The sequence below is a fragment of the Mammaliicoccus fleurettii genome, assembly GCF_002018435.1.
GTDB lineage: Bacteria > Bacillota > Bacilli > Staphylococcales > Staphylococcaceae > Mammaliicoccus > Mammaliicoccus fleurettii.
Map to the genome: position 1 here is coordinate 1 of NZ_MWJM01000015.1, position 45,484 is coordinate 45,484.

Annotated in this window: 46 protein-coding genes and 1 riboswitch; of the genes, 14 read left to right on the forward strand and 32 right to left on the reverse strand. The window is 31.2% G+C overall.

All coding sequences use genetic code 11. From position 1 onward, the window contains the following. Positions 1–304: 304 nt before the first annotated feature. The gene (locus tag B2G86_RS10830; protein ID WP_078358123.1) at positions 305–646 is read right to left on the reverse strand and encodes a hypothetical protein; all 342 of its coding nucleotides are present in this window, start codon (positions 644–646) and stop codon (positions 305–307) included. 211 nt (positions 647–857) lie between these two features. Between B2G86_RS10830 and pepF the strand changes: the two genes are divergently transcribed. Continuing rightward, complete coding sequence (gene pepF / locus B2G86_RS10835; RefSeq protein ID WP_078358124.1) at positions 858–2,654, forward strand: oligoendopeptidase F; 1,797 nt, start codon at positions 858–860, stop codon at positions 2,652–2,654. Between the two features lie 62 nt (positions 2,655–2,716). Here pepF and B2G86_RS10840 read toward each other — a convergent pair whose 3' ends face one another. Beyond that, entirely contained in the window at positions 2,717–3,619 is a 903-nt protein-coding gene (locus B2G86_RS10840; RefSeq protein WP_078358125.1) for a CvfB family protein, read from the reverse strand. Positions 3,620–3,762: 143 nt separating this feature from the next. Between B2G86_RS10840 and B2G86_RS10845 the strand changes: the two genes are divergently transcribed. The 9 genes from B2G86_RS10845 to lysA all read left to right on the forward strand — a co-directional run bounded on the left by B2G86_RS10845 (position 3,763) and on the right by lysA (position 13,955). Next, positions 3,763–5,364 carry an ABC-F family ATP-binding cassette domain-containing protein gene (locus B2G86_RS10845; protein WP_078358126.1) on the forward strand — a complete coding sequence of 534 codons (1,602 nt, stop codon included), beginning with the start codon at positions 3,763–3,765 and terminating at the stop codon, positions 5,362–5,364. 198 nt (positions 5,365–5,562) lie between these two features. After that, a riboswitch (Lysine riboswitch) is annotated at positions 5,563–5,738 on the forward strand. A gap of 84 nt (positions 5,739–5,822) precedes the next feature. Then, entirely contained in the window at positions 5,823–7,025 is a 1,203-nt protein-coding gene (locus tag B2G86_RS10850; protein WP_078358127.1) for an aspartate kinase, read from the forward strand. A 20-nt stretch (positions 7,026–7,045) separates the two neighbouring features. After that, positions 7,046–8,029, forward strand: a complete 984-nt coding sequence (locus B2G86_RS10855) for an aspartate-semialdehyde dehydrogenase (protein WP_078358128.1) — start codon at positions 7,046–7,048, stop codon at positions 8,027–8,029. Positions 8,030–8,046: 17 nt separating this feature from the next. Beyond that, positions 8,047–8,937, forward strand: coding sequence for a 4-hydroxy-tetrahydrodipicolinate synthase (dapA, locus tag B2G86_RS10860; RefSeq protein ID WP_078358129.1), 891 nt, complete (start codon positions 8,047–8,049; stop codon positions 8,935–8,937). Beyond that, a complete protein-coding gene (dapB, locus tag B2G86_RS10865) occupies positions 8,934–9,671 on the forward strand; it encodes a 4-hydroxy-tetrahydrodipicolinate reductase (RefSeq protein ID WP_078358130.1) in 738 nt (245 codons plus the stop codon). The genes dapA and dapB overlap by 4 nt, the downstream gene beginning before the upstream one ends. 1 nt (position 9,672) lies before the next feature. Next, positions 9,673–10,392, forward strand: coding sequence for a 2,3,4,5-tetrahydropyridine-2,6-dicarboxylate N-acetyltransferase (gene dapD / locus B2G86_RS10870; protein ID WP_078358131.1), 720 nt, complete (start codon positions 9,673–9,675; stop codon positions 10,390–10,392). Between the two features lie 79 nt (positions 10,393–10,471). Beyond that, positions 10,472–11,620 carry a M20 metallopeptidase family protein gene (locus tag B2G86_RS10875; RefSeq protein WP_078358132.1) on the forward strand — a complete coding sequence of 383 codons (1,149 nt, stop codon included), beginning with the start codon at positions 10,472–10,474 and terminating at the stop codon, positions 11,618–11,620. After that, positions 11,620–12,693, forward strand: a complete 1,074-nt coding sequence (gene alr, locus B2G86_RS10880; RefSeq protein WP_078358134.1) for an alanine racemase — start codon at positions 11,620–11,622, stop codon at positions 12,691–12,693. Before B2G86_RS10875 ends, alr begins: the two co-directional genes overlap by 1 nt. Then, entirely contained in the window at positions 12,690–13,955 is a 1,266-nt protein-coding gene (lysA, locus tag B2G86_RS10885) for a diaminopimelate decarboxylase (protein ID WP_078358136.1), read from the forward strand. Before alr ends, lysA begins: the two co-directional genes overlap by 4 nt. A gap of 641 nt (positions 13,956–14,596) precedes the next feature. On the opposite strand, the gene cspA is transcribed toward lysA, so the two are convergent. Continuing rightward, positions 14,597–14,797 carry a cold shock protein CspA gene (gene cspA, locus B2G86_RS10895; protein ID WP_016912585.1) on the reverse strand — a complete coding sequence of 67 codons (201 nt, stop codon included), beginning with the start codon at positions 14,795–14,797 and terminating at the stop codon, positions 14,597–14,599. 168 nt (positions 14,798–14,965) lie between these two features. Then, positions 14,966–15,268 carry a DUF1033 family protein gene (locus tag B2G86_RS10900; protein ID WP_078358139.1) on the reverse strand — a complete coding sequence of 101 codons (303 nt, stop codon included), beginning with the start codon at positions 15,266–15,268 and terminating at the stop codon, positions 14,966–14,968. A 147-nt stretch (positions 15,269–15,415) separates the two neighbouring features. Here B2G86_RS10900 and B2G86_RS10905 point away from each other — a divergent pair, with 147 nt between their 5' ends. From B2G86_RS10905 to B2G86_RS10915, 3 genes are read left to right on the forward strand one after another with little or no spacing between them, the layout of a single operon-like run. Beyond that, a complete protein-coding gene (locus B2G86_RS10905; RefSeq protein ID WP_078358140.1) occupies positions 15,416–15,685 on the forward strand; it encodes an acylphosphatase in 270 nt (89 codons plus the stop codon). A 15-nt stretch (positions 15,686–15,700) separates the two neighbouring features. Beyond that, a complete protein-coding gene (locus tag B2G86_RS10910; protein WP_078358142.1) occupies positions 15,701–16,414 on the forward strand; it encodes a 5-bromo-4-chloroindolyl phosphate hydrolysis family protein in 714 nt (237 codons plus the stop codon). Beyond that, complete coding sequence (locus B2G86_RS10915) at positions 16,407–17,609, forward strand: toxic anion resistance protein (protein ID WP_078358143.1); 1,203 nt, start codon at positions 16,407–16,409, stop codon at positions 17,607–17,609. Before B2G86_RS10910 ends, B2G86_RS10915 begins: the two co-directional genes overlap by 8 nt. A 38-nt stretch (positions 17,610–17,647) precedes the next feature. On the opposite strand, the gene B2G86_RS10920 is transcribed toward B2G86_RS10915, so the two are convergent. From B2G86_RS10920 to B2G86_RS11050, 27 genes are all read right to left on the reverse strand, one after another. After that, positions 17,648–18,850 (reverse strand): DUF819 family protein, encoded by a 1,203-nt coding sequence (locus B2G86_RS10920; protein WP_078358144.1) that lies wholly within the window; start codon positions 18,848–18,850, stop codon positions 17,648–17,650. A 78-nt stretch (positions 18,851–18,928) separates the two neighbouring features. Next, complete coding sequence (brnQ, locus tag B2G86_RS10925) at positions 18,929–20,266, reverse strand: branched-chain amino acid transport system II carrier protein (protein WP_078358145.1); 1,338 nt, start codon at positions 20,264–20,266, stop codon at positions 18,929–18,931. A gap of 114 nt (positions 20,267–20,380) precedes the next feature. Next, entirely contained in the window at positions 20,381–22,267 is a 1,887-nt protein-coding gene (locus B2G86_RS10930; protein ID WP_078358146.1) for a vWA domain-containing protein, read from the reverse strand. 10 nt (positions 22,268–22,277) lie between these two features. Next, positions 22,278–23,075, reverse strand: a complete 798-nt coding sequence (locus tag B2G86_RS10935; RefSeq protein WP_078358148.1) for an ATP-binding protein — start codon at positions 23,073–23,075, stop codon at positions 22,278–22,280. Positions 23,076–23,167: 92 nt separating this feature from the next. Then, positions 23,168–23,371 carry a DUF6501 family protein gene (locus tag B2G86_RS10940; protein WP_078358149.1) on the reverse strand — a complete coding sequence of 68 codons (204 nt, stop codon included), beginning with the start codon at positions 23,369–23,371 and terminating at the stop codon, positions 23,168–23,170. Between the two features lie 15 nt (positions 23,372–23,386). After that, entirely contained in the window at positions 23,387–24,202 is an 816-nt protein-coding gene (locus B2G86_RS10945) for a VOC family protein (RefSeq protein ID WP_078358150.1), read from the reverse strand. Between the two features lie 388 nt (positions 24,203–24,590). Further along, positions 24,591–25,850 carry a 2-oxoglutarate dehydrogenase complex dihydrolipoyllysine-residue succinyltransferase gene (gene odhB / locus B2G86_RS10950; RefSeq protein ID WP_078358151.1) on the reverse strand — a complete coding sequence of 420 codons (1,260 nt, stop codon included), beginning with the start codon at positions 25,848–25,850 and terminating at the stop codon, positions 24,591–24,593. A 13-nt stretch (positions 25,851–25,863) separates the two neighbouring features. Continuing rightward, positions 25,864–28,650 carry a 2-oxoglutarate dehydrogenase E1 component gene (locus tag B2G86_RS10955; protein ID WP_078358152.1) on the reverse strand — a complete coding sequence of 929 codons (2,787 nt, stop codon included), beginning with the start codon at positions 28,648–28,650 and terminating at the stop codon, positions 25,864–25,866. 92 nt (positions 28,651–28,742) lie between these two features. Continuing rightward, complete coding sequence (locus tag B2G86_RS10960) at positions 28,743–30,119, reverse strand: HAMP domain-containing sensor histidine kinase (RefSeq protein ID WP_078358153.1); 1,377 nt, start codon at positions 30,117–30,119, stop codon at positions 28,743–28,745. Then, complete coding sequence (locus B2G86_RS10965) at positions 30,116–30,790, reverse strand: response regulator transcription factor (RefSeq protein ID WP_078358156.1); 675 nt, start codon at positions 30,788–30,790, stop codon at positions 30,116–30,118. The genes B2G86_RS10960 and B2G86_RS10965 overlap by 4 nt, the downstream gene beginning before the upstream one ends. Before the next feature lie 401 nt (positions 30,791–31,191). Continuing rightward, on the reverse strand, positions 31,192–31,800 hold the full coding sequence (locus tag B2G86_RS10970; RefSeq protein ID WP_078358158.1) for a phosphatase PAP2 family protein: 609 nt from the start codon (positions 31,798–31,800) through the stop codon (positions 31,192–31,194). 12 nt (positions 31,801–31,812) lie between these two features. After that, a complete protein-coding gene (locus B2G86_RS10975; protein ID WP_078358159.1) occupies positions 31,813–32,880 on the reverse strand; it encodes an undecaprenyldiphospho-muramoylpentapeptide beta-N-acetylglucosaminyltransferase in 1,068 nt (355 codons plus the stop codon). A gap of 3 nt (positions 32,881–32,883) precedes the next feature. Continuing rightward, positions 32,884–33,399 carry a GNAT family N-acetyltransferase gene (locus B2G86_RS10980; RefSeq protein ID WP_078358160.1) on the reverse strand — a complete coding sequence of 172 codons (516 nt, stop codon included), beginning with the start codon at positions 33,397–33,399 and terminating at the stop codon, positions 32,884–32,886. 16 nt (positions 33,400–33,415) lie between these two features. Further along, complete coding sequence (locus tag B2G86_RS10985) at positions 33,416–34,843, reverse strand: S41 family peptidase (RefSeq protein WP_078358162.1); 1,428 nt, start codon at positions 34,841–34,843, stop codon at positions 33,416–33,418. 96 nt (positions 34,844–34,939) lie between these two features. Further along, positions 34,940–35,161 carry a YozE family protein gene (locus B2G86_RS10990; protein ID WP_078358163.1) on the reverse strand — a complete coding sequence of 74 codons (222 nt, stop codon included), beginning with the start codon at positions 35,159–35,161 and terminating at the stop codon, positions 34,940–34,942. Continuing rightward, complete coding sequence (locus B2G86_RS10995; RefSeq protein ID WP_078358165.1) at positions 35,162–35,665, reverse strand: PTS sugar transporter subunit IIA; 504 nt, start codon at positions 35,663–35,665, stop codon at positions 35,162–35,164. Between the two features lie 14 nt (positions 35,666–35,679). Continuing rightward, positions 35,680–36,108 carry a peptide-methionine (R)-S-oxide reductase MsrB gene (gene msrB, locus B2G86_RS11000; RefSeq protein WP_078358166.1) on the reverse strand — a complete coding sequence of 143 codons (429 nt, stop codon included), beginning with the start codon at positions 36,106–36,108 and terminating at the stop codon, positions 35,680–35,682. A 1-nt stretch (position 36,109) separates the two neighbouring features. Then, positions 36,110–36,628: a peptide-methionine (S)-S-oxide reductase MsrA gene (gene msrA / locus B2G86_RS11005; protein ID WP_078358167.1), complete on the reverse strand. Its 519-nt coding sequence runs from the start codon at positions 36,626–36,628 to the stop codon at positions 36,110–36,112. A 24-nt stretch (positions 36,629–36,652) separates the two neighbouring features. Next, the gene (locus B2G86_RS11010; RefSeq protein ID WP_078358168.1) at positions 36,653–37,219 is read right to left on the reverse strand and encodes a DUF2140 family protein; all 567 of its coding nucleotides are present in this window, start codon (positions 37,217–37,219) and stop codon (positions 36,653–36,655) included. Next, complete coding sequence (locus B2G86_RS11015) at positions 37,209–38,051, reverse strand: DegV family protein (RefSeq protein WP_078358169.1); 843 nt, start codon at positions 38,049–38,051, stop codon at positions 37,209–37,211. The genes B2G86_RS11010 and B2G86_RS11015 overlap by 11 nt, the downstream gene beginning before the upstream one ends. Next, on the reverse strand, positions 38,038–38,787 hold the full coding sequence (locus B2G86_RS11020; protein WP_078358170.1) for a lysophospholipid acyltransferase family protein: 750 nt from the start codon (positions 38,785–38,787) through the stop codon (positions 38,038–38,040). The genes B2G86_RS11015 and B2G86_RS11020 overlap by 14 nt, the downstream gene beginning before the upstream one ends. Positions 38,788–38,791: 4 nt before the next feature. Next, positions 38,792–39,265 carry a dihydrofolate reductase gene (locus B2G86_RS11025; protein ID WP_078358172.1) on the reverse strand — a complete coding sequence of 158 codons (474 nt, stop codon included), beginning with the start codon at positions 39,263–39,265 and terminating at the stop codon, positions 38,792–38,794. A 15-nt stretch (positions 39,266–39,280) separates the two neighbouring features. Next, positions 39,281–40,234 (reverse strand): thymidylate synthase, encoded by a 954-nt coding sequence (locus B2G86_RS11030; protein ID WP_078358174.1) that lies wholly within the window; start codon positions 40,232–40,234, stop codon positions 39,281–39,283. Positions 40,235–40,579: 345 nt separating this feature from the next. Then, positions 40,580–41,368, reverse strand: coding sequence for a class I SAM-dependent methyltransferase (locus B2G86_RS11035; RefSeq protein ID WP_078358176.1), 789 nt, complete (start codon positions 41,366–41,368; stop codon positions 40,580–40,582). Further along, the gene (locus B2G86_RS11040) at positions 41,352–41,789 is read right to left on the reverse strand and encodes a BrxA/BrxB family bacilliredoxin (protein ID WP_078358178.1); all 438 of its coding nucleotides are present in this window, start codon (positions 41,787–41,789) and stop codon (positions 41,352–41,354) included. The genes B2G86_RS11035 and B2G86_RS11040 overlap by 17 nt, the downstream gene beginning before the upstream one ends. Before the next feature lie 4 nt (positions 41,790–41,793). Beyond that, entirely contained in the window at positions 41,794–42,918 is a 1,125-nt protein-coding gene (locus B2G86_RS11045; RefSeq protein WP_078358179.1) for a virulence factor, read from the reverse strand. 10 nt (positions 42,919–42,928) lie between these two features. Next, positions 42,929–43,123 carry a zinc-finger domain-containing protein gene (locus B2G86_RS11050; protein ID WP_078358180.1) on the reverse strand — a complete coding sequence of 65 codons (195 nt, stop codon included), beginning with the start codon at positions 43,121–43,123 and terminating at the stop codon, positions 42,929–42,931. A gap of 151 nt (positions 43,124–43,274) precedes the next feature. Here B2G86_RS11050 and B2G86_RS11055 point away from each other — a divergent pair, with 151 nt between their 5' ends. Beyond that, entirely contained in the window at positions 43,275–43,964 is a 690-nt protein-coding gene (locus B2G86_RS11055) for a queuosine precursor transporter (protein WP_078358182.1), read from the forward strand. A gap of 95 nt (positions 43,965–44,059) precedes the next feature. Here the strand turns inward: B2G86_RS11055 and B2G86_RS11060 are convergent. After that, positions 44,060–45,484 (reverse strand): Rib/alpha-like domain-containing protein (locus tag B2G86_RS11060; protein ID WP_142242938.1); only part of this gene is annotated, 1,425 nt, incomplete at its 5' end.

Below are 45,484 nucleotides of genomic sequence, written 5' to 3' on the forward strand. Positions count from 1 at the left end.
TTTCTTAGTCGATTACATTGTACTAAAGTGAGCTATATATGGCTCTTATTTTATTACACAATTATATGGACATATTCTTATATTGATACTTTTATCAGCAATTTCGCTGAAACTTGCTTATACTGGTACTTTTATCAGCAATTTCGCTGAAACTTGCTTATACTGTAACTCTTAAAAGCACCCGGGTAATGCATGCGCATAAAAAAATGCCAACAAAGTCTAATTCTTTGCTGACACTCTTATGGTAGCTTTATGAGCTTCCAAAATGATTTTTATAAAATTCTGGGACATTTATGGTCCGAACTTATTTATCACTTCTTTTTAATTTGTTAAATTTGCGTCCATCCTCAAAGTCTTCTTTTTGACTAAGTTTCTCAGCTTTTCTTTTTCTATTTTTTCTCATTAAATACCATGTAAATAAGCATACAATTAAACTAATTATAGCCATAAAAGCAGCATACCCTAGTAATGGTTCATATGTAATGTCATAAAAATTAGGTAATACGAAAGCAATAATACCTAATACAATAAATGTTAATATTGCACTAATAAAGTGCTTTTTAAGAATTAATGAAGATAATAATGAAAAAACTATAACTACTACAAAAGAAATCCATAAATAATTTGGAAAATCGAATATGTTCAAGGTAAACGCCTCCTTTATCTCGCTGATTATAATTATACCCGATTATTATTATATTAATTATATTTTTTAATATAATAATAATCTTTTTGTTAAATAAGTTAAACAAATGGTATGTATGTTTGAAAATTGTACTATAAAATGATTAATACTATAATAAGAATAAGTAACTTTTAGAACATTGCAAATTTTATATAAAGGGATGATTAATTAAATGGGACAAATGCTTAGAAATGAAGTTCCTGTTCAAGAAACATGGGATCTTACAAGTTTATTTGAAAATAATGATGCTTTTTATAGTTCATTAGAAGAGTTAGTAAAGACAGTCACTACATTTAATGAAAAGTATGTTAATCAATTAAATGAAATTTCAACTATAGAATCAGCTTTAAATGAACAAGCTGACATTATCATCAGTATTATACATTTAAGTACATATGCAGAATTATTGTATTCTACTGATACATCAAATGAGAAAAGTCAAAAAGTAGCTGCTCAATTCTCAACTACATATGGTAAAATTGCTGGTCTTTTATCTTTCGTTGAATCAGAAATTTTACAGTTAGATGAAGAAGCTTTTAATGCTTTAATTAAGCAATCTGAATATCCTAAATATTTATCTTTATTGAAACGTCAAAAAGCACATACATTACATCCTGAAGTAGAAAAAACACTCGCTTCATTCTCGCCTACTTTTGGTGCGCCATATGAAATGTATGGAATTACTAAAATGCTTGATATTGAATTTGGTACTTTTGAAGCGAATGGAGAAAGTATTCCATTGGATTACGTTTCATTTGAAGGTGATTACGAAGTAGCTTCAAATACTGAAATAAGACGAAATGCCTTTAAAAAATTCAGTGAAGCTTTACGTCGTTATGAAAATACGACAGCTGCAACATACAATGCACACGTTCAAAAGGAAAAAATAGAATCTGAATTACGTGGTTATGATTCAGTTATTGATTTCTTATTAGAACCTCAAGATGTTACGAGAGATATGTATGATAGACAAATTGATATTATTTCTGAAGAATTGGCACCTCATATGAGAAAATATGCCAAATTACTAAAACGTACAAATAATTTAGATAAACTAAAATTTGAAGATTTACGTATACCGCTAGATCCAACTTATGAACCAGATGTTTCTATTGAAGGTTCTAAAGAATATATTAAAGAAGCGTTGAGCGTTCTGGGCGAAGATTATATGAAAATGGTAAATGATAGTTATGATAAACGTTGGATTGATTTTCCTCAAAATAAAGGAAAACAAACAGGAGCTTATTGTGCAAGTCCATATGGCGTTAACCCATTTATTTTTATATCATGGACAAGTAAAATGACTGAAGTATTTGTATTAGCTCATGAATTAGGACATGCAGGACACTTTAATTTAGCAAATGCTCATCAAAATGTATATCAAGCTGATTGTTCTATGTATTTTGTAGAAGCACCATCTACAATGAATGAAATGCTTATGGCAAATAGCTTATTGAAAAAATCAGACGATCCTAAATTTAAACGTTGGGTAATTAGTTCTATCATTTCAAGAACGTATTATCATAATATGGTTACGCATCTTTTAGAAGCTAAATACCAAAGAGAAGTATATAGACATGTGGATAAAGGTGAAGCTTTAACTGCCCCACTTTTAAATGGAATTAAAAAACAAGTTATTTCAGACTTTTGGGGAGATGAAGTAGAAATAACTGAAGGCGCAGAATTAACTTGGATGCGTCAACCCCACTATTATATGGGATTATACCCTTACACATATTCTGCAGGACTTACAATTGGTACAGCAATGAGTCAGCGCATTGAAAAAGAAGGACAAACCGCAGTTGAAGATTGGTTAAACGTTTTAAAATCAGGAGGTTCAAAATCACCAGTTGAACTCGCTGAATTAGCTGGTATAGATGTCACAACGGATAAACCATTAAAAGAAACTATCGAATATATTGGTAATTTGATTGATCAGCTAGAACAGTTAACTGATGAAATAGAATAAATTATTATATATTTTCAAACTAAAAACCCGCCTTCACAAGTGAAGGCGGGTTAAATTTTATATTAATCTTCTTTTTTTACTTGAGACCAACCTTTTTGAGTGATTGTGATTTTACCTGTCTCTATTGTGATGAGTTTTTGTTTATATAATCTACCGATTGCACGTTTGAAGCTAGCTTTACTCATATTAAATACTTCTTTTATAGCTTCTGGATCTGACTTGTCCCAGAATGGTAATTCTCCATCATATTCTACTAGTAAATCGAATATAACTTGACCGTCTTCATCTAATCGTTCGTGAGCTAATGGTAAAAATGAACCATTAAGTTCTCCATTTTCTTTTACTCCAATAATTCTAACGTCCATTTCTTCACCAAGTCTTGGCTCGTGTCGACGTTCTGATTCGTGTACGAATATTTTATAGCCCTCTTCAGATAATAAGAATGTTCCAACTCTTAATAATCTATAAGGTCTAGCTTTAACATGCTGATGTAATGTTGATTCTTCAGCAGTTTTAAACATTGTATCAACGATTGTTTCAGTCGCTAATCTTGCGAACATCTGACTATTACTATCTATTCTAAGTGTACAGAAAATCATGTCACCATTTTGTGGCCATAATTCTTTTACTTTTGGTAGATCTTCCCAAGGTATTAATACTTCCCTAGGCAATCCTACATCCACTGCTGCACCTTCTCTATCTACTCTTAATACTTTTACCCAATCATAACGATCTTTCGTTATTGTAGGCATATTTTGAGTAGCAAATAGTTCTCCAGATCGACTTGGATATACGAAGAAACTATAATCTTCTCCAACTTCTAATTGATCATCCTCGTCAACTTCTGAAGCATTCATTTTAATTCGTTCACTACTTGGTCCAAGTAGATGGTATGTTGAACCTTCCAATCTATCCACTTTTAAAAAGTCAATACGACCTACAAGTGTATCTTTATCTTGTGCCATGTCATTCTCCATTCTTATGTTTTTCGTTTATTCATTATAACATGTATTTTTCTTCGTGTAACGACTGTTCAATCTCTTGCCCTTTTTTGTGTTATTTATGATATAATTCATCGGTAGAAGTATTAATGAAAAGGAGTCATTTAATGTTACAAGTCACTGATGTAAGTTTACGATTTGGTGATCGTAAACTATTTGAAGATGTAAATATTAAGTTTATACCAGGTAACTGTTACGGACTTATAGGTGCCAATGGAGCAGGAAAATCAACGTTCTTAAAAGTCTTATCAGGGGAATTAGATTCTCAATCTGGTCATGTTTCACTTGGTAAAGATGAACGTTTAGCAGTTTTAAAACAAGATCACTTTGCTCACGAAGATGAAAAAGTAATCGAAGTTGTTTTAAAAGGCCATGAAAAATTATGGCAAGTTATGAATGAAAAGAACGAAATTTATATGAAACCAGATTTCTCTGATGAAGACGGTATGCGTGCAGCAGAGCTTGAAGGTGAATTTGCTGAAATGAATGGATGGAATGCTGAAGCGGATGCATCTGTTTTACTTTCAGGTTTAGGAATTAAAGATGAATTACATGACAAACAAATGTCTGAGTTAGAAAACAACCAAAAAGTTAAAGTGCTTCTTGCACAAAGTTTATTCGGTGATCCCGATGTTCTTTTACTAGATGAACCTACAAACGGTTTAGATATTAAAGCAATCGCTTGGTTAGAAGATTTCTTAATTAACTTTGAAAATACTGTAATTGTTGTTTCACATGACAGACACTTTTTAAACAATGTATGTACTCATATTGCCGATTTAGATTTCGGTAAAATTAAATTGTTTGTTGGGAATTATGACTTCTGGTATCAATCAAGTCAACTTGCTTCTCAAATGGCTCAAGACCAAAACAAGAAAAAAGAAGAACGTATTAAAGAGTTACAAGACTTTATTGCTAGATTTAGTGCTAACGCATCTAAATCTAAACAAGCTACAAGTCGTAAGAAAATGCTTGATAAAATTGAACTTGATGATATTCAACCGTCATCTAGACGTTACCCATTTGTTAATTTCAATATTGAAAGAGAAATTGGTAATGAGTTATTACAAGTTCAAGGTCTTTCTAAAACAATCGAAGGTAATAAAGTATTAAATAATGTATCTTTCACTATGAACCCTAATGATAAAGCAGTATTAATAGGAGAAAGTGAAATCGCTAAAACTACCCTACTACGTATATTAGCTGGTGAAATTGAACCAGATGAAGGCACAGTTAAATGGGGCGTTACAACAAGTCAATCATATTTACCTAAAGATAATTCAGAATTCTTTGAAGGAATTAATATGAACTTAGTTGACTGGTTAAGACAATATGCACCACCAGAAGAACAAACAGAAACATTCTTAAGAGGATTCTTAGGACGTATGTTATTTAGTGGTGAAGAAGTTAAGAAAAAAGCAAGTGTACTTTCAGGTGGAGAAAAAGTTAGATGTATGTTAAGTAAAATGATGTTATCAAGCTCTAATGTATTATTACTTGATGAGCCTACTAACCACTTAGATTTAGAAAGTATTACAGCTGTAAATGACGGATTAAAGAACTTCAAAGGTTCTCTAATTTTCACATCTTACGACTTCGAATTTATTAACACAATTGCAAATAGAGTTATAGAACTTAAAGAAGACGGCGCAATTTCTAAAGAAATCACTTATGATGAATACTTGAGAGATCAAGGCGTTTATAACTAATATTTATATTGAGAAGCTTCAATTCGACTTTTGCCGAATTGAAGCTTTTTTTAATATAAAAACGAATTAAGTTGTATATCTATTAAAAACCATGTTTTTCCATTAATTGTTTAAATAGTTAGAACTTTTGAATTTATCTGTTTTCTCTCTTTACATCAATATTCTTTCTATGTATAATGAATGCATACCAATTGAATATGTTTTTGATGAGGCGCATCAATCATTAGTAACTCCCCTGTTAGACTGCAATCTTTAAGGAGTGAAAGGGTGCGATGCCGAAACGTAATGTTTTTGCAGAGATATTACGTTGGACATTTAGGTTAAGAGCTAAGTGTCTGTCATTATCTTAGGAATAATGGAGTGCATCACTTGTATATATAATAAAACAAGTTCGGATGCCGAACTTGTTTTTTTGTTTATATTAAGGCGTTGACCTCTGATTTACAGGAGGAATTATTTTGGCTCAAAGTGTATTAAAGTTTGGCGGTACATCCGTCGGTGATTTTAACAAGATTAAAAATATCGCGTATATGTTGAAGTCTCGCATTGATAATGGAGAACAATTAGTAGTGGTAGTAAGTGCTATGGGCAAAACGACAGATTCTTTGCTCGAAAATATTGGCACACTTACCTCTCAACCTAAAGATGAGCATTTAGCAATGCTTCTAACAACCGGTGAACAACAGACCATTTCATATCTTTCAATGGTATTAAATGATATAGGTGTTCAAACGAAAGCAATGACAGGTTATCAAGCTGGAATTAAGACAGTCGGTCATCATTTAAAGAGTAAAATTGCTGAAATTGATGCTAATCGATTTGAAACAGCTTTTGAAACAAATGACATACTTGTAGTTGCAGGCTTTCAAGGTGTAAATGATCATCTTGAGATTACGACTCTAGGACGTGGAGGTTCAGATACTACCGCAGTAGCAATAGCTGCAAGTATAGATACGTCTTGTGAAATATATACTGATGTAGATGGTGTATATGGAACAGATCCTAGAATATATAAAGGAGCACACCTTCTCAATGAAGTTTCTTATGAAGAAATGATGGAAATGAGTGCATTAGGTGCAGGAGTTTTAGAATCAAGAAGTGTTGAAATTGCTAAAAATTATAACATACCTTTATATCTTGGAAGAACATTATCAAATGTGAAAGGAACATGGATTATGCCACAAGCAGAAATTTTAGAGAAGAAAGCAGTCACAGGAGTAGCATTAGATACACATATGATTCATGTTACTTTAACATATCCTATGCAAAATTTTGCTTTACTACAAAAATTATTTGATTCATTAGAAGAACAATCTATGAATGTTGATATGATTTCGCAAATCGAAAATCAACAAGGCTTACAACTTTCATTTACGATTAAAGATTCCGATGTCAATCAAATAGAGGAAATTATAGTTAGCATAACAGAGGATTACCCTCACCTACGTTATAAAATGAAAGATAATTACGCTAAACTTTCTGTAATTGGAACGGGCATGAGAGATATGTCAGGAATAGCATCTAAAGCTTTCCGTACTTTGATTACTAATGATATACATTTTTATCAAACAACCACGTCAGAAATAAGTATTTCTTATGTAGTTGATCGTGATTTAGGCGAAAATGCCGTTCGAATTTTAAGTGAAGCATTTAATATATAATTGATGATGGAGTGAAAAAAATGACAAAATTAGCAGTTGTTGGTGCAACAGGTTTAGTAGGAGAAAAAGTATTAGAAGTATTAGATAGAAAAAATATACCATTTGATGAGCTTGTATTATTTTCATCACCTAGATCAGCAGGTAAAGAAGTGGCATTTCAAGGTAGAACTTATGTTGTTGAAGCATTAACTGAAGAGAAAACAAATGGACAATTCGATTACGTTATTATGAGCGCTGGCGGAGGTACAAGTAAAACTTTTGCCCCACTATTTGAAGAGCATGGTGCTATTGTAATAGATAATTCTAGTCAATGGAGAATGCATGAAGGGATAGATTTAATAGTTCCAGAAGTTAATACACCTAAGTTAAATCGAAAAATCATTGCAAATCCTAACTGTTCAACAATACAATCAGTCGTTCCATTAAAACCTTTATTAGATACTTTTGGTTTGAAAAGAGTTGCTTATACAACATATCAAGCAGTATCAGGTTCAGGACTTGCCGGACGCGAAGATTTGTCTAATGGTGAGAAAGGTGAAGCACCTAAGAACTACCCTCACCCAATCTATAATAATGTATTACCACATATAGATGTATTTTTAGAAGATGGTTATACAAAAGAAGAACAAAAAATGATCGAAGAAACAAGAAAAATATTAGATCAACCGACACTTAATGTTACAGCAACATGTGTACGTGTACCTGTTCAAGATAGCCACAGTGTGCACATCAACGTTACTTTAGATAAAGAAGCAACAGTTGAAGATATTAAAAATTTATTTAATGAAGATGACCGTGTAGTTTTGGTAGATAATGTTGAAAAAAATGAATATCCATTAGCTATACACTCTACTGGTAAAGATGAAGTATTTGTTGGAAGAATTCGTAAAGATGATTCTTTAGATAATACTTTCCATATTTGGTGTACTTCAGATAATTTACTAAAAGGTGCAAGTTTAAATGCCGTTCAAGTACTAGAACAAGTTATGCAATTAAATAAATAAAACAAGGAGTGTTAAGTATGTCACATATTTTTACAGGTGTAGGCGTTGCCCTTACAACACCATTTACAAATGAGGATGTAGACTACGAAGCATTTGAAAACCATATAGAATTTTTAATAGACAATGGCGTTAAAAGTATTATTATCAACGGTACAACAGCTGAGAATCCAACATTAACTGCCGAAGAAAGAAAAACGCTATTAGAATGGGGAATTAAAAAAGTGAATGGACGCGTTCCTGTCATTGCTGGCACTGGAACGAATAACACTCAGGCTTCTATTGATGAGTCAATTAGAGCGAAAGAATTAGGTGCAGATGCAATTATGTTAATCACACCTTATTATAATAAAACGAGTCAACGTGGTTTAATTGCACATTTCACTAAAATTGCTAATGAAGTTGAACTTCCAGTTGTATTATATAATGTGCCTTCAAGAACGAACATGACAATAGAAATTGATACTGTTCTTAAATTAAGTGAAAATCCATATATAGTTGCACTTAAAGATGCGACAGGAGATTTGGAATATGCTAAATCGTTAAAAGAACAGTTACCTAGTGACTTTGCTTTATATAGTGGTAATGATGACAATATGTTTGATTATTACCGCTTAGGTGGCGAAGGTTTGATTTCAGTAGTTGCCAATGTCATTCCAAATGAAACTCAACAATTATATGATTATGTTTCAAATGATCAACTTGATAAAGCTACTACTTTAAATGAGGATATTGTAACTTTATTAAATCATTTAAGTGTTGATGTCAATCCAATTCCAATTAAGTTATTAACTTCGGAATTAGGCTTTGGAAATTATGAAGTAAGATTGCCACTTGTGACGTTAGATGAAGAAGAAAGAAAAGTTTTAAGCGAAGCATTTAATACTTTCAAAGATGGTGTAAAACAATGAAAATATTATTAATTGGTTATGGCGCAATGAATGAGCGCGTCGCAAGATTAGCAACAGAAAGAGATAATGAGATTGTAGGCGTTGTTGTCAAGGATCCATCCAAACAATACCCCTACCCTGCTTTCAATTCTATATCTAAAGCTCCAGAAGCGGATGTTGCGATTGATTTTTCGAATCCAGAATTATTATTACCTTTATTAGAAGAAGATTTTAAATTACCTTTAGTTATTGCAACAACTGGTGACAAGGAAAAAATAATTGAACAACTAAAAGTGAAATCGGCAAATATGCCAGTATTCTTTAGTGCTAATATGAGTTATGGTGTTCATATACTTAAAGAAATTATTCAATATGCAGTACCACTTTTAGAAGACTTCGATATTGAAATGATCGAAAAGCATCATAACAATAAAGTGGATGCACCAAGTGGAACACTTGTACAATTATATGATGCAATTAAAGAAAAAAGAGCGCAATCAGTGCCAGTTTATGATAGACATGAGTCATCGTCTAAACGAGATGCAGCAGAAATTGGTATTAGCTCTCAACGTGGTGGTACAATTGTTGGAGAGCATCAAGTATTGTTTGCAGGGCATGATGAGACAATAGAAATTACACATCGTGCTCAATCAAAAGATATCTTTGCAAATGGTGCTATTAATGTAGCTGAAGTACTAGTAAATAAAGAAAATGGATATTACACATACAATAACTTAAATGAGGAGAGAAATTAACATGGTTAAAGATTTTACAGCAGAAGAAATTATTCAATATATTAGTGAGGCGGAGAAAGTTACGCCATTAAAAGTTTATGTAAATGGTCAATTTGATAATGTTGAATTTCCAGAGTCATTTAAAGTATTCGGTTCAGAGTCATCAAAAACAATTTTTTGTGATGCTAAAGATTGGACTCGTTTCTATGAAGAAAACAAATCAGCATTTACTGATTTAGAAATTGAACATGATCGTCGTAACTCTGCAATTCCATTAAAAGATTTAACAAATACAAATGCACGTATAGAGCCAGGTGCTTTCATAAGAGAACATGCAGTTATTGAAGACGGCGCAGTGATTATGATGGGAGCAACAATAAATATTGGTGCAGTTGTTGGAGAAGGAACAATGATAGATATGAATGCTACTTTAGGTGGACGTGCTACAACAGGTAAAAATGTTCATGTTGGTGCAGGTTCAGTATTAGCTGGTGTAATAGAACCACCAAGTGCATCTCCTGTTATCATTGAAGATGATGTACTAATTGGTGCAAATGCTGTCATTCTTGAAGGTGTTAGAGTTGGTAAAGGTGCAATTGTAGCAGCTGGTGCTATTGTAACGAAAGATGTTCCTGAAGGTGCAGTCGTTGCTGGTACACCTGCTAAAGTAATTAAACAATCAGCAGATGTTCAAGATGGCAAAAAAGAAATTGTATCGGCATTACGTAATTTAAATCAATAAATTTATACACAATATAAAATGAATGCGCCAATCAAATTGATTGGCGTTTTCTATACATACTATAAAGGGACTGAGTTTAATGTCTGAATTAGAATTTGTTAAAAATACAAGAAGATACTTGCATCAACATCCTGAATTAAGTATGCAAGAATATGAAACAACGGCATATATTGAATCATTTTTAAATGAACTAGATATTCCATATGAACGCCCTATTTCAACAGGTGTTATAGGATATTTAAAGGGTAATTCAAATCAAACGATTGCTTATAGAGCAGATATAGATGCATTACCAATTCAAGAAGTGAATGAAATTTCTTATAAAAGTATAGTAGATAATGTAATGCATGCTTGTGGACATGATGGTCATACAACAGCATTAATGCTTTTTACAAAACGTTGTAAAGCACTATATGACAAAGGACAATTACCTCATAATGTTGTATTTATTTATCAACCTTCTGAAGAAACAGAAGCTGGTGCGAATCAATTGATTCAATCTAAAGTATTCGATAAATACAATATAGATAAAATATACGGCATACATATCATGCCTTTTGAAGATGTTGGAACTGTAGCGTTTAAAAATGACGAAATCACAGCTAGTGCTACTGAATATAGATTTTATTTAAATGGTCTATCTAGTCATGTGGCAAGTAAAGAAGAAGGCAAAGCAGCTTCAGAAGCAATGATGCATATATTATCGCAAGTTTCACAAATACAGCAATTTCATTTAAATGGTTTAAACCGTAATATCGTACATATTGGACAATTTAATGTGGGAGAAGCAATAAATACTGTTCCACAAAATGGTTATTTAGAAGGTACGATTAGAACATATGATACAAATGATCTTCAAATTGTTAAAGATCAAATGCATAAAATAGCAGAAAGCGTAGAATTATTATTTAGTGTAACTTGTTCTGTTAAATTTGCTGAAGGTTATCCACCTACTACAAATGATGTTACGCTTTATAAAAACGTAAAAGAAGCTCTAACTAAACTCAACCTAACACAACATGAATTAGAAAAACCATATTTGTTTGGTGAAGACTTTAGCTTTTATCGCAATATAGCACCAAGTTATTTTGTATTTTTTGGTACACGAAACATACAAAAAGATTATATATATGGACTTCATACAAATAAATTAAATTTTGATGAAGAAGTATTAATAAGTGTCGCTGATTATTATACAGCATTATTAACTCAAGGAGAGATCGATTAATGGTAGCACGTATAACATTTGAAGAACAAAATTTTATAAACAATGTGAAACACGTCATTCAAGATAATGACGTTATGGCAGTCGTTAAGAACGATGCTTATCATTTCGGTCTAGAATTTGCTGTAGAGTCATTTATGAAAGCAGGTATTCGTACTTTTAGTACTACTTCTTTATATGAAGCAGTAAGAATACGTAAAATAGATCCACATGTAAATATCTTTTTGATGAATCCGTCCATAGAATTTGAAAAATTGAAACAATATGATATAGCGATGACATTGCCCTCTTTAAAATTTTATCATGAACATTTAGAATCATTATCAGGCATTAAATTACATTTAGAATTTGAAAATTTATTACATCGTTCTGGATTAAAAGATCAATATGAAATGATACAAGTATTAGAACACAATGCAAGTCTCTCTAAAGATAATCAATCACTTATCGAAGGCATTTGGACGCATTTTGGTTATGCTGATGAATTTGATGGTAATGAATACGAAATAGAAAGAGACGCTTGGAAAAAATGTTTAATGCATGTTCTTAACGAAGGTTATACATTTGAATTTATTCATTCACAAAATAGTGCAAGCTTTGTTCGTGAAGATCGTTTACTAGATCAACATACACATGCCCGATTAGGGATTATTTTATATGGATCAAGACCGTATAGTACCTTACCTACTACAGTAACTAAACAAAATTTTTCTGTAACAGCAAATGTAATACAAGTTCGCCCTATTAAAAAAGGAGAAACATGTGGATATAGCTTTCAGTTTACTGCTGAAAAGGATTGTAACATTGCTGTAGTGGATATTGGATATGGGGATGGAATACTGAAGACAAGAGCTAAACATGATGCACTTATAAATCAAAAGCGCTATCCAATACGTGGTTTAATGATGAGTCATATGTTTGTTGAAGTAGATGAATCTGTACAAAGCGGCGATACAGTAACGATGTATAGTGATAAAATAAGAATAGATGAATTTACGTTTAAAGGTGTCGGTGCTAATTCTGAACAAATTAGTGCTTTGAATCATCATTCATTAATAAAGGAGATTATATCATGACAGTAAAATATAATGAACAAGGTGTTCTAACAATGGGTAATGTTTCATTAAAGACAATAGCTGCAAGCTTTGGTACCCCTACTATCGTATACGATGAAGAACAAATTAGAAATCAATGTAGAAGATTTCATGAAGCTTTTAAAGAAAGTGAATTGTCTTATAATATTTCTTATGCATCTAAAGCTTTTAGCAGTATACAGTTATTTAAATTAATGGATGAAGAACAAATGGGCTTAGATGTTGTTTCTGAAGGCGAATTATATACAGCATTAGCGAGTGGCTTCAATCCGAGTAAAATACACTTCCATGGTAACAATAAAACAAATGAAGAAATCGAGTATGCTATTGAAAGTGGTGTTGAATACTTTGTAATAGATTCTTTAGATGAAATCGACCGTATTAATCGTGTTGCCTCTAAGCCAATTAAAGCTGTTTTAAGAGTTAATCCAGGTGTTGAAGCACATACACACGAATTTATTCAAACTGGCCAAGAAGATAGTAAATTTGGCTTGTCAATTAAACATGGTACTGCAATAGAAGGTGTGCGTGCTTTACAAGCATCTGAAAAAATAGATTTTAAAGGTATACATTTTCATATTGGATCACAAATATTTGAAGCAGATGGAACGATTAATACTATACAAATCGTGTTTGAATGGTTAAAGGCGAATGATATACAAATTGATATCTTGAATTTAGGTGGTGGCTTTAGTATTCAATATACAGAAGCGGATAAAAGTTATCCTATAGAAGAAGGTATTAAACTTATAACTGATGCTATCAAAGAAAATAGTAAGAAATATGAAATGGCTATACCAGAAATATCTATAGAACCAGGTCGTTCAATAGTTGGTGAAGCGGGAATTACGCTATATCAAGTTGGTACAATTAAAGAAATACCGAATGTGAATACTTATGTTTCAATTGATGGTGGCATGAGTGATCATATAAGAACAGCTTTGTATGATGCACAGTATGAAGCATTGCTTGTAAACAGAAATGATGAGGATACGCACGAAGTAACAATTGCTGGTAAATTGTGTGAATCTGGAGATTTAATCGGAAGAGACATGAAATTACCTAAATCGACGAAAATTGGTGATTATATAGCAGTACTTTCTACTGGAGCATATCACTACTCTATGAGTTCTAATTATAACCAAATGTTAAAACCATCTGTGCTTTTTGTTAAAGATGGTAAAGCAAGAGAAGTAATAAAAAGACAAACGTTGAAACAATTAATTTTGAATGACGAGAAATAAACTAAAATAGCTTGGATCATATATCTTAACTCAAAATAAATAAGCATATTACTCAACTGATCGTTTCAGTTTTACAGTGATATGCTTTTTTTATCTTACGATTTTGTAAAGTGCATGCTTGCCTAGGGTATGGCTCGAGCCTGTAGTCTCTCACGCATACTATTCCCTCAGGCGTCAGCACTTTACAAAATCGTTAACAATATCTATTTATATAAAATCTTTCGATTTTGTACGTGCATGCTTGCCTAGGGGTATGGCTCGAGCCTGTAGTCTCTCACACATACTATACCCTCAGGCGTCAGTAATTACAAAATCATTACCAATAAACATTTTTATTAAATCTTTCGATTTTGTACGTGCATGCTTGCCTAGGGTATGGCTCGAGCCTGTAGTCTCTCACGCATACTTTCCCCTCAGGCGTCAGCACTTTACAAAATCGTTAACAATATCAAGTTGTATACAAAAAAATAAAGCACTTTCGTATAATTTAATTAATTACAATAAAAATCAAATTAACGAGGTGCTTTATATATAAAAGTTATAACATGTCTCAAATAATACTGCCATTAAATATTATCTTAAAGCAGAAAGAAACCCTAACATTGTTAGGGTTTCTTTCTAGTCTTTCAAATTCATATATATTATAGTTTTACAACGTTTGCAGCTTGTGGGCCACGGTCGCCTTCAACTACTTCGAATTCTACTGCTTGACCTTCTTCTAAAGATTTGTAACCTTCTTGGTTAATTGCTGAGAAATGTACGAATACGTCATTTTCTCCTTCAATTTCGATGAAGCCAAATCCTTTTTCTGCGTTAAACCATTTTACTGTACCTTGTTTCATAATGTGAAACCTCCAAGACTAAAATTCAATATGCGATATTCGCATATTACAAAAAACACAATTAATATAAATATGTCATTTGCAATATGGAATAACGATATTGCTATTACTTATTATACGTCACTAAATATTCAAATGCAATACCATTTGAGATATTTTCAGATTTTATTAATTTGGTAAAGGTGTATAAATAGAATTGTCATTTAATACAAGTATACTATAAAAAATTTGTAAGTCTTCTTCACAGTCTTCACAATATGACAAATCACAATTATTATAAAATGCATGTATATTATGCTTGCCTACGAGTTCATTAGTAAATTTAATTTGGTATTTTTCAAGTAAGTTTTTATATTGCGTAATCATTTCATCATAATCAACACATTCTATTTCTTTAATAATATTATCTTTCCAATCGTCAAACAGCCACCATCCCTCATAATCTGCTCGGATTGTTACGATTTTATACATCTAAAAAACTCCCCTATTTAGAAAATTGCCCTAAAATAAATTTAAATCTTATTACCAATTAAATCAAGAAAATAGCTTGTGTGCATGTTTCTAATTATTAGTTTTTTTATACATAACCCTTTATAATAGATATATGAGGTGATAAAAATGAACGGAAAACATATTAAAGTATTTGGACGAGTACAAGGTGTTGGTTTTAGATTTTTTACAGCACAACTTGCTAAAAAGTATAAAATTGTTGGTAGCGTTGAAAATGTTAGCGACTATGTAGAGATATATGCTAGTGGCAATGATGATAACTTAGAACAATTTATAAATGGTGTTATTCAGGGAGCAGCACCAGCTTCAGTTGTTGAAAATTATACAATTGATGATACGACATTAGATGAGAAAACAAAGCACTTCAAAACGTTATAAATTAGGAAGATGACAATGAAATATAATTTATCATATGTATTAGGTGCACTACTAGCTGTACCTATATCATTTATCGCATTTTTATTTAGTATTTTTCAATTGGATTTAAATTTTATTATTGATATGACAGTATTTGCTGGTTCATATGTATTAAGCTTTTTACCTATTCAATGGTATAGCTCAAGAAAATATTTAAAAGAGATGGGCTTAACGCGACGTGAATTTCATTTTATAAGAAAACAATTAAACGATGCTCAACCAAAACTGAAGCGTCTTTATAAGAACTATATGCGTGTAAGATCATATAGCGAATTTAAGAATTTAAATGAAGTCGCTAAATTGGCGCGTACAATTTATAATGCAGTCAAACAATCGCCTGAAAAATTTTACACAGTTGAGAGTTTCTTCTATTCTCATTTAGACAATACGGTGAATTTAATTGAAAATTATACAATGCTACAACGCATGCCTAATAAGTCTAAAGAAGAAAAAGCTAAATTGAAACAAACGAAACTAACTATTGATGAAAACAAAAGAACTTTAGTAGCAGATTTGAAACAGCTAAACGAATCTAGCTATCATCAATTAGATATTGAAATGGAACTTGCTGATATAGCTAAAGATAGAAATAATTATACGCAAGCTATTCCTGAATCGACAAAAGAAAAAGTGAATTTAAGAAAAAAGGCAAAAAAATACGAATATGAAATGGAGCGTAACGATGACTGAAACAAATAAAAACCTATTTGACGACCTTATTGATGATCCATTTAAAGATTCATCAAATGAATTAACACCACAAAAAGCAGAAGTTTCAGAACAACAAGGACAATCTGATGTGACATCAACATATGAAAAATCGTTTTCTGATGAAGATCAGCGTAAAATTGACGAAATTGCTAAACAAATTAAACCATTAGATAATGATGGCTTGCTATTGTATGGACAGCAAGCTCAAAATAAATTATCACAGTTCTCTCATCAAATGTTGACTCAAGTGCAATCTAAAGATGTCGGTCCAATTGGTTCTTCATTAAGAAATTTAATGAACAAATTAAAAGAAGTAAATCCTGATGAATTACAGAAACAAAATAAATCTAGACTAAAAAGAATATTTAGAAGAGCTGAGCGTTCTGTAAATGAAATGTTCAGTAAATATCAATCAGTTGGTGCTCAAGTTGACCGTATATCAGTTGAATTACAAAAATCTCAAAATATGCTAATGAAAGATGTTGGATTGCTGGATCAACTATACGAAGAAAACAAAGCCTATTTCGATGCATTAAACATTTATATTGCAGCAGCTGAGAAAAAACGAGATGAATTAAAACGAAACGAACTAGTAGCGCTAGAGAATAAAGTTAAATCATCTAATAATCAAATGGATGTACAAGAATTAGCAGATTTACAGCAATATATAAATCGTCTTGAAAAAAGAATCTATGATTTACAACTATCACGACAAATTACGTTGCAATCAGCCCCACAAATTCGAATGATACAAAATATTAACCAGACATTGGCAGAAAAAATTCAAAGTTCTATTTTGACAAGTATTCCATTGTGGAAAAATCAAATGGCTATCGCTTTAACATTGTTAAGACAACAAGGTGCTTCTGAAGCACAAAAGAAAGTTACAGATACAACAAACGAATTACTCTTAAAAAATTCTGAAATGCTAAAACAAAATGCAATCAGAACGGCTGAAGAAAATGAACGTGGTATTGTAGATATTGAAACTTTGAAGACAACGCAAACGAATATAGTAGATACAATTCAAGAAACACTTCGTATACAAGAAGATGGTACAAGAAAACGTCAACAAGCAGAGCAAGAATTACAAACACTTGAAGAAGATTTAAAGACAAAACTTTTACAACTCAAAGATGAACAACATCAATTGAGAAATTCGTTTAAATCATAAAAAGGAACTTCGTTAACGAAGTTCCTTTTTTCTATAGATTACATAAATTGACTTAAGAAATACCCCATCATTGTGCCTATATAATTTCCAATGACATAACCTAGTGTACCTATAATTAATATTGGACCAACGAGACTATGCCAACCTTTTGAAATTGCTAAGGCAGCTGCTGTAGTAGGTCCTCCTGCATTAGCATTACTAGCTAGAATCATTTCTTCAATATTGAACTTAAACAATTTTCCGAATGAAAGTGTAATTGCTAAGTTGAATATTAAAATAATTGCTACGAATATAAATAATAATGGTGCAGTTTTTATGATAATTGGAATTGAAGCTGGCACCCCTATTACCACAAAGAAAATATATATTAAAAATGTACCAAGCTCATCTGAAGCATTTAAATTTTCAAAGAATTTACTAAAGACTGCTACTGCAATAAGTGTCAATGTTGTTAATAGTAAAAATTGATCTCCTATAATACTTACTAAAATCTCTAAAAAAGGATTACTTTTAGGTACAATTGCATTGATAATTTCTGAGATTTTAAAACTTATAGCAACTAAAACGAATGCAATTGCTAAAGAATAAGCAATATCTTTTAAACTAATTTCATTTCTTTTCCAATATGTTTCTGCATTATTTCCCTCTGTATCTTTATTATCAGTTCTCAATCTATTAAAATATTTTTTAACAAATTTTAGATTAGGTAAAGTAATGAGTACTATAAAATAAAATGCCATTACACTATTATCTGCTACGACTGTGGCGGAAACGAGCTCACCAGGCGTTTCAAATTTAGTGCTAAGTGCTGCGAAATTCACGCCGCCTCCTATGTAGCTACCTGTCATCATAGCACCTATTTTATCTAATTCTGGTATAAATTGATGCAATAATAAAAATGCGATTGTAACACCTACTACTGTTCCTACTGAACTAATTAAGAAAATAAATAACAAACGTCTACTTTCTTTCCATATTTTAAAGATGTTAGATCTAAATAACAGTAATGGTATTGCTAAAGGTATAACATAGTTCCAAACTTGATCGTAAACTGGAGATGCTATTGGGATGATATTAAGATTAGATAATAACATAGCACCAATTAACGCTATAATGGCACCAGTAATTTTAGATGCAAAGGCATATCTTTGTTCTAAGAAAATACTGAGTGCAGCAATACTAACTAATATAGCCCATAAAAGCCATGTTTCATCCTTATTGATGATTGCATTTAAATACATTAAATCAGCCCCTTTATTTTTACTTAAAATATTATGAATAGAGGCTGAGACAATTAATTTGTCTCAGCCTCGTATAATTTAGCTATATTCTATTGGTGCTTGGTTTTTCACTTTACCAATGATGAATCCAATAATAAATCCTACAATTGCAAATGGTATCCATTCCATTTGATATTGAGCTAAAGGTAATTTACTAATAAATCCAATTGTTGCCCACTCCATTTGATTAAATACTGATATAAATGAAATGATTGTAACGAATGCTACAGCCAATTGTTGTGCAATTGGTGGTGTTTTAACATATTTAGCTAATAAAATTAATAACACTGCAGTAATTGCAATTGGGTATAGCACAAGTAATACTGGTAAAGAACCTTTAATTACAGTTGTTAAACCTTGATTTGAAAGGATAAAACTAATTAAAGTAAAGATTGCTACAAACCATTTGTAAGAAATTTTAGGTAATAATTCATTAAAGAATTCACTTACAGAAACAATCAAGCCTGTAGCTGTTGTTAAACAAGCTAATGCTACGATTATACCGATTAAATATTTACCAAATTCACCAAATGCTAAATTTGCTGCAGATGTTAGTAAGTATGTTCCGATATTTTGACCGTTAGCATTCAGTTCTTTAATCGTTTCAGCTGAAACATTCATATGATTTCCGATCCAGCCTAATGAAATATAAATGAAACCTAAAGCTATTGCAGCAATAATTCCTGCAAAAATAGTTTGTTTAAATAATCCAGTTTCTTTTGTTACACCTTTACTCTTAATTGCAGTAATAACAATCATAGAGAAAGCAATGGCAGCAATTGCATCCATTGTTAAGTAACCTTCTACAAAACCTTTACCAAAGCTAGTTCCACTACTACTATATACAGCAGGATCTCCTGATACAGTAGATTCACCACTTAAAGTAATGAATGCTTTAACAATCAAAGCTGTGATTGATATTAGCAGTAAAGGAGTTAAAATTGACCCAACTTTATCTACCATTTTACTTGAGTTAAAACTTAAGTAAAATACAATAATAAAGTAAATGAGTGTGAAAATAAATAAAGACATTGAACTCGTTGTTTCAAATATCGGAGTTATTCCCATCTCAAATGATGTTGCTGCCGTACGTGGTATAGCAAATAGCGGTCCAATTGTTAAAGAAATAGCAACTAATAACACAACTGCAAATACAGGATGTATCTTCCCTAATGATACTCTGTACCCTTTCTCTTCAATTGATCCTGTGATTACACCAATTAAAGGCAAACCTATTCCCGTTATAACAAACCCAAATATTGCTGGCCAAAAGAAATTGCCGCTCGATAATCCTAGTGCAGGTGGAAAAATTAAATTCCCTGCCCCAAAGAAAATCGCAAATAACATAAATCCTACTACAAAAATATTCTTATTCATATATTTTACTCCTTTTACGTCTTACAATAATCTATATTTTATCATTGGAGAAAGTTTTCGTCCATATGAAATTTCTGAAAATTAAAAAAAGAATGTAAATATTTTCAAATTCATTTATATAGATTGTAACAATAATTTTTTCAGTAACGGAGCCAGTTGATATGGTAAATTCTCAACACCTTCTATAAATAGGCTTTGCTTACCATAAATATTATGAACAGTCCGTTTGATACTTTCATCAATTACATCTTGATTAAGAAAAACATTGAACACGTAAATCCCTTGTTTGTCAGCTTCAATGACTGCTTCATGTGTATCAATAATACCATCTTCTGCATAATCAAAGGCTGACGGTTCTCCATCAGAGAACACGATCAAGAATTTTTGTGCCTCAGATCTTTGTAGTAAATGTTGTGTAGCAACTCTTAACGCTACGCCATCACGATTATCATCTTGAGGTTCGAGTGTCATAATTCTAGCGTCATTTTGTTTTAGTGTAGATTCGTTATATAAAATTAATTCTTCTATCGTATTAGGTTGATTTTGCTTATCAGAATCAAACGCATCTTCACTGAAACCAAGTATTTCATGTTTTATATCAAGATTTTTAAGCGTTTCATGAAATAACACAACACCCTTTTTAGTTTCTTCCATTTTGTCATGCATACTTGCTGAAGCATCGACTAATAACGTAAATGTAGCATCTAGTTTTCTACTAAAAGCATCTTTTTTAAAGAATAATTTATACTGATCATCAATAAACCAGTTTAATAAGTTCTTTTGTAGTCTACCTTTAGTCAAGTTTTCTCTTAAATCACTATATTGATGATTCATAGATTTTTGAATTATGCTCGTTAAGTCTTTAATTTCAAACTGTACACTATCAACTGCTTCTTTATAAGCAACAACATCAGATGGTGTGATTTCAGGTTTATTAAAGGATAATGAAACATTTTGGTTTACACCTTTTAAATTATAATGATTGTTTAGTCCCTGTGCTCCGCCTTCTTCATCGTCAATCGTATCATTTGATCCTTTGCCCTTTTTCTCCATCATATCTGTCATATCATCAGATGCATCACCTTCACGTTCGTTATCAGAAAGTACATCGCTATTTTCACCTTCATGTAATTCCATTTCTAAATATGAATCACTATCAGCTTTACTATCTGCCGTTTTTGTTTTAGCTTCTTCTGTCGTAATTTCGTCTTGGTCGTGCTCTTTTTCATTACTTTGATCAGTTTGAGCAGCATCTTGTCTACTTAAATCTTCAAGTGACCACTCTTCTTCATAACTTTTGTATATTCGTTCTGGGATATGATAGTACTGATTTAACATATCTTCTTTTAATAAATAATCAACAAGTATCATAATGCTAACAGCTAAATCATAACTATCTTCAGACGTATTTAAATTAAAAATTTGAGTTAATCTATTAAAAACTTGCACAAGAGCATCATCAAAATTTTCGTGTATAGCAATATTATTTATAAAATTTTCGTTCAAAATAGCATGTTCTATAGCTAAAAATAGTAAATCAGTATAAGTTGTTTTTGTTTGATATACATGGATTTGACTATTATTTTGTTTAACTTTTACTGCTAATCTATGTTTAAATATATTTTTTGTTACAGGTCTTTTTTGCATGATAATATTAGACAATCTATATTCTTCAATGAGCATAAACAACTGCTTAAAAAAGTTCATATGATCGAATGATTCATCTAATACTTCCTTATAAATTGAAGGATCTATGTGTTTAAAGCCAATCGTATCTAGCATGATATCAGATTTTAGTCCTGCTCTTGTTACATTTTCAGGACGATGTAACCAAGTGAAACTGACATTACATGTATTTTGTATTGGATCGTAATGCTGGAACTTTTGAAACGATACTTTAACATTAGGATCTTCAAGTAATAATTTTGCTAGATCTGTTAACATCATAATTTGCTGTGCATCGATTTGTTCATCATTAAATAATATAAAACGATCACTCATGATATTCTCCTTACTCGAAAATTAATTCAATGGCATTTTGTATAGCTTGTTGTTCTCTTTCATCGTCTATTTTATCGATAATTGCGCGTTTTATTGCACGTCTAACTGGTATAACAGTAGTTAAATCTGCAAGGTCGATTAGTGCTCTTATACTTGCTGATTCTTCAGAAATTTGACCTTGACTAGACATAATGCGTAAATCTTTATTAAATTGAATAATGGAATCAATTATTTCATCATCCTTTAATTTACTCTGTTCTTTTATAATCATTTTTAAAGTTTCGCCATCAATATAATCTATATCTAAGACAACGAATCTATTTTTTAATGCTTCGTTCATCGGTAGCGTACCAATATAGCCAACATTGATTGCTGCGACTACAGAAAATCCTTCTTTAGCTTGGACAACTTCACCAGTAAATGGGTTTGTTAAAGCTCTTCTAAAGTCTAATACACCATTCAAAATTGGTAATGTTTCAGGTTTTGCCATGTTTATTTCATCTATATATAAAATGTCACCATTTTTCATAGCTTTAATAACTGGGCCATCTATAAAGACAATTTCTTGATGACCGTGTTCATTTGTTTCGATAGTTTTAAAACCTAACAAACTTTCAGCGTCTAAATCTACTGAACAGTTTACAGAATGCATAGGTTTATTTAAATCTCTTGCAAGTGTTTCGGCTAATTTTGTCTTTCCTGATCCAGTTGGTCCTTTTAGAAGGATATTTTTATTAAGTTGAATCATTGATAATGCATCATTGTATATTGTTTCATCGTTATTTAAATATTTATTAAAATTTGTCATAATGTTCTCCTTTAATCTACTATAAGTAAACCTAAAAAGAGAAAAGTTCTATAATTACTATAGAGCTTTTCTCTAGTTTAATATTTTAAAAATTATACTTCTTTAAAGTATGTTTTATAATAACCACCAACATGACCAGAATTATCAATAATTTGATAATACTCTTCTGTTTCATTTACTACGTCGTATGTTTTTCCTGTAGTTAACATATCAGAAACTTTGAACTTTTCTGCATCAGTATGTGTAACTTCTACTCTCTTTATAACGTGATTATCTTTCCAAGTTTCATGTAACATATTTTAAACGCTCCTTTAATTCACTGTATCAAATGTAATTGTAATAATAATACCTGTTAAATCTCGTACAAATAATGAAATTAAACCTGCTTCATGTTGAATGATGTGATGTTCAATTTCGATTTCTTTAACGTGATTCACTATTTTTTCAAAATGATCTATATCATCTATAGAGACTGCAACTCTTTCAATAGGTGGATTTAAAGATTCAATAGCATTTGGATAATCTATTAAATGTAGTTCCCCACCATTTCCACCTGCACCTACTTTAAAGACTAAAGCTGACTCATCATCTATTGTCTTGTATTCTGCAAATAATTGCAACTCAAAAATATTTTTTAAAAGTGAGCCAGTAGCTTGTGTTTCAGGTGATTTAATCATAACTGGACCAATCCCTTGAATTTGATGAATTGGACTTATAGGACCATCATCGTATGCAGTACCAAGTGGTACACCCGCATTTAGTTCGTCTGAGATAATATGAAAAGCATGTCCATTATTATCATAAAACTTAAATAAGTGTTTACCATTGAGTTGTTGAACAGATTCATAATTAACTTCATGTTTATCAAACTGTTGCTTATATTCGTACAAAGCTAAATCAGTCGGCACTCGTAAAGCGATACTGTGAAAATGAGTATCTATTTTTTCTTGGTCACCTTGGTATTGCTTAAAAATAAGTCTTGTACCTGGTGCAAGATTTGCATCTCCAACATGTAAAATATTTGTTTCATTGTTGATTAAAGTATTAAGCCCTAAAATATTTTTATAGAATGATTCTGTTTCGTTTAAATTATAAGTCGATAAAGTCACACTTCTAAGTCCATTCATGAATATCTCTCTCCCATTTATGAAGTCTAGTAAATTATACCAAATATATTGAAACAATGACAAATCAATCAAATTATAATTACGATACAATTTGTAAATTCTGATTGAGCCGAGTAATTAATGACTTACCAATCTTATACATCGGACGACACTTTAGAATTGTACTTATACTTTTTATTTGATAATTATAACGATTTTGTAAGTGCGGACGCCTGAGGGAATAGTATGCGTGAGAGACTACAGGCTCGAACCATACCCTCTGGCAAATGCACGTACAAAATCATAATATTTTATAAAAAATAAGCATATCACTGTAAACTTTAAAAATCAGTTAAGTGATATGCTTATTTGTTTTGAGTTAGGGTTTATGCCCCAACCTTATCTATAATTAACTTTCTAATAATAAATCTTCTGGATTTTCGATTAAGTCTTTGATTGTTTTTAGGAAACCAACTGCTTGTTTACCATCGATAATTCTATGGTCATAACTTAAAGCGATATACATCATTGGTCTATTTTCCATGCGTTCTTTATCGATAGCAACTGGTCTTGTTACGATTGAATGCATGCCAAGAATTGCAGCTTGAGTACCATTGATGATTGGTGTAGACATTAATGAACCAAATACTCCACCATTTGTAATAGTAAATGATCCGCCCATCATATCATCTAATCCTAATTTTTTGTCTTTAGCTTTAACTGCTAAGTCTACAATGTCTTGCTCGATTTCTGCGAAGTTTTTCTTGTCACAATTTTTTACGATTGGAACAACTAATCCTTCTTCAGTAGAAACAGCAACACCAATATCATAGAATTGTTTTAAGATTAAATCAGTACCATCAATTTCAGCATTTACATCTGGATATTTTTTCAATGCAGCTACTGATGCTTTAGTGAAGAATGACATAAAGCCTAAACGAGTACCATTATGATCTTCTTGGAATTTTTCTTTTTTACGTTTACGTAATTCCATAACGTTAGTCATATCTACTTCATTAAATGTTGTTAACATAGCTGTATTATTAGATACTTCTAATAACTTTTTAGCAATTGTTTGACGTCTACGTGATAATTTTTCACGGACAACTGGTTTAGAAGGATTGTCATTTGATTTAGCTTGTGCAGGTTGACTTTTCTCAGCTTGTTTAGGTTGAGCAGGTTTTGATGCGTTTTCAACATCTTCTGGTCTAATTACATCTCCAGCTTGTGTTTTAACTTTACTTAAATCAATACCTTTTTCACGTGCTAATTTACGTGCTGAAGGAGTTGCTTGAACTCTATCATTTGATGAAGCAGTTTCTTCTTCTTTAACTTCTTGTTTGTTAGATGGTGCTACTGTTTTAGCAGCATCTTCTTTAGGTGATTCTTCCTGTTTTTCAGTTTCTTTAGAATCATTAGATGCAGGTTGTGCTTCGCCATCTGAAACGACTGCAATTACAGATCCAACTTCAACAGTTTCGCCTTCTTCAGCTTTTATTTCAGAAAGTACTCCTGCAACTTCTGAAATGACTTCTACGTTTACTTTGTCAGTTTCAAGTTCAACAATGTTTTCACCTTTTTCAACTTGGTCACCAACTGATTTAAGCCACTCTGCAATTGTTCCTTCTGTAATTGATTCTGCTAATTCTGGTACTTTTACCTCTGACATTATTCTTTTCCCCCTAATTATGTTTTAAAGCTTCTTCGATTACTTTGCTTTGTAGAATTTTATAAATTTCGCCATCGCCTTCTGCAGTTGAAGAACGAACTTTACGTCCATGATATTCAAGTTCTACTTTACGATTTTCTAGAATACTTTGTAGTTTTAAGCTTACAAATGACCAAGCGCCTTGGTTCTTCGCTTCTTCTTGAACCCATCTTACAGTTTCTAGATTTCTAAATTCTGATAGAACATTTGTTATCTCTTCTTTCGGGAAAGGATAAAGTTGTTCTAAAGCAATTAAACAAAGTTCATCGTTAGGATTTTTTTGCAATTCTGTTTTTAAGTCAATAAACATTTTACCTGATGAGATTATAACTTTTTTAACTTTAGTTTTTTTGAAAGGTTCTACTAAAATAGGCTCAAATTGTCCTTTAGTAAATTCTTCAATTGGTCTTGAAACAATTTTATTACGTAACAAGCTCTTAGGTGACATTAAAACTAATGGTCTCATTTTGTCAGTATTTAAATATTTAGCGTGTCTTCTTAATAAATGATAATAGTTTGAAGCACTCGTTAAGTTAGCAATTGTCATGTTGTTCTCACCAGCTAGTTGTAAGAATCTTTCTAATCTTGCTGATGAGTGCTCAGGTCCTTGTCCTTCATTACTATGTGGCAAGAATAGCGCTAAACCACTCTTCTCACCCCACTTAGCATTACTATTAGCCATAAAGTTATCGAAAATCATTTGTGCCATATTTGCAAAGTCTCCGTATTGAGCTTCCCAAATATTAAATGATTGTGGATGATCTACGTTATAACCATATTCGAAACCTACGACTGCTGCTTCTGATAATGGAGAGTTATGGATATCAAATGATGCTTGACCGTTTGGCACGTGATGAAGTGGTATAAATAATTTTCCGTCATTTTCATCATGTAACACTGCATGTCTTTGAGCAAATGTACCACGTTCAGAGTCTTGACCCGTTAAACGAATTGGTGTTCCATTTTGTAAAATTGTTGCAAACGCTAATTGTTCAGCATGTGCCCAATCTACTAAGCCATCTTTTTCGAAAGGTTCACGGCGTCTATCTAATACTTTATTTAATTTTTTGAACACTGTGAAATCTTCTGGATAATCAAACATAGCTTCATTGATAGCTTTTAATTCTTCAAAAGTAGCATTTTGAAGCTTATAGTCTTGACCTTCACTAATTTTGTCAGGTAAAGTCATTTCCGGATTATCCATTTGTGCATCTTTATCTATTTTATCGTGTGCAGTTCTTAGTCTCTTAGAAACATCATCAAATATTTGATTCATTTCATCTTCAGAAATGATACCATCTTCGACAAGTTTTCTTCCATATAACAACTCAATAGAAGGATGTTCTTTAATTGCTTTATACATCATTGGATTCGTGATGGATGGTTCATCCATTTCATTATGGCCATATCTTCTGTATCCAACTAAGTCGATTACAAAATCTTTGTTGAATTTTTCTCTGAAGTCCATAGCCATTTCAATAGCTTTAACAGTTGCTTCAACATCATCAGCATTTACATGGATAATCGGTAAATCATAACCTTTAGCCACATCAGTAGAATAAGTAGTTGAACGACCATCAGTTGCTTCAGTCGTAAAACCAATTCTATTATTAGTGATAATGTGTAATGAACCACCTGTTGTATATCCATCTAAATTACTTAAGTTCATTGATTCGAAATTAATACCTTGACCAGGGAAAGCAGCATCACCATGTATTAATACAGCTAGTGATTTATTTACATCTTGACTAGGTCTACCAGCATCGATTGTAGTATCTTGGTTTGCTCTAGCTTTACCAAGTACAACTGGAGAAACGATTTCAAGATGACTTGGGTTGTTTGCTAACGTAATAGATTGTTCTATTCCATACTTGCTTGTTGTTTTAGTACCACCAAGGTGATACTTAACATCCCCAGTCCAACCAGCAGTAATTTCTAATGAACCATCTTTAGGTAAGAAGATTAAAGGATTTTTATGCATAAATTCAGAAATCATCATTTCATATGGTTTCTCTAACACATGTGTTAGTACATTTAATCTACCTCTATGAGCCATACCAATTTGGATATTTGGTATGTTTGCAGCATTTGTACGTTTTAAAACACGTTGTAACATAGGTACTAATGTGTCCACGCCTTCAATAGAAAAGCGTTTTGCACCTACGAAATTTTTATGGATATATTTTTCAAAGCCTTCTACTTCGGCTAAGCTTTTTAATAATTCAAGTTTTTCTTCTTTAGTAATTTCAATAGTTTTAGTTGATTCTATATATCTTTTTAGCCATACACGTTCTTCATTATTATTGATATGTGTATATTCAAAAGCTATAGGACCTTGGTAACATGAAGTCATATATTCAATTGCTTCATATGCATTATTAAATTCACCATCAAAATGATCTGATACGATTACAGATGGAAGTTTTTCAAGCGTTTCTTTTGATAGTCCAAAGTCTTGATGTGTTAATTTAGGTACGTTTTTTCTTTCTGGACGGTATACTGGATAAATATCGGCAGTTAAATGTCCATACTGTCTGATATTATCAATTAAACGCATTACACGTTTCACACTTGAGTTGTCCACCCCAGTACTTGATTGTAGGCCAGCGCCTGTGTTGTTACTAGTTAATTCATCGAATAACACTTGCAAGTCTTCTGGTACTGACTCTGGATCATTAACGTAATTATCATACATTTCTAACATTAACCCTAAGTTAGTTCCAAATCTTACAGGTGCTTCGACATGATTATCATTCTTCATGTTCCACCCTCCAAGAAAATTATAAACCGTTTACATTTCCATTTTAGCACTTAACAGTATTGAGTTAAAGGCTAATTTGACATTAAACACACTTATTTATTTATAAAAGATTCTTTAAATACAACTGAGATTTTAGTGTATTCATTTACGACACTATCTACTTTCACAGTACCATCATAAAAATTGACTAATTTCTTAGCAATTGATAGTCCTAAGCCATTCCCACCTTCTTTTCGTGAACGTGATTTATCAACTCGATAAAACCGATCAAATATAAAATCTAGGTCCTTTTTAGGTATACCCATTCCGTGGTCAATTATATCAATTGTGATATTTCTATTTTTAAGATTTGTGTTAATCTCGATGTTTTTATTTTTTGTGTCATATTTCATAGCGTTATCTATAAATATCAATAACATCTGTTCAAAATGAAATCGATTAATATTCATCCTAATTGCTTTGAAATTTGACTCAAAGTTAAATGTATAGTCTGGATGTAATGTTTTTAATGATTTAATTCTTGAGCGAATTTCATAATTTATATCTACAATATCTATTTCATCACCCGTACTAGAACGGGCATCTTTTGATAATAAAAGTAATTCTTCTACTAGTTTTGTAATACGCGTCATTTCTTCAATCGAAATATCTAAAGACTCTTCTAATACTTCAGGATTATTCTTACCCCATCTTTGAATAAGATTTAAATGTCCTTGAATAATTTGAAGTGGTGTTCTCAATTCATGAGATGCATCTTCAACAAATTGCTTTTGCTGATTAAAAGAAACTTCAAGTTGTTCCATCATATTGTTAAAAGTATGAATCATATCATCAGTTTCTTCGTAGTTAGTTGGAACTTCTAGTTTTTCTTGGAAGCCATCACGACGTATTTGCTTCATTTTATCGGATAAAATCGTGATTGGTTTAGTGATTTGTGTCGAGAATATATAACTAATAATCGCAATTAACAATAAAGCAATAAACCCAAATATTGTAGCCAAAATAATCATGAATTTAATAATAGCATTGTAATTATCGAGTGGATGAATTATAGCTTCATAGCCACTGAAATAGCTTGTGTTTACTGGCGTATAAATGACAATATAAGATCTATTATCTTTGCTCGTTTCATAAAGTTTATGGTGGCTTACTTTTTCGAATTTCGGTGTATAGTCTAAATTGTTATTATGTGTTTCTTCGAAAATAGGTTTGCCAAATTTATCATAAAGTACTATTTTTTGATTATCAGTAATTGTAGCGTTTATATCATTTGAAGTTATTTGACCTAATGTTTTAGTCTTCAATAAATTAACTGTGTCATATGCACTTCTTGTAGCTACACTAGTTTCTTGATCTTTTAAATATAAGCTTATGAAATAAATAATGAACATACTAAATAAAGCGAATATTATAAAGGTTATTGTCGTGGTGAGCATCATCCATTTTGTTTTTAATGATTGCTGTTTCATGATCTAATCACATATCCCACTCCTCTAACCGTTTCGATGATGTTTTCTTTTTTGTACGGTTTAAGTTTATTTCGTAAATAACGAATATACACATCCACGACATTCGTTTCAACTTCAGATTCATAACCCCAAACGTGATTTAATATTTGTTCTCTCTGTAGAACGAAATTTTGATTTTGAGCAAGTAATAATAATAATTCGTATTCAGTTTTTGTTAAATCCACATTTTCACCTTGAATTGAAACTGAAAATGCATTTTTATCAATAGTTAAATCATTTACTGTTATTGTGTGACTCACATTTTCTGTAGTTACATTTCTTCTAATAATCACACGAATTCTTGCTAATAATTCTTCTATATCAAAAGGTTTAACAATATAGTCATCCGCTCCATAATCAAGCCCGATAACTTTATCGTAAGTGTCACCTTTTGCCGTAATCATAATAATAGGTGTTTCTTTTTCACGACGAACACGTCTGCATACTTCTAATCCATTCATTTTTGGCAACATGAGATCAAGAAGAATACAATTATAATCTTCAGATAAAGCTTGCTTAAGACCACTTTCTCCATCATTACATATTTCTACTTCATAATCTTCATGCTTAAGTTCTAATTCGATAAATCTAGCTAAATTTTGTTCATCTTCTATGATGAGTATTTTTTTCATAACTGCACCTCGTAATAATTTATAAAAATTTTTCTATTTAATTGACAATAATTCTCAATTGGGTATAATAGTAATTGAAAATGATTATCAATCAACTAAAAGAGTTCCCCCTCTATTTAGAAGTTAACATTTTCATGTTTAATAAGTTCATTATATATGAGCAGAACTATTTTATCATTTAAAATAGTATAAATTTTAAATAACTAATTGACATTCATTCTCATTTAGTTATAATAGTAATTGAAAATGATTATCAATCAACTAAAAGAGTTCCCCCTCTAAGTATGGATTGAACATTTTCTATAACCCCCTTTTATGCCCATAAAAGTAAAACACCCAAGTGATTCTGTCCAAATCACTTGGGTGTTTTTTTCTTATGTGGTTCAATCTTCAAGACTATTTTATAACTTAGTTCTTAACATGCTTTGAGTTAATAGAATACAAATAACGCCACCAATTATACCTGCAATGATGTCAGTTGGATAATGTACGCCTAAATATACACGAGATGAAGAGATCATTGCTATACATACGAGGCACAATCCTATTAAATATGGTTTCATTGTTTTGTTGGATATTCTATATAGAACATAAATCAATGATCCAAAAAAGGCGGTAGATCCCATGGCATGTCCGCTCGGAAAGCTAAATCCAGAAATATCTATAAGTCTCAATAAAGTTGGTCTTTCTCTATCGAATATATTTTTAAGAAGTGGATTTAAAGTACCTGATAATATCATTGTAATTGCAAAAAATAATGTCTCTATGTTATATTTTTTTAATTTCAAGTAGCAAATTACTATCAAGGATAGAGCTATCATTGCCCAAACTTCCCCTAATTTTGTAAAACCAAGCATAATAGAAGTTGTGATAAAACTTTCTGTTGAATATATAAAATTATAAACTTCATTATCAATCCACTTACCTAGTCTTGATTCATGAAAGAAAGCTATAACACCAAAAATCAAACTGAAAATAAGTATTAATAATGTACGATTAGCTTGGCTCATTCGATATCCCCCTTACTTTAAGTCTTCTTCTATTTTATTAAATAATGTTTCTTTAGTATAACTTTCTTTGAAATGAGACATTTTGTCAATAATGTCATCTCTTTCGTTTTCTAATTTGTCTAATTGCCTTACTAAATTTGATTGATTAACATCTTTTTCTTGTAATACTTTAGCATAGCCTTTTTTCTCAAAAATCTTAGCGTTATCAATTTGGTCACCTCGAGATTGATCTAATCCAAGGGGTATTAATAACATTGGTAATTTTAAGGTTGCGAATTCATAAATTGCATTTGCTCCTGCTCTACTAATAACAGTATCTGTAATAGCATAAAAGTGCATCAGTTCATTGGAAACAAATTCATATTGAACATAATTTTCATTATTGATTGTTTCATCAAGATGACCTTTACCTGTTAAATGTATAATTTGATATTTTTTAGTTAAATATTCAAGATTTTCTCTAATTGCTTTATTAAGTGCTTTTGAACCTAAACTACCACCCATAATTAAGAGAACGGGAAGTTTCGAATCAAATCCTGTTAATTTATAGCCTTCTTCTGTAGAGCCATCTCTTAAATCTTCTCTAATAATGGCACCGATATAATCAGATTTATCAGAAGGGACATATTTTAATGTTTCTTCAAATGTTGTATACATTCTTGTTGCAAATTTCATAGCAATTTTATTAGCTAAGCCTGGTGTAACATCAGATTCATGAATAATTGTTGGTATTTTCAATGATTTTGCAGCCATAATGACTGGTACACTTACGAAACCACCTTTTGAAAAAACGAGATCAGGTTTTTCTTTTTTTAAAACCTTTCGAGCATCTAATACACCTTTCATAACTTTAAAAACATCTTTTAAATTTTCAAAAGATAAATATCTTCGAAGTTTACCGCTTGATATAGCAATATATTTAGTGTCTTTTGCAGAATTCGCAATCATTTCTCTTTCTATACCATTTTTTGAACCTATATAGATCGTTTCAATGTTACGTTTTTTTGCTTCAGGTATAAGTGCTAAGTTTACAGCTACATGTCCAATCGTACCGCCACCGGTAAAAGCTATTTTCTTCATTATTTATTTCTCCTCATTTTCTATCAATTTGTAATAAGCATAAAATGGTGCATTTTTATCAAATGGAAATTCATCTGTTTCATATTCACCCATTTTTATAAAATCAAATTTATGAAACAATTTTTGTGCTCTTTTATTTAGTGAAAAAGTGTCTGTTAACAAGATTGATAGCTCATTTTGTGAAGCATAATCAAGAGCGAATTGCATCATTATTTGTGCAATTCCTTTATACTCAGGATTCGTTGCCATTCTGTGTATAACAAGTGCATTTTCAGTACTTACTGGCCAATCAAATTGTTGATACCATTCTGCTTGTACTTGATTAATGCAAATGTAACCTACTATTTCATCATTCACTTCATGTAAATAAAGATACCCTTTATCAATATCGTCATAGAAATCTTTTTCTATAGGATATCGATGATCCCATTGTGGATTTTGATCAGCTAACATAATAGATTTAGCCATCTCTGTAAGTTTATTTATGTGAAGTATATCTGCTCGTGTTGCTGTTCTCATTTTTACTTACCTCCATCTACTTATGAATGTATTGAATAGCTTCATCTAATTGTTTATCTTCACTACGTATTTTTTTACGTAATAATTCTATGAATTTCTTAGTAGTGTCGTCTGTAAAGATACCATTTGATTCTAATTTATGATCATTTTGGAATGCTTTTACGTTACTTTCTAGTTCATTATCGAATTTTCCATTTTCATTGCTAATATTATACCCTAATGCTTCCAAACCAATCTTAATTGATTTAATCTCTTTTGAATTATCACCTTTTTGATAAGTTTTACTTGGATCGATGATTTCTATCTCTTCATATTTTGGTGCAGAGATTTTTTTATCAGGTTTAATCCCTTTTTTATGGATATATGATTTATTAGGTGTTAACCATCTCATGTTCGTATATTTAAGTATACTTGAATCGTTAAATTCCTTATGGACTTGTCCAATCCCTTTACCAAAAGTTGTAGTGCCTAGGACATCTGCAATTTTGTAATCTTGTAAAGCTCCTGCGAATATTTCTGCAGCGCTTGCGGATCCTTTATTAACTAATACAGAGTAATCCATATCGTCAATTCCTGACATTTTTTTATTTTCAGTTTCCACTGCTTGAGGTTTGTCACCTTTAGTTTCTAAATAAATAACTGGTTTCCCTTTATCTACAAATAAATTAACACTTGTAACAACTTCATCTAATAACCCGCCTGGATTATTTCTTAAATCTAGTACAACGTGTTTTACGTTATCTTTTTTAGCTTGTTTTAGGGCTGATTTTAATTCTTTAGTTGTTTTATTTTGGAACTTAGAAATGGCAATTACGCCAGTATCTTTCTTTTTAGTATAGTCAACACTAGTAACATGAATTTTATCTCGTTTAATATCTACATCAAAAGGTTCTTTTCCTTCTCTTTTAATTGTTAATGTGACAGTTGAGTCTTTTTTACCACGTACTTTTTCAACAATTTCATTTAATGACTTATTTTTGATAGATTTATGGTCAACTTTTGTTACGATATCTAGTGGTTGTATACCTGCTTTTTCTGCAGGTGAACCTTTCATTGGACTTGTAATTCTTACAAAACCTTTATGTACTTCCATTTCTGCTCCTATACCAACAAAATCACCTGAGATTTCTTCGTTGTAAGATGTCGTTTCTTTAGCAGATATGTATTCACTATAAGGATCATCAAGCGATTTAATCATACCATCGATGGCACCTTGTGTTAATTTATCATCATCAATGTCTTTATAATAGTCTTCATCGATTTGTTCATATGCTTCTTCAATTTTATTAAGACTTTTTTGTTTGTCATTACCAAAATTTAATCCGAATTTATAAGAGGCGAATGTCACTACAGATGTTAATAGTACAGTAACAAATAATATAATTAGTAATTTATATAGTGGCATTGTAATTTCTTGCTTTTGCTTATTTTTAAATGGTTTCATTTACTCACAACTTTCTTGTCAAATATAATTTATTTTAACAGTTAATTCATACAAAGAAAAACACTTTGGTGCACTCGACACCAAAGTGTTAAACATTTAAAATTTCAACCATTCTTCATATGAATCAAATAAATCATCGAAAACACTCATTGGCTGAGTAAACATAGCTTCTGTTTCTAAATAGTCAGAAAGTGTATGATAATCATTTGTAAACTTTGGGAATGATAAATCTTGGAAAATTAAATCAGCTAATTTTCCGATTTCACTATTTTCATTACGTTTCGTTAGAGCATATTGATAGAATGAATATTGTTTCATTTATTTCATTTTCACATCAATAGCTTTAGTTTCACCTTTAACTAAACTTTCTAATGATTCAATGTTAATATTTTCTGCATCATCAGTATTTGTAATGATAACAGGACTAATAACAGATTTAACTTTAGCTTCAATCGTTTCGATGTCAAATTTCAACAATTCATCACCTTTACTTACTACGTCGCCAGTGTTTACAAGTGCTTCGAAGCCTTCTCCACCTAATTGTACAGTTTCTAGACCAACGTGTATGAGAACTTCTAAACCATTAGAAGCTTTAATACCTACTGCATGATTTGAAGGTTTAAATACATTAACAATTTCGCCGTCGAAAGGTGCTACTACAACACCTTCTGAAGGTTTAATACCAAAACCTTCACCCATCATTTTTTGAGCAAAAACAGGATCTGGAATGTCTTCAATAGCTACATATTCTCCTGTGATTGGTGCATATACTTCAACATTTGTATCTTTAGATTTGTTACCGCCAAATAATTTTTTAAACATAAGTATCTTCTCCTCTAGTTATTAAAATGATTTACTAATTCTCCATACCCTAATTCTTCTAACTTATCGTATGGTATAAATTGCACAGCAGCTGAATTAATACAATATCTCAAACCACCTGTTTCTTTTGGACCATCATTAAAGACATGCCCTAAATGGCTATCAGAATCTTCAGAGCGTACTTCAGTTCTTATCATACCATGAGTTTTATCTACAAGTTCTATAACTTCTTGATCATCTAATGCTTTTGAGAAACTTGGCCAACCGCAATCAGATTCAAATTTCTCTTCTGAAGTAAATAAAGGTTTACCTGATAATTTATCAATATAAATCCCTTTATCAAAGTGGTTCCAATATTCATTTTGAAATGGTGGTTCAGTTCCATTTTGTTGTGTAACTAAAAATTCCATTTCATTTAAGTCATCTTTATTTTTTTTTAGCATTTTAGCGCCCCCAATATTTTTCTATAAATGCTTTACGTCCAGAACCTTGTTGATATCCTTGGTAATGTGCAGGATTTTTTAAATAATAATCTTGATGGTGCTCTTCCGCCGGATAAAAATTCTTATAAGGTTTAACTGGTGTAATGACGGGTTTATCAAAAATTTGTTGTTCATTTAATTGATTGATTTTATTTATTGCAGTTTCTTTTTGATCTTCATCATGATAGAAAATAACTGGTTCGTAGCTTTCTCCTCTATCGAAAAACTGCCCTCTATTATCAGTTGGATCAAATGTTTTAAAGTATATATTAAGAATAGATTCAAAATCTGTGTCTTCTTCATCATATTCAATTTGAACTGCTTCTACATGTCCAGTTTGATTTGTACAAACTTCTTCATAAGTAGGATTCTCGGTATGTCCCCCACTATAACCAGAAGTAACTTCTATAATGCCAGGAAATTCATTGAATGGTTTCACTAAACACCAAAAACATCCCCCAGCTAATGTTGCATATGCCATAGTTGTACCTCCTTTGATGATTAATTACTTTAGCTTAATATCAAAATACCATTTTTTAGCTGAAATATCTAATGTTTGAATTTGTATAGATTCAACGTTATCAATATCTAATTGATCTAAAGAGAGATAGACAGACTCATCTTTAGGATTTACTTGAATATATGGTGGAAGATCGCTATGTTTTTTTATTTGTGATAGTACAAATGGGTTTGAAATGTTCAGTTTACCTATATCAATAGCTTTTATTTCAAATTTTATCGTTTCATTATTTAACTTTACTGGTTTTGTTTTAAGGGTGATATCAATGTCTTTTCCCAATATTTTAGTACTTGTATCAAATGACAAAGATTTTTTTGTGATTTTCGATTGAATATTATACTTTTTAATTGAAGCATTCATTAATGATTCAAGTTCAGAATTACTAAAAGAAATCGTGAAATCTTTGTCGATTTTTTCAGAATTATTATTTGGATGGTTACTATCATCTGATATAGATACGAATATATATACCGTGGCTGTAAGTATTAAAATAATAAGAATAACAAAAGCAAAAAACCATGCCCGATGATTCATCCAATTTTTATTTTCCATAAAAGAACACGCCTATAGCGCCTTCACCTGTATGTGTTGAAACGACAGGTGTTGTTACTGCAGTATCAAACTTTTGAATATTTTTCTTTTCTTTAATTGATTTCATAAGTTTATTCACTAGTTGTTCTGCATTTGCATCTGCTATACCTATTTTAATGATTTCTTTCTTTTCTAAAAATACATCAAGTTCTTTCATAAGGTATTTAATGACAGCATTTTGAGTTCTAGCATTATGCATCATTTCTATTTTTCCGTTAATTACTTCACCAATTGGTTTAATATTCATAAGTGAACCAATAAGCCCTTTAGCTTTCCCAATTCTGCCACCTTTAATTAGGTTGTCAATATTACCTATAACAACAAATAACCTTAAATTATTTTTAATAACTTCAAGTTGTTCAACAATTTCTTCAATATTTTTTCCTTCATTAATCATTTTAACTACTTCTTCAATTTGGAAGCCATAAGCTAAAGAAATGAATTTACTATCAATAACTGTAACTTTGCTATCAGTCATTTGTGCTGCTTGCTGTGCTGCACTGAATGTTCCAGATAACTCTGAAGTCATATGAATACTAATAATGTCCGAACCATCTTTACCTAATTCGTCATATGTCTCTACTATTTTACCAATTGCAGGTTGACTCGTTTTCGGTAGTTTTTTAGCTTCTCTCATTTTTTCAAGGAATTCTGTTGAACTCATTTCAGTTTGATCTTCATAAGTAACGCCATCGATAAGTATATTTAATGGCACAACTGTTATATTGTTTTCCTTAAGATAATCTGCTGATAAGTCAGTTGTTGAATCAACGACGATTTTAATTTTTGACATAATGATTCTCCTTTAATGATTGAACAGTATTACTAATTTCCCCTTGAACATATTGGCTGACTTCTTGCATTGTTTTGTCTTCAAAGATTGAAGGATCAATCGGGTCTAAAATATGCACGTAAACATCTCCGGGAACGATTTTTTTTGAGTCTTGTGCTTCCATTATATTAGATGTTCCATATATTGCGATTGGCACAATTTTAACTTTTGCAGATTTCGCCAATTTAAATGATCCTGCTTTAAATTCTTGCATTTCTCCACCTTTACTTCGACTTCCTTCTGGAAAAATTAGCAGTGAATGTTGTTCTTTTAATTTATTTATACCATCTTTAATCATTTGTAAACTTGCTCTTCTATTTGAGCGATCTAAATAAATACAATTCATCTCTTCCATCCATGGTTTTAAAAATGGAATATTTTCTACTTCTTTTTTTGAAATAAAACCAAATGGTTGTGGTAAATGATTAATTAATACTGGAATATCAAAGTTTCCTTCGTGATTTGAAATATATAACACGGGTTCGTCTAGTGAATTTGTGTTACCAGTAATATGAGTTTGAACGCCTGCTGATTCCAAAATTCTTGTTGCCCATTTTCTAGCATATAAATAAACCATTTCATCTTGAGTTTGTATATCATCAACTAGCACTTTTTTCTTCTTAACTTTATTTAACTGTGACGTAACTAGCGCTGCATATCCAATGATATAGCCAAATGTTTTCGCTGTTCTTAACATACTATTATTTCCTTTCCAAATGCATATATGTGTGAGGTAATGTGTTTTTTTCATCTAATGTACCTGCTTCAGATGATATAACTGTCCAATCTTTAAATTCGTATGGTGGGAAAAAGGCATCACCTTGGAATTTATCTTCAATAACAGTTATATACATATCGTCGACGCGATCCATCATTTGCTCGTATAGACCTTGTCCTCCAAATATAAATATATGTCCATCTAAATGATCAATTTCATCTAAGGAATGAATGACATCTACGCCTTCATGTTCAAAAGATCGATTTGAAGTTAATACGACATTTCTTCTATTTGGTAGTGGTCTACCTAATGATTCAAATGTTTTTCTTCCCATCACAATAGTATTACCCGTTGTTAATGCCTTTACTCTTTTTAAATCATTTGGTAAATGCCAAGGCATTTTATTATCTAAACCTATTACTCTGTTTTGATCATGACATACTATAATTGATTTCATTGTATTTACTCCTTCTTAAACTGCAATTGGTGCTTTAATACTTGGATGTGATTGATAATCTACTATTTCTAAATCTTCATATTCAATATCGAATAATGACTTATCAGTATTAATTTTAAGTTTAGGTGCAGAATATGAATCTCTAGAAAGTTGCTCTTCAATTGCTTCGATATGATTTTTATAGATGTGAGCATCTCCAAAAGTATGAACAAACTCCCCTACTTCTAGGTTACATTCTTTAGCAATTAAATGTGTTAATAAACTATAGCTAGCAATATTGAATGGTACTCCTAAAAAGATATCCGCACTTCTTTGATATAACTGACAGCTTAATTTTCCATCTTTAACATAAAATTGGAATAACGTGTGACACGGTGGTAAAGCCATTGTATCAATTTCAGTTGGATTCCATGCAGAAATAATATGTCTACGAGAATTTGGATTTTGCTTAATATTTTCAATTAATATCTTAAGTTGATCAAAGCGTTGACCATCTTGATCTTTCCAATCTCTCCATTGTTTACCGTAAACGTTACCTAAGTCACCATATTTTTGCATAAAATCATCGTCGTTAAGTATTTTATTTTTAAAAATAGCTAATTGTTCTTTATATTGATCGTTAAACTTGTCATCAACTAAAGCACGACGACCAAAATCATTCATATCAGGGCCATTATATTCTTCACTTTCAATCCATTTTTTGAAAGCCCATTCATTCCAAATGTTATTTTTATATTGCAATAAGTATCTTATATTAGTATCACCTTTAATAAACCATAAAAGTTCGGTAGCGATTAATTTAAAAGATACCTTCTTTGTTGTTAATAGAGGGAATCCTTCAGACAAGTCAAATCTCATTTGGTGGCCAAATATAGAAATAGTACCCGTACCAGTTCTATCGTCTTTACTTTTACCTTCGTTTAATACTTTGTTACATAAATCATGATACGCTTTATCAAAGTTATTCATTTGAGCACCTCTTTTTCTTTATTCTTCCTTATCTATATTAACGAAAAACGTTATATTTTACTACTGATATAATAGAAAATGATATCGATAAAAGATAGAATCTTTCACTGAAATTATGTATAATAGAATTAAATTAACGAAGAGATCACAATTCAAAGGAGGCTATTTCAATGAATGAAATATTCGCTGTTATAGGGTTATTCTTATTATTAAGCTATATGATTAGTATGTGCATTACTGAATAGTACTTAAAAGGGGCAAAAGAACTTGGGACTTAAATCCCTTTCTTAACTAAAATCACCCAATCCGTTAGACTTATTTTCGGATTGGGTGAATTTTTATTTTTTATTTTGATTTTGTACTTAGTCCATAATGTGTTTTAGAACTTTTTCGTAAACATTGTGTGACTTTTAATTTTTTAAAGATATGACTTTTATAATGTGCCTTTACTATTAAATATTTATAATCTTCAATAGGTTTTATATTTTGAATTACATCTGTCATTCGAGACAATTCACCCATTCTATCGTTTTCGACTAACGTTTGTTCAAACATGTGATCTAAATAAAGTACATCTACTAATTTAGTGTTTTGCTTAACCCAATTGTTGTAATCATCATTTATAAAATGAATGCGTTCATATTCTTCTGGTTCTAGATAATTTTTCATGCCTTCTGAAATAACGAAATATATAAGAGGATTTTGCTCTATTGCATATATATTTGCTTGCTTAAAAATCTTCAATGTCATGTAACTATCTCTTCCAAACCCCATTGTTCCATCTATGAAATTAAAAGTTGATAAATTACTTGTTATATCATTCAGCATTTCTATAAGTATAGGTTGTTTCTTTTGTTTCAACATGTGTAATTTAACTTTTACAGTATCTAAATGAAAATAAATAGGAGTATCCGGTGAAAAATATAATTTTGGCCCATTACTTTCTAAAACTATGACCGGTGTAGTATCATTTTGAAATAATTGCTTAATTGTTAGTTTATTTCGTTTGATAGTTTTAACTTCATTCACAAATTCTAATTTAGATAATATAGCAAATGCATCTTCTACTTGATTGTAGAGAGATGCATTAACTTTAACTGCAGTTGTTAATCTAACGTTAGTCACAGTATTCATCAAAAGCGTCTTTAATATCCATGCAAATCTCTTGGATATCTCTTCCTTCAATATGTTCACGTGGCATAAAGTATTTAAGCTCTTTACCTTTAAATAAAGCCATAGATGGACTTGATGGTACTTGAGCAATATATGCTCTCATCGTTTCTGTTGCTTCTTTATCTTGACCAGCAAATACAGTAGCTGTTCTAGCAGGTTTCTTATCATTTTGCTGAGCTACTGTGACAGCTGCCGGACGAGCTAAACCTGCCGCACAACCACATACTGAGTTAACTACAATAAACGTTGTTTCATTTTGATCTACATTATCCATAAAATCTTTAACTGCATCAGGTGTTTCTAAACTTTCGAAACCTTGTCCAGTTAATTCTGTTCTCATCGGTTGAGCTAATTCTTTCATATATTGTTCGTATGCATTCATAATATTATTCCTCTCTCTTTCTATTCGCCATTTGTTTCCACACAGATCCTAAAGCAGCTTCACCATTTTCAATTCTTTCAATTGCCATTTGAACTTGTAGTTTAACGTCAAATGCTGGATCATCTTGTCTGTTTTTTAAAGCTTCTAAAGCTGTTTCATCGCCTTCATCAAAAATAAACATAGCTGCACGCCATCTTACAATTTTTTGAGGATCTTCAAGTGCTTCGATCATAACGGGTAAAGCTTCTTTATAACCTAAGTCACTTAAACAATCTCCAGCAGTTCTTCTTACAGAAACAACTTTATCTTTCATACCTTCATATAGATAAGGTAATGTTTCTTTTTGCTCTATCATTCCTAATAAAACGATCGCCATTCTTCGTACTTGAGGTTTCTCATCATGTAATGCTACTTCCAATAATGGATAATCCTCTTCAGTAGGAGTTGGAAAATCGTTTAACATTCTTAATTTTACTTTCCAATCTTGCTCTTGTTCAAAAGTTTCTTTATCGACATGAACAAATTGTTTTTCAGGAATTGTAATATCACTTGTTAAAGCTTCTTCAACTAGCTCATCTAAAATTGCTTTAGGATATAATGCTAGTAATTCTTCTTGTACTGTTTCAAGAACTTCTTCAACTTCTCCATAACGAACGCCTAAATCTTCCCATTTTCTCAAAAATACAACATTATCAATGTCTTTAGTAGCTTTCAACATACTATCGATATAAATCTCTGGTAATTGTTTTCTCTTTTCTTGTTCTTGAGTTGTTAATTTAATTTGGTAAGGAATTCCTTTAAACTTTAAGACTTCTGCTTTTACTTCACCAAAATGTTCATTTACTTGATTGTTATTTGAGTCTGAATCCTGATCTGATCCAGATATAGCAGTTGTTACATCTTTTAGTAAAGTATCCCAATTTTCTTTAGGACGTTTATCCACGGCAATAAAATCCATTACATGGAATACAGATTTAATCCCTTCTAAATTTAATATACGGTTAATGAATTCAGGATTATGATCATTAACTTCTGTATAAGTGTTTGAAGATCTGTCTTCCTTTTTAAATGATAAAACGATTTTCATAGTGTTAGGACTTGGTGTTGGTTCAACTCTAACAATTTCCATAATATCCTCCTTATTGCAATTTGTTGCCTAGTTGTTTAATTCGTATACCTACAGAACATTCAGATATACAATATTGATGTGCTTGGTGTTTTCCTTGAGTTTCTCTATAATGCGTTTTAAGTAAACACCCTTTGCAGTATGTTTCCATTAAATGATCTATTTGTTTGATTGCTACTTTTTCTTCTTGAGCTAAAATAAGTGTCACTCCCTTACTAGACCGTTATTATACCATTCATAATACGAATTGTTTACGATAAAGCTTGTTGATTTTTAAAACTTTGAGCCGTATAATAAATAAGTTCGATTATCGCGGTTTCTAAACACCCGCAATATCAAAATTTAGGAGGAACAAAGTTATGTATAATGAATTAATAGGAATCGGTACATTCTTCATCACATTTATATTGATGTTAGTCCTATACCGTTTCTTTGGAAAAACTGGCCTGTTTGTTTGGGTTGCTATAGGTACTATTATAGCAAATATACAGGTTATTAAAACAGTAGAACTATTTTCAGTTAGTGCAACACTTGGAAATGTAATGTTCGCATCAATTTATCTTGCAACAGATATATTAAATGATATATATGGTAGAAAACAAGCTAAAAAAGCAGTTTGGCTTGGATTTTCATCAGTTATCGTCATGGTTATTTTACTTCAATGTTCGCTAACATTCATACCAGCTCAAGATGATTTTTCACAAAAAGCGCTGGAAACTATTTTTAATATTGTACCTAGAATTGCATTAGGTTCAATAATCGCTTATGTTATTGGACAACATTTAGATGTACTTTTATTTAATTTAATTAAGAATAAGTTCTCATCAGATAAAACATTCTATATAAGAGCATATGGTAGTACTATTGTCAGTTCTATAATTGATACAGCAATATTTGTGTTAATTGCATTTTATGGCAACCTACCAAATAGTGTAGTATTTGAAATCTTTATTACAACATATTTCTTAAAACTACTTACAACAATATCAAATGTACCATTCGGTTACATTGCAAAGTCAATGTATAGAAAAGGCAAAATTAATGATTAAAACAGATAAGTATTATAACTTTTAATACTGAAAAAATCTCCCAATCCTTAAAATTATTTTAGGAATGGGAGATTTTTTTAACACATTATATATTATTAATTCTCTTCTTTTTTATCTTTACGACGACCAAATAAGAATAATGCTCCCACACTTGCAAATAAAGTACCGAATAAAGTTGTGTTTTCAATTGGTTGTTCACCAGTATTAGGTAGAACTTCTGTTTTTGAAACATTTTCATTATTCATTTCTTTATTTTTAGTGATTTTATTTTGTTCATTGCCTATTGAAGTGTCTTTTAAAGCACTTTCTAGTTTGTTATTAGACAATTTGTTTTGATTATGAGGTTCTATAAGTTCATGAGATTTAATTGTTTGAACAGAATCTTTATTTTCTGTCTTTCTAGAATTTGACATGTCATGTCCACTTTCTTTTGAATTAACAATTATTTTAACATTTACTATTTCTGTAGAACCATCTGGATAAGTAACTTTAACAGGAATAGTTTGCTTAGTACCTGAAATTACATTTGCTGGAGGTGTAACTGATAACGCACCAGTTTTAGAATTTATTTTTATATTCCACTTACTTGGTACTGTTGCTCCAGGTATTTCGAATTTTGTGTTTTTAGGCAGTTTTCCATCACCAATTTGTGGAACGGTAATACTTTTATCAGGTGAAATATTTATCGGATTATCACCATATCCAGGCTTGTTTTTATCTACATCTTTAACTTTGTTATTAATCATATCAGTAGGATTTGATTGTAACTTAAGTTTTGAATTATCTGAAGCAATCGGTGATTCTGCTTTACCCGTTACTTTCGCTGTATATTTGTTTTCAGGTAATGGTGCTGTTGGTATAATTTCAACAATACCTTGATCATTTGCGATCCCTTCTCCAACCTTGTTACCATCTTTATCGAAAATTTCTACTTTATAGCCTGGTTTAGATATTATTATAATTGGATCTTTTGTACTAGCTTTACCAGTTAAGTCTGTTTGAGTATCAGGTTTAGTTGATTGTGTTGTATCTTTCGATTTGACAGGTTCAGAAGCATCAGACGTATTTGGTGTTTCCGCGTTATCCGTTGCTTTGGCTGTGATATTACCTTCAGGTAATGGTTTTGTTGGTGTAATTTCAGCTACGCCTTGATCATTAGCTATGCCTTCACCAATCTTATTACCATCTTTATCGAATAATCCTATTTTAGATCCTGGATCAGCTTTTACAACGATTGGATCTTTCGTGCCACCTTTACCAGTTAAATCTGTTTGAATCACAGGTTTAGTAGGCGGCGTTGTATCTTTCGATTTGACTGGTTCAGAAGCGTCAGACGTATTTGGCGTTTCCGCATTATCTGTCGCTTTAGCCGTGATATTACCTTCAGGTAATGGTTTTGTTGGTGTGATTTTAGCGATACCTTGATTATTAGCGACGCCTTCACCAATCTTATTGCCATCTTTATCGAAGATTTCAACTTTAGTTCCAGGGTCAGCTTTTACAACGATTGGATCTTTCGT

What these genes read in the sequence shown, in the direction of transcription:
- B2G86_RS10960 (WP_078358153.1), bottom strand. Translation starts at nt 30,119, where the DNA reads ATGAAACAGCAATCATTAAAAACAAAATGGATGATGCTCACCACGACA.
- B2G86_RS10910 (WP_078358142.1), top strand. Translation starts at nt 15,701, where the DNA reads ATGAAATATAATTTATCATATGTATTAGGTGCACTACTAGCTGTACCT.
- dapD (WP_078358131.1), top strand. Translation starts at nt 9,673, where the DNA reads ATGGTTAAAGATTTTACAGCAGAAGAAATTATTCAATATATTAGTGAG.
- B2G86_RS11015 (WP_078358169.1), bottom strand. Translation starts at nt 38,051, where the DNA reads ATGTCAAAAATTAAAATCGTCGTTGATTCAACAACTGACTTATCAGCA.
- msrB (WP_078358166.1), bottom strand. Translation starts at nt 36,108, where the DNA reads ATGCTAAAAAAAAATAAAGATGACTTAAATGAAATGGAATTTTTAGTT.
- cspA (WP_016912585.1), bottom strand. Translation starts at nt 14,797, where the DNA reads ATGAAACAAGGTACAGTAAAATGGTTTAACGCAGAAAAAGGATTTGGC.
- pepF (WP_078358124.1), top strand. Translation starts at nt 858, where the DNA reads ATGGGACAAATGCTTAGAAATGAAGTTCCTGTTCAAGAAACATGGGAT.
- dapB (WP_078358130.1), top strand. Translation starts at nt 8,934, where the DNA reads ATGAAAATATTATTAATTGGTTATGGCGCAATGAATGAGCGCGTCGCA.
- B2G86_RS10970 (WP_078358158.1), bottom strand. Translation starts at nt 31,800, where the DNA reads ATGAGCCAAGCTAATCGTACATTATTAATACTTATTTTCAGTTTGATT.
- B2G86_RS11045 (WP_078358179.1), bottom strand. Translation starts at nt 42,918, where the DNA reads ATGGAAATTGTTAGAGTTGAACCAACACCAAGTCCTAACACTATGAAA.
- lysA (WP_078358136.1), top strand. Translation starts at nt 12,690, where the DNA reads ATGACAGTAAAATATAATGAACAAGGTGTTCTAACAATGGGTAATGTT.
- B2G86_RS10855 (WP_078358128.1), top strand. Translation starts at nt 7,046, where the DNA reads ATGACAAAATTAGCAGTTGTTGGTGCAACAGGTTTAGTAGGAGAAAAA.
- msrA (WP_078358167.1), bottom strand. Translation starts at nt 36,628, where the DNA reads ATGGCATATGCAACATTAGCTGGGGGATGTTTTTGGTGTTTAGTGAAA.
- B2G86_RS11020 (WP_078358170.1), bottom strand. Translation starts at nt 38,787, where the DNA reads ATGTTAAGAACAGCGAAAACATTTGGCTATATCATTGGATATGCAGCG.
- B2G86_RS11040 (WP_078358178.1), bottom strand. Translation starts at nt 41,789, where the DNA reads ATGAATGCATACGAACAATATATGAAAGAATTAGCTCAACCGATGAGA.
- dapA (WP_078358129.1), top strand. Translation starts at nt 8,047, where the DNA reads ATGTCACATATTTTTACAGGTGTAGGCGTTGCCCTTACAACACCATTT.
- brnQ (WP_078358145.1), bottom strand. Translation starts at nt 20,266, where the DNA reads ATGAATAAGAATATTTTTGTAGTAGGATTTATGTTATTTGCGATTTTC.
- alr (WP_078358134.1), top strand. Translation starts at nt 11,620, where the DNA reads ATGGTAGCACGTATAACATTTGAAGAACAAAATTTTATAAACAATGTG.
- B2G86_RS10965 (WP_078358156.1), bottom strand. Translation starts at nt 30,790, where the DNA reads ATGAAAAAAATACTCATCATAGAAGATGAACAAAATTTAGCTAGATTT.
- B2G86_RS11010 (WP_078358168.1), bottom strand. Translation starts at nt 37,219, where the DNA reads ATGGAAAATAAAAATTGGATGAATCATCGGGCATGGTTTTTTGCTTTT.
- B2G86_RS10935 (WP_078358148.1), bottom strand. Translation starts at nt 23,075, where the DNA reads ATGACAAATTTTAATAAATATTTAAATAACGATGAAACAATATACAAT.
- B2G86_RS10955 (WP_078358152.1), bottom strand. Translation starts at nt 28,650, where the DNA reads ATGAAGAATGATAATCATGTCGAAGCACCTGTAAGATTTGGAACTAAC.
- B2G86_RS10875 (WP_078358132.1), top strand. Translation starts at nt 10,472, where the DNA reads ATGTCTGAATTAGAATTTGTTAAAAATACAAGAAGATACTTGCATCAA.
- B2G86_RS10840 (WP_078358125.1), bottom strand. Translation starts at nt 3,619, where the DNA reads ATGGCACAAGATAAAGATACACTTGTAGGTCGTATTGACTTTTTAAAA.
- odhB (WP_078358151.1), bottom strand. Translation starts at nt 25,850, where the DNA reads ATGTCAGAGGTAAAAGTACCAGAATTAGCAGAATCAATTACAGAAGGA.
- B2G86_RS10930 (WP_078358146.1), bottom strand. Translation starts at nt 22,267, where the DNA reads ATGAGTGATCGTTTTATATTATTTAATGATGAACAAATCGATGCACAG.
- B2G86_RS10990 (WP_078358163.1), bottom strand. Translation starts at nt 35,161, where the DNA reads ATGAAACAATATTCATTCTATCAATATGCTCTAACGAAACGTAATGAA.
- B2G86_RS11055 (WP_078358182.1), top strand. Translation starts at nt 43,275, where the DNA reads ATGTATAATGAATTAATAGGAATCGGTACATTCTTCATCACATTTATA.
- B2G86_RS10985 (WP_078358162.1), bottom strand. Translation starts at nt 34,843, where the DNA reads ATGAAACCATTTAAAAATAAGCAAAAGCAAGAAATTACAATGCCACTA.
- B2G86_RS10900 (WP_078358139.1), bottom strand. Translation starts at nt 15,268, where the DNA reads ATGTATAAAATCGTAACAATCCGAGCAGATTATGAGGGATGGTGGCTG.
- B2G86_RS10915 (WP_078358143.1), top strand. Translation starts at nt 16,407, where the DNA reads ATGACTGAAACAAATAAAAACCTATTTGACGACCTTATTGATGATCCA.
- B2G86_RS10905 (WP_078358140.1), top strand. Translation starts at nt 15,416, where the DNA reads ATGAACGGAAAACATATTAAAGTATTTGGACGAGTACAAGGTGTTGGT.
- B2G86_RS10940 (WP_078358149.1), bottom strand. Translation starts at nt 23,371, where the DNA reads ATGTTACATGAAACTTGGAAAGATAATCACGTTATAAAGAGAGTAGAA.
- B2G86_RS11035 (WP_078358176.1), bottom strand. Translation starts at nt 41,368, where the DNA reads ATGAATACTGTGACTAACGTTAGATTAACAACTGCAGTTAAAGTTAAT.
- B2G86_RS10975 (WP_078358159.1), bottom strand. Translation starts at nt 32,880, where the DNA reads ATGAAGAAAATAGCTTTTACCGGTGGCGGTACGATTGGACATGTAGCT.
- B2G86_RS10945 (WP_078358150.1), bottom strand. Translation starts at nt 24,202, where the DNA reads ATGAATGGACTTAGAAGTGTGACTTTATCGACTTATAATTTAAACGAA.
- B2G86_RS10920 (WP_078358144.1), bottom strand. Translation starts at nt 18,850, where the DNA reads ATGTATTTAAATGCAATCATCAATAAGGATGAAACATGGCTTTTATGG.
- B2G86_RS10845 (WP_078358126.1), top strand. Translation starts at nt 3,763, where the DNA reads ATGTTACAAGTCACTGATGTAAGTTTACGATTTGGTGATCGTAAACTA.
- B2G86_RS11025 (WP_078358172.1), bottom strand. Translation starts at nt 39,265, where the DNA reads ATGAAATCAATTATAGTATGTCATGATCAAAACAGAGTAATAGGTTTA.
- B2G86_RS11030 (WP_078358174.1), bottom strand. Translation starts at nt 40,234, where the DNA reads ATGAATAACTTTGATAAAGCGTATCATGATTTATGTAACAAAGTATTA.
- B2G86_RS10995 (WP_078358165.1), bottom strand. Translation starts at nt 35,665, where the DNA reads ATGTTTAAAAAATTATTTGGCGGTAACAAATCTAAAGATACAAATGTT.
- B2G86_RS10980 (WP_078358160.1), bottom strand. Translation starts at nt 33,399, where the DNA reads ATGAGAACAGCAACACGAGCAGATATACTTCACATAAATAAACTTACA.